Raw genomic sequence first — 55,995 nt, forward strand, 5'->3', positions numbered from 1 at the left:
CGCCGCCTGACAACGTACCGGCCGAACGGCTTAGGGTCAGGTAATCCAATCCGACATTGACCAGGAAGCCCAAACGGCTGTGGATCTCCTTCAGAATAAGATTCGCAATCTGCTGCTCCTTCTCACTGAGCTCCAAGTGATCGAAGAATTTCAGAGACTCTCCGATCGACAAGCTACTGACATAAGCCATATTGCGTTCATTAATGGTAACCGCCAAGCTTTCCTTACGAAGTCGATGCCCCTTACATACATCGCATGGCTTGCTGCTCATATACCCTTCGATGTATTCGCGAATGCCCTCGGAATGCGTATCACGATAGCGGCGTTCCAGATTCGGAATGATGCCCTCGAAGGTTACATGCGCTTCCTTACGCTGGCCGAAATCATTCTCGTAACGGAAGTGGACCTTTTCCTTGCCCGTTCCATACAACAGCTTATTCAGTTGTTCCTGAGTGAGCGTGCTGACCGGCTTGTCCTGCGGAATGCCAAAGTGCACGCAGACCGAACTCAAGAACTGCGGGTAATAAGTGGATGTCCCTCCGCTCCAAGCGGCAAAGGCGCCTTCGCTGATGCTCTTGCTTGTATCCGGAACAAGCAGCTCGGGATCCACGATCATCTCGACACCCAAGCCATCACAATCCGGACAAGCGCCGTAAGGGGTATTAAATGAGAACATCCTTGGCGTCAGTTCTTCCATGCTGAAACCGCAGATCGGACACGCAAAGTTGGAGCTGAAACGCAGCTCCTCCTGCCCCATAACATCGACCAGAAGCTGACCGCCTGACAGATTCAAAGCCGTCTCGATCGAATCGGCCAAACGGGCCTCGATGTCTTCCTTAATGACGATCCGGTCAACGACCACCTCGATGGTATGCTTTTTATTCTTCTCCAGCTCAATGCTTTCCGACAGATCGCGCAATTCTCCATCGACGCGCACCCGAACGAAGCCCTGCTTCGCAATATCGGCGAACAGGTTCTTATGCTCGCCCTTGCGTCCGGAAATGACCGGCGCGAGAATTTGCAGTCTCGTCTTCTCGGGATATTTCATGATGCGATCTACCATTTGTTCGACCGTCTGGGAAGTAATCTCCACGCCATGCTCCGGACAATGCGGATGACCGATGCGGGCAAACAGAAGACGCAAATAATCATAAATTTCTGTTACGGTACCCACCGTAGACCGCGGGTTGCGGCTTGTCGTTTTCTGGTCAATGGATATGGCCGGGGATAGGCCGTCAATCGAATCGACATCCGGCTTCTCCATCTGTCCGAGAAACTGGCGGGCGTACGCGGACAATGACTCCACATAACGACGCTGCCCCTCAGCATAAATCGTATCAAACGCGAGAGAGGATTTACCCGAGCCGCTCAGTCCTGTCAGAACGACAAACTTATCACGCGGTATCGTGACGTCGATATTCTTCAAATTATGAGCGCGGGCGCCTTTAATAATAATATTTTCACTTGCCAAACGATATCATCTCCTACTTCATATGGCATGCATGGTTGGTGTGTAATCTATAATCTATATTTCACAAAGAGAACGACCGTGCAGGTCGTTCCCCCTGTTATTCATTTCTTCCTCTATTCTGCTTGCAGCTCCAGCAGTGCATCACGAAGCTCAGCCGCACGCTCGAATTGCAAGTTCTTTGCCGCTTCCTTCATCTCGGCCTGCAGACGCTGAATCAGATTCTGACGCTCTTTCTTCGACATCTTCTGTCCTTCACCCACGAGATAATCCGCCTTGCCCTCCGCTACCTTCGTGGCTTCGATAACATCACGGATCTTCTTGCGAATCGTCTGCGGCGTTATGCCGTGCTCCTCATTGTAAGCAATCTGGATGCTGCGGCGGCGCTCGGTCTCCTTAATCGCCCGATCCATCGAATCGGTGATCTTGTCACCGTACATGATGACCTTGCCTTCCGAGTTCCGGGCCGCACGCCCAATAGTCTGAATAAGGGAGCGATCGGACCGGAGGAAGCCTTCCTTGTCCGCATCCAGAATCGCGACCAGGGAAACCTCCGGTAGATCAAGACCTTCCCGTAGAAGGTTAATACCGACCAGCACATGGAAAGTACCAAGCCTCAGATCACGCAGGATCTGCATCCGCTCCAATGTTTTGATGTCTGAGTGCATGTAGCGAACCTTAATGCCGATTTCCTTCAGATAATCGGTCAGGTCCTCCGCCATCTTCTTCGTCAGAGTTGTCACGAGCACACGCTCGTCACGATCTACCCGTTCATGAATCTCGCCAATCAAATCGTCGATCTGACCCTCCGAAGGTCGCACATCAATGATCGGATCAAGCAGGCCGGTCGGCCGGATAATCTGTTCGACCATCGTATCGCAGTGCTCCATCTCATACGGACCCGGCGTAGCAGATACATAGACGATCTGGTTGACCTTCTCCTCGAATTCCTCGAACTTCAGCGGCCGGTTGTCCAGCGCGGACGGCAGCCTGAAGCCATGATCAACCAGTACGGTTTTGCGTGCCCGGTCACCGTTATACATAGCGCGGATCTGCGGCAGCGTGACGTGCGATTCATCGATGACAAACAGCATATCATCCGGGAAGTAATCAAGAAGCGTATACGGCGTTGCTCCAGGCTCCCTGAAGGTTAGAGGTCCGGAATAGTTCTCGATACCGGAGCAGAATCCGACCTCCTTCATCATCTCAATATCATAACGGGTACGCTGCTCCAACCGCTGTGCTTCCAGCAGCTTGCCTTCCGAGCGCAGAACCTCAAGACGCTCTTCCAATTCGCGCTCGATATTCACGAGCGCTACCCGCATCGTCTCCTCACGGGTGACGAAGTGAGACGCCGGGAAGATCGCGACATGATCACGTTCTCCAACCAGCTCGCCGGTCAAGACATCGATCTCCGTGATTCGTTCAATCTCATCGCCGAACAGCTCAACACGAACAGCATGCTCTCCCTTCGAAGCCGGGAAAATCTCAATAACATCGCCGCGCACACGGAATGTGCCGCGAACGAAGTTGATATCGTTCCGCTGATATTGGATATCAACGAGCCGCGACAAAATCTGGTTGCGCGGCTTCTCCATGCCCACCCGGAGGGAGAGCAGCAATTCTCCATATTCATGCGGCGAACCCAAGCCATATATGCAAGATACGCTCGCCACAATGATGACATCGCGCCGTTCGAACAGCGAGCTCGTGGCAGAGTGGCGGAGCTTATCGATTTCTTCATTAATGCTGGAATCCTTCTCTATATAGGTATCAGAGGAAGGGATATAAGCTTCCGGCTGATAATAATCGTAATAACTCACGAAGTAATCCACCGAGTTGTTCGGGAAGAACTCCTTAAATTCGCTGGCCAGCTGTGCTGCCAGCGTCTTGTTATGCGCAATGACGAGTGTCGGACGGTTTACCTTGGCGATTGTCTGCGCGATTGTAAACGTCTTACCCGTTCCTGTGGCACCTAGTAGCGTCTGATGTTTTTTCCCTTGGCGCAAGCCTTCGACCAATGCATCAATAGCCGTGGGCTGGTCGCCCTGCGGCTGGAATTCAGACTCGATCTCAAAGGATTTGGTGCTAACTACTAAATCGCTCATTGCCCTTCATCACCCTCATACTCTAAAATGGAAATCATACTAAAAGATATGTCGAAACTTCCCGATGATATACTAGGGGAAATTAGTGGTGTCTTTGCAATAGATAAGAATATTTGTTCCCGTCTCATTATACCCTTTACGTTTTTTTGATGCAAACAGTTTAGTGAGCATTTCAACAGGCAATTTTTCCTTAAGGAGATGATAGAGCGTTATGGATATTACGATTATTCTAGGCATACTCGCGGGTCTGGCCGCTTTGATTGGAGGTTTCTTATGGGAAGGCGGACATCTGAGCGGTCTGCTGCAAGGTGCTGCTGCGCTTATAGTGTTCGGAGGCACGCTCGCTGCTGTCATCGTCAGTTTCCCGGGCTCTAGACTCCGTACCATCCCGGCTGCACTGAAACTGGCCTTCGGGCGCAACCATCGTTCTTCGGACGAGCTGATTGACTCCATCATCGATATGTCCATGACGGCGAGAAGAGACGGCGTGCTAGCGCTTGAGCGTCTCTCGTCCGATCACAGTGATCCCTTCCTGCGGGAAGGCATGCAGATGGTCGTGGACGGCAATGAACCTGACATCGTACGCCAGGTGCTGGAGCTCGACATCCAGGCTGCCGAACAGAAGCATGAAGGATATGCCAAAATTTTCGAGTCGGCCGGCGGATATGCACCTACCATGGGAATCATTGGTACGGTTATGGGCTTGATCCATGTGCTGGGGAGTTTGCAGGACCCTACCAATCTTGGACCTTCGATCGCCGTCGCATTTACTGCCACTCTATATGGTGTCGCAAGTGCCAATATTATCTTTTTGCCCATTGCATCGAAGATTAAAGCACGCTCCGAGGAAGAAATTGCAATGATGGAGCTGCAGCTTGAAGGCATTATCGCTGTTCAGAACGGAGAACACCCGCTGTTGATTCGCAAAAAACTGGCCACTTTCGCTGACGCCGGCACTACCGATATCCCTTCCTCAAGGAGGATAACGCATGAGACAGCCGAATAGACGGCGGCGAACCCGTAAGCAGGCTGAAGGCGACCAGCGCGACCGCTGGATGATAACCTATGCCGACCTGATTACGCTGCTTCTGATCTTTTTTGTTGTAATGTATGCCATGAGCCGGCTGGATACGGAAAAATATAAACTCGTCACCCAATCCCTGCAGGCCACCTTCAAGAGCGGCGACAGCATTCTGGAGATGGGTTCCGGCATAACCGGCACAGCCGATACGGAGACCCATAAGAATCCGCCTTCACCGCCGGCTGTCGTAGAGGAGAAAGAAGACAAGGAAGAAGGCCCGCAGCCGCTAACCGAGCGGGAGCTGGCCTTCCGGGCACAAGAAGAAGAGCTGGCAAACTTTATGGGGCTCATTCAGCAGTATGTAAAAGACAATCAGCTGGAGGACGATATCTTTATTGCGGACGAGCCACAGGGAATTGCCATTACGTTAAGCGACCGCTTCCTGTTCGACATTGGTAAGGCCGAGCTTAAATCCGAGGCTGCTCCGGTGCTGGGCAAGCTGGCCAGCCTGTTCGGCAATTTAAACACCACGGTGAGTATCGAAGGGCATACGGACAACATACCGATCCGCAACTCCAGCTTTAAGGACAATTGGGAGCTCTCCGGGGCTCGCGCCATGTCGGTCTTGAGATTCTTTCTCGAGGAGAGCAAGCTGAACCCGGCAGGCTTCCAGTATGCAGGTTATGCCGACACGAGACCGGCCGCGGATAACGCGACTCCTGAAGGTAAGCAGAAGAACCGGCGGGTTGAAATAACGGTGCTGCGGCAGTTAAGAGAATAAACCAGCCTACAACAATAGGCCAGTATACGGGACAACCTGCTGTCCAACGTATACTGGCCTTTTTTTCTGAAACAATATGCTGTTTACAATTGTTCCCCTATGATTCTTTTTCCAACTCCAAAACATTCACAACCTTCAACCTATCCACGGTGCCCTGCCGCGCTCTCGCTTGGCCGCAGGACAGCGGAACCTACTGCCAACAGAATAACAGCCATCAAGCCGAGTATGGCCAGCGGAAGTCCAATATCGGATAATTTACCGCCTGTAGCTGCGATCTCCACAGCCTCGATGGCCCATTTTTGCGGAATAAAATTGGCGATTTTCTGCATGAATTCCGGCATGATCGCAAGCGGCCAGAAGCACCCGCCGAGCATGCAGGTTGGCATAACGATCATGGAATTGATCATGGCCGCATTTTGACCGTTTCGGACCAAGCCGGCGATCGTACTGGCCAGACCTAACGATACCAGCATAAAGGTCATCAGGATCAGGAAATGCTGCAGTAACGGAATTCCATATTCATAACGGAGCACATATCGGCTGAGAAGGAGCATGATCATCACCTGCAGCGAGCCGACCACCAAGCTTCCCAGAAAATTGCCCAATGCGATCTGATACGCACGAACGGGTGCCGTGTACATACGGGACAACGTTCTCTGCCTGCGATCATCAATGATCATCGACACGACGCTGGTGATGAGAGTCATCATGAACATCAGGGTAAAGCCCGTAACGTTCGACATACCCGGCTTGGCATACAGATTCAGATCGGTGACTTGGGTATCCACCCGATTTTCTCCTGCTTCACGAAGCACTTTTTCCAACAACAGCATAGGATCCTCGTCTGCCTCTGCGGTTTCTCGAATCAAGGCTGCCGTACCTCCAAGACGCGTAACGGTAGAGTCTGCCGTCATTCGGATCATCACCGAAGCTTCTGAGGTTGAAATTTCGTATATTTTTACCGTCGGTCCCAACCCTTCGATTAATCCATTACTAAAACCTTCGGGTATATAAACGCCGATCGTGCTCTTATTCTCGATTAGGTCCTCTTTCAGCTTGTTCTCCCTGGCGGACTCCTTGAGTACATATTGACCGCTGCGCTTAAGCTCATTCATCAGATGCTGGCCTGCCGGGCCCTCGTCTTCATTCACATAAGAAACCAGAATGCTTGCGGCCGTCGTCTGTCCCATGAGAAACACCGTCAAGGTAATGACCACGCAGGGGAGCAGCAGATTGACGATCCAGCCTCTCTTTCTCCCTAGCGTGCGCCGTACCATATGCCATGCAATGGTTAAGCTATGCATGATATCCCACCTTCCTGTATGTCACCATGGCTGCAGCCGACAGGAATGCAGCTATAACTGCCAGCATCCCGATACAAGTCATAATTAAGTGAATGTCGCTATTCAGCATCATGCGCAGCATGCTCTGCATCGCCCAATGATTAACGGTGAAGGCGCCGATCTTCTGGAAGAACTCTACCGGAAGCGGCATAAAACCTCCGCTGACAAACGTCATGGCGATAATGATCGCCTGCATCAATCCCCTGGCCCCTGCTGCGCTCGAGGAGACGAGCGTGATGAGTGTGGCAAGAGTCATGGAGGCAAGGGTGATTAATAGGCAAACCGCCATGAGCAGCAAGGGGTGCGGGCCCCATTTCACCCCATACATCCACTGGGATCCAAGTACAATGGCTGCCGCCTGGGCAATCGTGATCAGACTGCAACCCATGATTTTTCCCGCGAAGATAGTGCCTGGGGTCACCGGTGCGCTTTGCAGACGAAACAGAGTCCGGCTTTCCCTCTCTCCCAGCAGACTACTGCTTGCCATGAGACCTGAATACAACAGAAACATGATCAGCATGGAGGCTGCAAAATATTGAGCGGCAGTATATGTGGTCCCTTTCTCGCTGAGTTCCCCGATCTCCACCTTCGGTCTTTCGTAGGCAGCAGACGCTGCGGCCGGGACTGCAAGCATCCTCTCTGCTCCCATAACGACAGCTTGAGCCTGCCCATGATTGACGTCCGCGCTGAAGGTCTTAAAGATAGTATCTGCCACCAGATTAAGATCGTGGTTTCTTCCCGGCAGCAGCTCGAGCTTCACCTCCGCCCCCTGGCCTATTCGCTCATCAAAATATTCGGGGATCACCACCGCATAATCCAAATCGTCCCTGCGCAGCTTATCTTCCACTTCTTCGCGGCTGGCTGCAGTCTGCTGGATCACTATATCCTGGATACCCGGCATGCTGGTTAATGCTTGAATGCTCTCCGGCAGCTGACCTTTATCTGCTGGGCTCCCTACAAAGCCCACTCGAATAGGCTCCTGCTGATATTCCTGATCATTGCCAAACCAGCCCGAGAGCGCATTTCCCAATATAAAAATAAGGATGAGCGGCAGCAAGAACTGGTTGATCAGCACCGATCGGCTGGTAGCCATCCGCCTCAGCTCAAACCAGGCGATTATCATCATTTTCATCTTCGGTATTCCTCCCCCATGAATGCCACTTTTGTTTCTTTCTACGATTAATCGCGAAGCGTCCGCCCGGTCAAACTGAGAAATAACGTTTCAAGCCCCGGCTCTTCACACTGCAGGGAACTAAGCGTCGCATGATGTCTACTGCAGATGAACAGAATATCCTGAAGCTCATCCTGAGCCGATGGTACATAGATTTCGATCTCGTTATCATGGTGAATGACGCGCTTAACACGCGGGTGAATGGTCAGCTCCTCCACCAGGTCCGGTGTGATTCCTTCCGCGGTAAGAATGATTCTCTCCTCATGGGCAACGCGTGCGCGAAGCTCCTGCTGAGTCCCGCAAGCAATGACATGTCCTTGATCCATAATCGCCACCCGGTCACTGATCGCGGCAACCTCCTCCATGTAATGACTTGTATAGATAACGGTGGAACCCATGCGGTTCAATGTCTTTACCGATTCTAAAATATGATTCCTAGACTGCGGGTCAATTCCCACCGTAGGCTCATCCATAATAATCAGCTTCGGACGGTGCGTGATCGAGCATGCAATATTCAATCTTCGTTTCATCCCCCCGGAGAAAGTGGACGGCCTTTCTTTAGCCCGATCCTGCAGACCGACAAACTCCAGCGCCTCCTCCACCCGTTCCTTCAGCAAATGGCCGCGCAGTCCATATAATTTCGCAAAAAAAGCGACATTGTCCCAAGCAGACATTTCTTCATATAAAGCCAGATCCTGCGGCACTAAGCCGATTCTCCGCTTCAATTCGAGCGGCTGCTCCTCAATCGAAATACCGTCTACCTTGATAATGCCCTGATCCTTCGGCAGAAGGCCGCAGATCATATGGATGGATGTGCTTTTGCCAGCCCCGTTCGGTCCGAGAAGTCCAAAGATTTCCCCTTCGTTCACCTCCAGGTTCATATGATCCACCGACAGCTTGCCTCCATATCTTTTCACGACATCCTTCATCTGCAGAAAGACCGCCATATTTACCACTCCATTTCTCTCGTTCTGTTCTGATAAAAACATTCTATCTGAAATCATCGGCACTTTAAGGTAGAGGAAGTCATATTACAGGGTGACGAAAGTCATCTTCTTGATAAAAAGAGGCCTGTGATATAATGAAGCCAATCGCTTAGAACGGTTCAATTCACTATGGAAAAGGGTCTGATTGCTCGTGACATCTCCTCTCGCCTATCTTCGATACGGCTTGATTCTCCTGCCGGCTGCCGCTGATATCTTCTTGCAGCAGCTGGACGATTATGGGGAATATATGGTGTACATATTGCTATTTCTGGCAATTACGGTGCTGAGCCGCTTTTTGTCATCGTCTGTTTATCGAAGGGTAGCCGTTCTGGTGGAGGTTTCATTGTCCCTGTGGTTATGCCATATGTATGGCTTCATGATGGTATTTCTGTCCCTGTCCGCCCTATGCGTCTATTTGCCTTTGCTCGAACGGACAGGAAGGCTGTGGCTGGCGGCTGGTCACCTTGTGATGCTTAACATCGCCATTTCCGATTACGATGCAACGCTGCTTGTGACGGCCAATCTGTTATTTCTATTTCTAGCGGCAACGTTCAACCATATACATGAGTTGAATCTGAAGCAATGGAATCATATTCAGTTGTACGATGAGCTGAAGAAGCTCCATTTCCAGCAGGATGAGGCTGGCAGACAGCTGCTGCAGTTCGCCCATCAGATAGAAAGCGCGGCACAAACCGAGGAGCGCAACCGCATCTCCCGCCAGCTGCATGATGATATTGGACACCGATTGATTCGTGTAAAAATGATGATGGAAGCGGCCCTCCATATCGTCCCCCAAGATTCCGTTCGCGGAATGGAGATGCTCCATCAGATCCGTGACCAGCTGGAAGAGAGCATGGAACAAATGCGCAAGGCCGTGAAACAGATGAATCCGATCAGGCGGATCTCGGACGACTATTCCCTGGATCGGCTGCTGGAGGAGGCCAGCAGGGAGACTGGAATCGAGACCAAGCTGACATTGCAGGGCATGCCTTACCCGCTCTATCCCAGTCATCAGGTGCTGCTGTACAAAAATGCCCGCGAAGCCATCACGAATGCCATACGCCATGGCCAGGCTAAGCGGGTCGAGATTTCACTTCATTACGGGGATCAGGAAGTTCATATGGAGGTTTCTAATGATGGCACCGTTCAGGAACCCGCGGCTGGCTCCGCTATTACAGACCCAGACCTTCAAGGGATCGGCATAAGCGGCATGCTCGAACGAACCAAGGTGCTTGGGGGAACGTTAACGGTGCAGAAATCCGTACCCTTTACTGTCACCACCAGGCTGCCTGTCTACCAGAAGCGCGAGATTATGTAAGCCGTAATATCCTATTTACAGAAAGGACGTCGTCCTCCATGATTTCTGTTGTGATTGTCGATGATGACCCGTTCATTCGGGAAAGTTTGAAATTGTTAGTGGGGATGGACCCGGATATTGAAGTATCCGCGGTCGCGGCTAACGGAGAAGAAGCTCTGTCTTTATTGGGAGATGATCTTCAGGCCGATGTCGTACTTATGGACATCCGGATGCCGGTATGCGACGGCGTAGAAGGTACGCGGCGAATTCGTGAGCGATATCCCGATATACGCGTGCTGATGCTGACCACTTTTGATGACGATGATTACATCGTGGAGGCCCTGCAGAACGGAGCCAGCGGGTATCTACTGAAAAATATTCCGCCCGATCGCATCATCCAAGGGATCAAAACGATCCATGACGGGAACGTACTAATCCATCCTGATATCGCCCGCAAGCTTACCAGCATGCTTCGTCCTGCGTCCCAGCCAGTCCCTAAATCCGATGAGCTGGAACAGCTCGGGCTGACCCCGGCCGAGAAGAAAGTCGTCACCCTGATTGCGGAAGGCTTGTCCAATAAGGAGATTGCCGGACAGCTTTACTTAAGCGAAGGTACCGTCAAAAACTATGTCACTGAGATTCTGGGTAAATTGAATCTTCGGGACCGCACCCAGATCGCTATTTTTTACTTAAAAAAAGTGCAGGGCCATTAACCAGCTTGGACATCCTTCCGCCAACGTGTAAACAGGTTTCACTTCATGGATCAGCAGCTTGAAGGTGATAGAGATCTATCGTTCCATTTACATATGTGTCCCCGTGCGTTTATTCGGGCTAATGCCCGCTCTCACAAATTATATAACGGCATATAGCAAAGAAGCGGGCCCTTGTCCATGTAGGACACAGGCCCGCTTCTTGTTTTTAGGATAAAGGCAATTCGGCTTCTTCGGAACCACCGGACGTCTTGCTCCCTGCCCCATTTCGTTGACTGCGAATATGCAGCTTATTCGCCAGCAGTGTGATCAAGCTTACCGGCTTCAGCCCAACGGCAATGCCATCTCTTGGGTCAGGCGAAACGATCGCTCCCAATTGATGGTGATCCCCCGCGTAAATCGCACGCTGTAGAAACTTGCTTTCTCCTTGGTGGTTCTGAACCTCCAATTTACAGAAGGCCGGATTCTGACGCAGCGCGCTGTGCAGCTGCTCCTTGCTGTGAATCAGTTTACCGTTCACCTTCAGGATGGTCTCTCCTGGCTGAATGCCAAGCTCGCTTGCCGGGCTATCCGGCAAAACAGCGAGAACCCGCAGCCCTCGTAAAGGGTGAATAAAAATCGGACTCCGCTGCTGTTCTTCATGCCGGCTGTACCAGACCAGACCTTCATGCAGCAATAAAGCCGCCAAGGCTGCAACGATGGTGAGCGGTGCCCACCATTCAGCCAGCAGACTTAACGCCAGCACGATCGCTCCATAGAATATTAGCCGCTTCGCTGTAACCGCTGCTTTTTCTTGCGGCAGCCTGCTCTGCGTCATTTCCCCGAAACCGATCACGACGGGGAGCGCCATCATGGTAAAACCTGCGCTCCAAGCATCGCCTCCAAAGAATGGCGTCCATGGCAGTACACTGCCCCCACCCACTGCCGGAACGAGCAAGAATAGCGGCAAAGGCCAGAAGCTCTGCATCTGATAACCGCCAACGAGCTTGCCTCGCTTGCCCTCCAAAAACAGCGGTGTAGCAAATTTCGAACCTTGTATCCTTACCAGCAAAGCTTCTGCAAAATGCAAAACGGCGGATAGAGCAAGCAAGGCCGGAATATCCAAACCAAGGATCGTCGATGTTACCTGCCCCATCCAGCCTTCCGGCTGCCAATTCGGAAACCAGCTCAAGCCAAACTGAATAATCCCCAGAAGTCCGATTGAATAAGCAAAGCATAAATACCGGATATGAAACAGCATCAGGATCAACGATGTGACCCATATACATATAATGGCTCCCAGGCTTAAGGAAATCCCCAGAAAGGCCACCACAATGGAGACAACGATGCCTGCCAACAGTCCGCCAACAAACGTACGCCAGGTCTGTTGACCCCAGGAGTGCAGCTTCACATGGAATAGCTTGCGCTCGACCAGCACCTGCCTGCGGTAAAACAGCATTACAAACAAAATCGAAATATAATAAAAGGGTTGCGTCAGCAGTTGTATGCCTGCATCCATACCATACATAAGCAGTTGTTTCACGGTCTCCAACAGCTTGCCACGCTCCTTTCAGCCTACGAAGTTACTCGCTAATATCTTAAAAGAAAAAAGAAGGCTAAACTTCAGCCTTCTTACTTGTTCGACACCTGAGCGGCGATTTCCTTCCGAACCTCGGCGATTCCGCGATTCATTTGGTTATCCTCTTTCGGATCCTGAATCTTCTCAATCAATGCGCCTTCCAATGCTTCAGCGGTTGCACTGTTGATGATGCCATCCGCCTTCAGCTTGTGCTTGCTCTGGAAGCTCTTGACCGCCTTCTCCGTGTTCCGATCAAAATAGCCATCGGAGCGCCCCGGCTTATAACCAATCGCTTCAAGCATGATCTGAGCATTCTTCACATCCGTGCTGTTCGTGTCATACGCATAGGTCTTCTTCTTATCGATAGGCGCAACAGAGAAATATTCAGGCTGTAACACCTTGATATCCGGTTCAATCCCCTTCTCATGGATCCAGGTACCGTTTGGTGTCAGCCACTTGGCAATTGTTACCTTGAGCAGACTTCCATCGCCAAATTGCTTGTCAAAGCTGGTTTGTACGGTTCCCTTACCAAAGGAATGCTCGCCCATCAAGGTTGCTCCTGCCGATTGCTGCAATGCTCCGGCCAAAATCTCCGAGGCACTTGCGCTTCCCTTGTTCATCAGCACCGTAATCGGATAGGATTTGGCTGTTCCGTTTGAAGGATGCTTCTCCCGCTTCTTATTCTTATCCTCGACCTGGACAATCAACTTGCCCTTAGGAACGAATTGCTCTGCAATGTCAATGACAACAGACAGCACGCCGCCTGGATTGTTCCGGACATCGATCAGCAGTCCCTTCATGTCTTGGCTTTCCAGTTTCTTGAGCTCTTCCTCAAAGCGCTTGCCCGTATTCAGCGAGAATTGGGAAATCTCAATGACGCCGATTCCACCCTTCTCCATTCGTGCCGATACGGTTTCCAGATCAACGTCATCACGAACGATGACGTACTCGATCGGCTGTTCAGAGCCTGCCCTCTTAATCTGCAGGACGGCCTTGGAGCCCTTCGGACCGCGGATTTTATTGACTGCCGCATTGAGCTCGAGTCCTTGCAGGGATTCTCCATTAACGGAAAGGATGGTATCCTTCGCCCGGATTCCGGCTTTATCCGCAGGCGAGCCCTTGATCGGAGATACGACGACCACGCTGCCATCAACAGAAGACACCTCCGCGCCAATCCCCGTGAAAGAGCCTTCAATGCTCTCTTCAAACTGGGCTGCCGTTTCTTTTCCCATATAGTTGGAATACGGATCCCCCAGCGCTTCCATCATGCCGTTGATCGCGCCGTCGATCAGCTTATTCCGATCGATATCCTTGTAATAATTACTTTCGATGAGGTCAATCGCTGTCCCCAGTTTCTTCGCTTCTGATTGCTCCAGACCGTTCCTGTTGGCTATACTAGCCAGCAGTCCCTCACCGTCTCCGGTCTGAGTCGGAGCAGGCAGCTGAGTCAAAGCCATTGTTAACAGTCCGCCGCAAAGCATGGCAGCAATGACCAGCAGGAGCGCCGTTCGTTTTTTCAGCAAGTACTTCACCGCCTTTGTACGTTTCAAGTGCACACACGGGGAAACCCGTCCACCTAGTATATGATTGGCTTACCGGGAATATTTATACAGCGGTTTAAAGGTTATATGGTTGAAGATAAGAGTTTTCATTGCTTACAGATAAGGCGTAGGATTCACCGGTTTTCCATTGACACGCACTTCGAAATGCAGATGCGGCCCTGTGCTCTGACCTGTGGAGCCTACTTCAGCAATCTTCTGACCTCTGGACACCTTATCGCCTTCGCTGACTTTAATGCCGCCGTTGCGGATATGCCCATACAAGGTCCATACGCCGCCCCCATGATCAACAATAACACAGTTTCCGTAACCGCTCCACCACTCGGCCAAGATGACGGTACCGCTATCGGCTGCACGGATCTCTGTCCCTTCCGGAACTGCCATATCCTGACCTGTATGCATCTTGCCGACCTGACCTGTTACCGGATGGACCCGAGGGCCATATCCGGAAGACAGTCTGGCTCCAGATACCGGAAGCGCAAACGGACCGCCGTTCCCGATGAATCCACTGCCGCCGCCTTTACTGCCGCCCAGAGCTGTCGCTTTCCCTCGCTTCGTCGCCGCGGCTTTGGCCGCAGCTGCTTTGGCAGCGGCTGCTTTAGCGGCAGCAGCTCTACGGGCAGCTTCCTCAGCAGCAAGCTTGTTCTTTTCCTGCTGCAGCTCCGAACGCTTGCTTGCCAGGGCAACCAGCATTCGATCCTGTTCCTCGGTCAGGATTTCCGCATCCTCGATATCCTGATCATACTGGGCCAGCAGAACCCGCTTCTCCTGTTCCTTCTCATTCAGGAGGCTCTTGCGGTCCTCCATCTGTCCGTACAGATCCTTCGCAGTGGCATACTGCCCTTCGAGCTCTTTCTTCTTATCGATTACCAGAAGCTTGTCTTGCTTATGCTGCACCAGCAAATCCTGGTCCTGACTAACGATGCTCTTTAATGAATCCGCACGCTCAATGAAATCACTGAAGCTGGTCGAGGAGAGCAGCACATCCAAATACGAGACTTGCCCATCCATATAAATGAGGCGGATCCGGGATTCCAGCAGCTTCTCACGGGAGGCGATACGCTCCTCCGCCGCTTCAAGTTCCTTGGTTGTTTTTCTCAACAAATCCTCTGTCTCATCGATCTTGACGGAGATCTTGGTTAACTCATTGCTGACGATATTAATTTGCTCCATCACATATTTCAGGTTCTTAGTCGTTTTATTCTTATAATGCTGGGCTTCCTGTTTATCGTCTGCGGCCTTGTTCTTCTGAGACCGGGCTTTTTGGACCTGTTCCTGAAGCACCTTCAGCTCTTTATCTACATCGGCTGCCGTTTTCTTCTCAGCTTGTCCGACTTGTGGTTGAATCATAACAGTGGCCAGTAATAAGGCTGCTACTCCTGCGGCGATTTTTTTCAAGTTTCGCTCCCCATCCTTTACCTTGTTTTTATACTTTCAGGAATTTACGTATCGACATGGTACTGCCCCAGATGCCAATGACAATACCCAGTGCAACAATAATGGTACCGAGCAGCAACCACAGATCTCCCAGTGGAATCAGGCTCTGCGCCAGTGTCAAATCCGTCTGCGATGCAGCATACAGGCGATTGTATCCTACAAACAGCAGCGCAACGGTGACGATCGAACCCAGGAGACCGATCATCGCGCCTTCCACAAAGAAAGGCCAGCGGATGAAGTTGTTGGTTGCCCCGACAAGCTTCATAATGCCGATCTCACGGCGGCGGGCCAAAATCGTAACCCGAATCGTGTTTGATATGAGGAACATGGACATCAAGCCAAGTCCCGCTACAAAAATAAACCCGATATTCCGCACAGTTTTCGTAATCTTGAACAGAGTTTCAACCGTGCCTTCCCCGTACTTGACGCGCAGGATCGGCTCCTCCGTGTACTTCTGGTTAAGCGCCTTAATCTTATCGGCTACAAACCCGACGGTGGTCGGCTCAATTACGGAAACCTCAAAGGCGTCCGGCAGCGGATTCTGGTCGGCTTCGCTGAAGCCTTCTACCCACTCGGAACCCAGGCTTTCCTCAAGCTCCTTCATTCCTTCTTCCTTGGAGACAAACTTCAGGCTGCTAACCTCGGGCATGGCCTCGATCTCGCCTTTGATGGTGTCTTGCATCTTCTTGTCCACATTGAGATTTAAGTACGTATTGATTTGCACATTGCTATCTGCTTTATCGGCTAATGCGTTCACATTCATGACTAATAGCATGAAAACGCCAAGTATAAATAATGACACCACGATGGACGTAATCGATGCGACTGACATCCACCCATTCCGGAAAACGCTCTTCGCCCCTTCCCGCAAGTGCCGCAAGAAGGTTCTAAAACTCATACCCGTAATCTCCTCTCTGCTGGTCACGGACGATCTGTCCATGCTCAATCGCAAGCACGCGTTTACGCATCGTGTTCACAATATCTCTGTTGTGGGTCGCCATTACGATGGTCGTTCCCCTAAAATTGATTTCGTCCAGCAGCTGCATGATGCCCCATGAGGTTTCCGGGTCCAGGTTGCCTGTAGGCTCGTCCGCTATGATGACAGAAGGATTATTCACAATCGCTCTGGCGATGGCGATCCGCTGCTGCTCACCCCCGGAGAGTTGGGAAGGCTCACGATTGGCCTTAGCTCTCAGGCCTACCAGATCCAGCACCTCCATGACCCGCTTCTTGATAAGACGCTGGGGCGCTTCAATTACTTCCATAGCAAAAGCTACATTTTCGTAAGCAGTAAGCTTTGGCAGCAAGCGGTAGTCCTGAAAAATAACCCCGATATTTCGCCGAACATAGGGAATTTTGCGCTGCTTCAGCTTTCCAATATTAAATCCGTTCACGGAAATTTGCCCTTTGGTGGGCACTTCTTCTCTATAGATAAGTTTCATGAATGTCGATTTGCCTGCACCTGACGGTCCGACAACGTAGACAAACTCATTGCGATTGATTGTAACGGAGACCCCTTGAAGTGCATGAGCACCGCTCGGATAGGTCTTCCATACGTCCTGCATTTCGATCACTTCATCACTTCCCAATCCTTAATTAGCCATTATACTTTCGACAGTTTCCATCGAATTCCTTTAAAAATCATGAAAAATCCTCACAACCTCGTCTATTGTAACAAATTTGTTACCTTTTGAGTACCCGAAAGTTTACGCACTCCGTGACATATACATGAAGATGTGCACCAACTGCAGCTAATACGAAGTCTAAGAAGGTGGTTTCATATGAAAAAGATTCATATCGGTCTCATCCTTGTCATTAGTCTGGCGCTTCTTTCCTCCGTTGGTTATGGTCTAATGACGATGTACGTCAATCAGAAGGAACTTCCAAAAGGGGTCATGGTCTCCGGCTGGGGGATCGGTGGTAAACCTGTGGACGAAGTACTGTCCGAGCTCGATCAGCGGCTGCAGACGATGACGAGCATGAGGGTGATATTGGAGTCAGAAGCACTAAAGGGACATAAAGAAAGCTTTAGCCTTCGCGAAGCCGGCGTTCAATTTCAAGCTGCGGATTTACGGGAGGCCATTACCAAGCTGTCCGAAGGATCACTATGGGAGCAGATGCTGTACCGGCGCAATTTTCAACTGGAATGGCATATATCCACGGACTGGGACCGGGATGTGCTTAAAGAGAGGCTGGGCGAAGACTGGCAAAAGGAACGGTTCGGTGAACCTGTCAATGCAGTACGGAGCATTTCTGGAGATGATGTGGTCCGGTATACTCCCGAGAAAACGGCATACCGTATCGATTGGCCGACATTCTATGACGGATTTAACGCTGCCCTTCCGGATGAGCGCCTATTCGTTAATCCAAATCCGGAAGAATACATTTCCGTTCAGCTCCCACTCGTCCGTCAAAAACCTCCCGTTACTGTGAAATCGCTACAGGACGAAGGTATTGAGCGCAAAATTATCGAATTCTCCACCAGCCTCGGGTCCAGCGGACCTGGACGCGTCCATAATGTAACCGCGGCTGCCAAAGCTGTAGATGGCATGATTCTTAAGCCGGACGATGAATTCAACTATGCCCATGTGATCAACATCGCAAAGAAGGAGTATGGTTTTGAAGAAGCTCCCGTGATCGTTAACGGTCAGCTCGTTCCGGGTATCGGCGGGGGCATCTGCCAGGTATCCAGTACGGTCTATTATGCCGCCCTGCTCACCGGGCTTGAGATCACCGAGCGGCGAAATCATTCGCTTCCCGTCAGCTACATGCCCAAGGGGCAGGATGCCACGTTTGCCGAAGGGGCCATCAATTTTCGCTTCCGGAACAATACAGGCAAGCATCTGCTCATTCGCTCAGAGGTGTCGGATGATAATCTGACACTGAAGATGTTCGGTACTTTTCCAGAGCATACGGAATATGAGCTGGTGTCTACCACAGTTGAGACTCTGCCGTCACCCGAGAAGGTGATCCATAATCTTTCACTGCCGCCAGGGCTCAAGCAAGTGATTCAAAACGGGAAGCCCGGTTATGTGGTTGAGACATATCGAACCAAGAAAGTGAACGGCGAAGTTGTGGAGAACGTCAAAATATCCAAGGATACATATCGTCCTCAGAACAGCATCGTCGCCATGAATCCGAACGAAGAGGTTCAGATACCAGAGGCGAAGGAACCCTCTAAAGAGGAAGTGGTTGAGGATGGTATCCGCACTCCTTAAGTTTAAGGGGAGAATTGAAATAATAAGAAACAGCCCGCATTCGCGAATAAATCGCGATTACGGGCTGTTCTATTATCATTACGATGGAGTCTGGAATGAACATGGATTAAGCTTAAAACCGCCGGGAATTTCCGATCTCGGCCTCTGGATCCTGCCGCAGCTCATCCCTGTACTCTACTTGGCGTATCTGGCATCCTTTGCCGAGAATGACGCGATTGCCGCGGACAATGTCGGCCTCCACATATTCAAGATCAAGGACATCTCCTTCGATGAGACGTGTTTCCAGACATGTTCCCCGGAGCGGCAAAGACAGCATCTCCCAGAGCCGCTTTCCTTTTTTACGAATCGTGATCCGGTCACCAACGATTTCCTCTACATGGCATCGGCCCAGTACCCGAATATCTGCTGTTCCTACATGCAGACGGCCATCGATCTTAAAGGCTCCTTTACATATCGCGGATTCACTCCGTACATCTCCATGGCTGCGCAGATTTCCGTTTACCTCAAGCCGCTGCGACTCGGAATCCCCATGGATGCTGCAATGTCCACCGATAAAGATCGAGCGGCTGCGCAATCCTTCCTTTATACTCAAGCTGCCAGCCACGTTCAGGTCCTCCGACTCGACGGCTCCTTTGATGGTTCCCGAACCGTTCACGCGGATGGTTCTGGCCATGACAGAGCCTTTTACACTCATCGTGCCGTTGGCGGTCAATTCCTGGCAATCCAAGTTTCCGTTCACTTGACCTGAACCATCTATTCTTACCTTGCCATATTGGCCTCCGTTTGAGCTCCCTGTCCCCGTAATCTTCAGATCGGACAGCTTATCGTCATGTGGTATCATGGGTATCCTCCTCCAGATATAAGAAATAATCATCATCTATATTGTCTCTGCTAACTTAACAGCAGATGATCTCAGAACCATTTTCGGCGTTCTCGCCAACTGTTATATGCTTCCTCTAAGATACCACAGCTGAGCTACTCGTAGAACAGCCCGATGGCTGAACTTTATCTCGGTCTGTAGACCGAGGCATTTTGTCAGACATGTCTGATTTTGCTTGAAGCAGATGAGAGCACATGTGATATGATTCTAACAAGTCCTTTATCAATCTCTCATTTACAGAAATGAAAGGGGTTACACACCATGGCTCTTATGCAATGTCACTTTTACTCGGAGGTACTCGGTCTCAGCACAACCATGACCGTTATTCTCCCTCAACAAACCTCTACGCAAATCGGGATGACCAACCATGCTGAGCGCGGTTTGCACAAAACACTCTACCTCCTGCACGGCCTCTCCGACGATGACTCTATCTGGCTGCGTCGAACCTCCATCGAACGCTACGTGGCCGAGATGGGCATAGCCGTCGTGATGCCGCAAGTGCATCGCAGCTTCTATACAGACATGGAGTATGGCGGCAAATACTGGACCTTCATCAGCAAGGAGCTGCCGGCTATTGCCCGTTCCTTTTTCCCGCTATCCCATGCCAGAGAAGATAATTTTGTAGCCGGCTTATCCATGGGCGGATACGGTGCGTTCAAGCTGGCGCTTCGCTGTCCGGAAACCTTTGCCGCCGCGGCCAGCTTGTCGGGAGCGCTCGATATGGCAGGTCTTATCAAGGCTAACTCGGACTTGTTCGATCACCGTTTAGTGTACGGAGATCAAGATATTACCGGTACGGACAACGATCTCATCTGGCTGCTTCAGGAATTGGGTCGCTCTGAGGCTCCGAAGCCAAAACTCTATCAATGCTGCGGAACGGAAGATTTCCTTTATAAAGACAACCAGGTATTCCGCAAAGCGTGCGAAGCAACCTCGCTTGACTTTACATATGAGGAAGGCCCTGGCGGTCACGATTGGGGTTACTGGGATGCCCGCATTCAAGATGTGCTGAAGTGGCTGCCGTTAAAGGCATGATCATTTTAGTTCCCTAGGCCATATCATCCTATGCCTCGATACTTTGATAGGCGGTGAGGCCAAAGTAGGTTCACCAATAAAAAAGGTGGGTCGGCAAACGAACTGTTTGCTGACCTACCTTTTTATCTTCTAGCCATATATTGATTGTCTTTACTCCACATTCCCTTGACGAAGGCCGAGCCATTCTTCTGTGACCTGCAGGGTCTGTACGCTGCGATCAATCGCTGCTTTCACCTGCTCGGTTGCCGTACCGCCGTAAACATTACGGGCATTAACCACGGTTTCCGGTTGAAGCACGCCGTAGATGGAGTCGTCAAACAGCTCCGAGAACTGCTTGAACTCATCCAGGGACAGGTCCAGCAGATACTTGTTGTTCTGGATGCAGTACAATACGGTTTTGCCAATCACTTCATGTGCCTGACGGAACGGAAGCCCTTTGCCGACCAGGAAGTCCGCAATGTCGGTTGCATTCGAGAAGTCAGTATTGACCGCTTCGCGCATGCGGCCTTTGTTGACCTTCATCGTGGCAATCATCGGCGCGAACAGTCGCAATGCGCCTTCCAGCGTAGCGACCGTATCGAACATGCCCTCTTTATCTTCCTGCATGTCCTTGTTATAAGCAAGCGGAAGCGACTTCAGCACGGTCAGCAGACCCATCAGATTGCCGTAAACCCGTCCGGTTTTGCCGCGGACAAGCTCTGGCACATCCGGGTTCTTCTTCTGCGGCATAATGCTGCTGCCTGTGCAGAACGCATCGTCCAGCTCGATAAAGTTGAACTCCGTGCTGCTCCAAAGCACCAGCTCCTCGCTTAAGCGGGACAAGTGCATCATGATGATGGAGGCATCCGAGAGGAACTCCAGGATGAAATCACGGTCGCTGACCGCATCCAGGCTGTTCTCGTACACGCCGTCGAATCCGAGCTGCTCGGCTACGAAATGGCGATCAATCGGGAATGTCGTACCAGCAAGCGCGCCGGCTCCGAGCGGCAGCACATTAATGCGCTTGTAGCTGTCAATTAAACGGTCGATATCCCGCTGGAACATGGATACGTAAGCCATCAAATGATGGGCAAACAGAATCGGCTGCGCACGTTGCAGATGCGTATAACCCGGAATAATGGTATCCAGATTATCCTTTGCCTGTCCGATCAATGCGGTTTGCAGCTCATGCAGCATGCCGGTCAGCGCCACCACACGGTTGCGCAGATACAAGTGCATGTCCGTCGCCACCTGGTCGTTACGGCTGCGGCCTGTGTGGAGTTTGCCGCCAACAGGTCCAATCTCCTCAATCAGATTCTTCTCGATATTCATATGGATATCCTCATCGGAGACGGAGAACGCAATGCTGCCCTCACGGATGCGCTCCAAAACTTTGTTCAAGCCTGCTTTGATTGTCTCCACGTCTTCCGCCGGTACGATACCGCATTTGCCCAGCATGGACACATGCGCCAGACTTCCCTGGATATCCTCTTCCGCCAGCTGTTTGTCAAAACCGATAGATGCCGTATATTCTTCTACCAATGCGTTGGTCTGCTTCGTAAAGCGCCCGCCCCATAACTTGCTCACAACTCTTGCCCCTCTCTGTTTAAGGCAGAGGGCCGCTTTCCCGCGTAAGATGCCCGCATTCCTCGTTGTTGCACGAGAATGATCTATGCCCTCCTAGCATGAAAACGGCCTTCAGCCTGTTCATTATTGTTATCTTAGTGATTCTGATCCACGCCAGTTGCCACTTTCAAACGCAGGGCATTCAAGCGGATAAATCCAGTTGCATCCCCTTGGTCATAAGCTTGCGTCGGATCAGCTTCCATCGTAGCGATATCCGGATTGTACAGACTCACCGGGCTCTTCACGCCAGCGCCGATAATGTTGCCCTTGTACAACTTCACGCGTACCGTACCGGTTACGTTCTTCTGACTTTCAGTTACCAAAGCCTGCAAAGCCAGACGTTCCGGTGCAAACCAGAAACCGTTATAAACCAATGTGCTGTAACGGGTAATCAGGCTATCACGCAGATTCATTACTTCACGGTCCATTGTGATGGACTCCATTTTGCGGTGAGCGGTGAACAGAATCGTTCCACCCGGCGTCTCATAAACACCACGGCTCTTCATGCCGACAAAACGGTTCTCTACCATATCCACACGGCCAATGCCGTGCTTGCCGCCCAGTTCGTTGAGCTTCTCCATCACTTGCAGCGGGCTCATTGACTCACCGTTCAGTGCCACGACATTCCCTTTTTCAAACGTAAGCTCGAGGTATTCAGCTTCATCCGGTGCATCTTCAGGAGATACGCTGAGCAGATACATATCCTTGCTGTCCTCTGCGCTTGCATCGAACCAAGGATCTTCCAGCACACCGCTCTCATAACTGATATGGAGCAGGTTGCGGTCCATGGAGTAGGATTTGGCTGCCGATGCCGTTACCGGAATGCCATGTGCTTCCGCGTAAGCGATCATCTCTGCGCGTCCCGGGAAGGAGTTGCGGAACTCCTCGTTACGCCAAGGCGCGATCACTTCAATATCTGGTGCCAAGCCAGCTACGCCGAGTTCGAAACGAACCTGGTCGTTTCCTTTACCGGTAGCGCCGTGGGCAATTGCTGTCGCGCCTTCAGCACGAGCGATATCGACCATACGCTTAGCAATCAACGGACGTGCGATGCTGGTGCCGAGCAGGTACTGCCCTTCGTACATGGCACCCGCCTGGAACATCGGATAAATGAAATCATTCGCAAATTCGTCGCGCAGATCGTCGATGTATACTTTGGAGGCGCCGGTTGCAAGCGCTTTTTCCTCAAGTCCGTCCAGCTCTTCCTTCTGACCGATATCAGCCGTGAATGCAATGATCTCCGCATCATATGTTTCTTTCAGCCACTTCAGAATAACGGACGTATCCAGACCACCGGAATACGCCAGTACGATTTTTTGTTTTGCCATGGTTAAACTCCCTCTCTTTGTTACTAATTGCCCTATCCCTCATTATACTAAAGAAAACGTCCATTGACGCATTTTCATAGAGAATGTTCGCTATATTTGACGGCTCTGATGGCTCTAAGCCATCAAAGCAACCATCAAAGCCTTCTGTGCATGGAGGCGGTTCTCAGCCTGATCAAAAATGACGGAGTTCGCACCGTCGATCACACCTTCGCTGACCTCTTCACCCCGATGGGCCGGAAGACAATGCAGGAACAAGTAATCCGGCTTCGCCGCTTTCACAAGCTCCTCATTCACTTGATAGTCGGCAAACGCAGCTTCCCGCTGTGCCTGCTCCTCTTCAAAGCCCATGCTTGCCCATACGTCCGTATAAATCACGTCCGCGTCCTTCGCAGCTTCGATCGGGTCTTGCGTAATCGTGATTTTGCCGCCGGTTTGCGCTGCAATCTCCTCGCTCAGCTTCACGACGCTGGCATCCGCCTCATAGCCCTTCGGACTGGCCACAGCCACATGCATCCCCATCTTGGCTCCGCCAATCAGGAGTGAGTGCGCCATATTGTTGCCGTCGCCGATAAAGGCCATTTTGAGCCCTTTCAGCTTGCCCTTGTGCTCCAGCACCGTCTGCAAGTCAGCCAGAACCTGACATGGATGCGCCATATCGCTCAAGCCGTTGATTACCGGAATGGAGGCATATTTTGCAAGGTTTACGACATTATCGTGGCCGAAGGTGCGGATCATCAAGCCATCCAGGTAACGGGACATTACTTGTGCCGTGTCACTGATCGGCTCGCCGCGTCCTAACTGAATATCATTTTTGCTTAAAAAGAGTGCATGTCCGCCCAGCTGGAACATACCAGCCTCAAACGATACCCGCGTCCGTGTGGACGACTTCTCAAAAATCAATCCAATCGTCTTGCCTTTCAGCGGCTGATAAACTTCACCGTTCTTCTGCTTGCGCTTAATCTCAATCGCTGAATCGAGCAGGAATTGAATTTCTTCCGGGGAGTATTCATCCAACTCGATCATATCCCGCCCTTTCAGGCTTAATTCCTTCACTTGTCCGCTTGCACCCATAAATTCAATTCCTCCTAACGTAGGCTGTTATTGTCACGATGTTACTGCAAGGTTCATCTATGCTTGGCTAACCGCCGTATGTTCATGAATAAGTTCGGTAATAATCGATACTGCCTGGTCGATCTCTTGCTCTGTCACGTACAGATTCGGAAGCAGTCTGATCACATTCGGTCCTGCTGTTACGAACAGCAGCCCGCGGCTCTGCCCTTTCAATACCAGCTCGCCAACCGGGTCAGTGCATTCGATGCCAATAAGCAGGCCTTTACCCCGGATCGCCTTCACAAAAGGATGACTGCCCAGGCTCTCATTCAGCTTCTTCATCAAGTACTCTCCGGCTTCAGCTGCGCGCTGCGGCACGTTGTCCTCCAGCATCGTCTCGATGGTGGCCTGAATGACGGAGCTCGCAATCGGTGTGCCGCCAAAGGTCGTGGCATGGCTGCCTGCCGTAAAGGCTTCGCGTAAGTATCCTTTACCTAGCATCGCACCGACCGGGAATCCAGAGCCAAGCCCTTTGGCCACGGTGAAAATATCCGGCTCGATGCCGTAATGTTCATGGGCAAACAGCTTTCCGGTCCGACCCATACCCGTCTGCACCTCGTCAACGATCAGCAGCAGTCCGTGCTGCTTGCACAGCTTGGTAACAGCTTGGAGGAATTCCGGTTCCACCGGATGCACGCCGCCCTCTGCCTGCACCATCTCGATCATGATCGCGGCGGTGTTGTCGTTAATGGCTGCTTCCAATGCTGGAAGGTCATGCAGCGGAACGCTCTTGAAGCCTGTTGGAAGCGGAAGGAAGCCTTCCTTCACCTTATCTTGACCGGTTGCAGTCAGGGTAGCCAGTGTCCGTCCATGGAAGGACTGGGTGAACGTAATGACCTCGTAACGGCCTGTTCCCTTCACTTTCTGATGGTAACGGCGCGCCAGCTTAATGGCCGCTTCATTCGCTTCAGCTCCGCTGTTACAGAAGAAGACTGCATCCGCACAGGTGTTGGCTGTCAGCAGCTCGGCTGCTTTTTCCTGGCCCGGAATGTGGAACAGGTTCGAGACATGCCACAATTCATCCAGCTGGGCCTTCAGCTTCTCTTTCACCTTCACCGGTGCATGGCCGAGATTCGTTACCGCTAGACCGGCCATAAAATCAAGATACTTGTTGCCTTGATTGTCCCATAGCCAGCTGCCTTCCCCTTTGACCAGGGCGATTGGATATCTGGCGTATGTCTGGAACAACGAGCTTTCATTTGCGGCTTTGATACCGTCTGATGCTTCTTTTCCCATAACCTCACACACTCCTTTGCATATGGACAAAACAGGTTCATGAAAGCTCATGAACTCATGTAAGCTTGATCATCACTACGCATGCGGATTGTTCTTCCGATCGCTGTTGCCCCCAGATTTCTATTGAAATGGATATCATGGGTGAAATCCGGGTGTGGTATTTGCTTCCGATGCCAGCTTTCCTTTGGAAAGCTTTTAGGCGACCGCTTCGCTTCTCCAGAACAATTCCGCCTGCTTCGTTGAAGTTTTCTATAGTTCCGGTTTATACCAAACCGGATTTATTACATTCGCACGATCACGATGCGGGTTCCGCGGGTTTTGCCGCCTACATTCGTACGATGCGCGTTCCGAGGATTTCTCCTTCGAGCACTCGGCTTAACACATTCGGCTCGCTTCCGTCCACGATGACGACTTCGCTCACTTTGCCGTGAATGCAGCTGATGGCTGCTCTAACTTTTGGAATCATGCCGCCGTAGATTTCTCCTGTGCCGATCATGTCCTCGACCTCTTGAACCGTCACTGTTGGAAGCACCCGCTTCTCGCTGCCTGTTCCCTTCATGATGCCGGGCACGTCGGTGACAACGATCATGCGATTAACCCCCATGTGGGAGGCCACGGCGCCTGCTGCTGTGTCTGCATTGATATTGTAACGCTGACCGGATTCATCCACGCCAATAGGTGCAACGACAGGCATGTAACCCATATCCAGTACACCAGTTAGAATGGATGACTTCACATGTGTCACATCTCCGACCCAACCGACCTCAGCATGGTTGCTCACCGGCTTCGCTTCAATCAGACCGCCATCCGAACCGGATAAGCCGATAGCTGCTCCACCTACGCTTTGGATCCGCCTCACGATCTGTTTGTTAATGGTGCCGGCAAGCACCATCTCCACAACATCCAGCACTTCCTCCGTCGTCTTGCGCAAACCGTTCACGAACTCGGTTTCAATGCCGAGCTTCTCCAAATTGCCGGAGATGGCAGGTCCGCCGCCATGAACAATTACGGGACTGACTCCTTTTTGCTGCAAATCCTTCAAATCCTCAAAGAAGCTGTCTGGCAAAGCAGCGAGTGTGCTCCCGCCACATTTCATAACGAACGTATTCATCCCCATTGTTTGGACCGGCAACGTCTCCGTTTGGTCGATCGTGCTCTTCATATCCGTCTCCTCCGCCCCATAGGTTATTTATCTGTAGCATGCTGCAGGATGCTCTACGCACTTACAACATGTATTTAAGTACGGTAAGCCGCATTAATGCGGACATAGTCATAGGTTAAATCACAGCCCCAGGCCGTAGCAGATCCATTACCAATATGCAATTTCACTTCGATATCAACGGTATCCCCCTGAAGGTAAGCCAGGGCCGCATCCTCATCAAAAGGAAGGGGTCTTGACTGCTCCAGCACCGGAATCGGACCAATAGCAATATCTACTGTATCAGGGTTGACTGGACGGCCCGCTCGGCCGACTGCTGCGATAATGCGTCCCCAGTTGGCATCTGCGCCGAACACAGCGGATTTAACCAGGCTGGAGCCGATAACGGTCTTGGCAATCGCCTCTGCATCTGCATCACTTTCAGCGCCTTCCACACGCACCTCGATCAGGCGGGAAGCTCCCTCTCCATCACGGGCGATGGCTTTTGCCAGCTGCTGGCATACATAGTGGAAGCCCGCAGAGAAAGCCTCCCAATCGGGATGCTCTGGTGACAATACATCATGCCCCGCCAAACCGCTGGCCATGGCAACCAGCATATCATTCGTGCTTGTATCCCCGTCCACCGTAATCATATTAAAGGTCAGATTGGTCGTTTGGCGCAGCAGCAATTGCAGCGACTCCCGATCAATGACCGCATCTGTCGTCATAAATCCGAGCATGGTCGCCATGTTCGGGTGAATCATACCAGACCCCTTGGCCGCCCCGGCGATCGTCACCTTCTTACCGTTAACCGAAACGGTGACGCAGGCTTCTTTTTTCACGAGGTCTGTAGTCAAAATCGCCTGGCTGAAGCTTTCAGCTCCTTCGCTTCCGCCGTTCAGCTTCGCTGGCAGGCCAGCAATCCCCGACGTCACACGGTCCATCTTCAACAGCTCTCCGATAACGCCCGTAGAAGCTACGGCCACATCATTCTCTTCCAGACCAAATTGTGCCGCTGTACTCGCACGCATCGTGTAAGCATCCGCTTCCCCTTGCTTACCTGTGCAAGCATTGGCGTTCCCACTGTTCACAACAACAGCACGTAGCGTGCCATCCTGCAAGCTCTCGCGGGTTACCTTGAGTGGTGCCGCCTGAATAAGATTCGTTGTGTATACGGCAGCAGCCACAGTCGGTACGTCACACACAATGACGCCCAGATCGTTGCGGTCCGTCTTCTTAAGTCCACAGTGGAGCCCGGCTGCCTTAAAGCCTTGCGGTGTTACAATGCTGCCGTCCTCAATAATTGCAAACATATTCTCTCCCATGTCTGTGTCCCCAGCCCGCTTACGGATAAATCGGCGTAAACGTAAGCCCGAGGCTCTCCTCCCATCCCATCATCAAGTTCAGGTTCTGGATCGCCTGCCCGGCCGCACCCTTCACCACATTATCAATGACCGATATAATGGTCACTCTGTTCGTACGCGCATCCACCGCAAATCCGATATCACAATAATTGGAGCCGCTGACTTCCTTGGTTGCAGGCCATACGTCCAAATCACGAATTCTCACAAACTGGCGGCCTTCGAAATACTGGCGATACAGCTCAATAAAATCCTCTGTCGTATATGCTCCGTTCAATGTTGCATACATCGTAGTCATGATTCCCCGCGTCATCGGTACCATGTGGGTTGTAAATGTAACTGTAATCGGTTCGCCTGTCACCTGTGTCAATACTTGCTCTATTTCCGGGATATGTTGGTGCTTATTCACTTTGTAAGCTTTAAAATTCTCGTTAATCTCGGCATAATGCGTCATCAGGCTCGTTCCCCGTCCTGCACCCGAAACGCCCGATTTGGCATCGATAATAAGGGAGGAAGCATCAATCCAGCCCGCGCTAAGCGCCGGGATCAGTCCTAGCAGCGTCGCTGTTGGATAGCAGCCCGGATTTGAGATGAAATCCACATCACGAACTTCTTCACCAAACACTTCACATAAGCCGTATACGGCCTTCTCTAATAGCTCCGCCTTCGGAGCCGGATGTTTATACCACTCTTCATACACCGCTCCATCCTTCAAGCGAAAATCCCCCGAAAGATCAATGACCTTCAAGCCCGCATCCAGCAGCTCCGGCACCAGTTTGGTGCTCACACCAGAAGGTGTAGCCGCAAATACGAGATCTGCCACCTCAGCAATTTCTGCAGGATGAACACCATCCAGGTTACGCGTAATAATATTCGTCAAATGCGGAAAACCGTCCGAGATCGGTACGCCTGCAGTCGATGAAGAAATCACCGATGTAATCTCGACCTGCGGGTGTGCTTGCAGCAATCGGATCAGCTCCACGCCCCCATATCCGGTAGAACCAATAATAGCTACTCTTACTTTGTTGTTTGTCTCCGTCATATCCTCATCCCTCTCCCCTGGATGAATAGCTCGCAGGACCTTATACAAGGTGCCATTCATCCATTCCCTTTATCTAAAATGTCATGCCAATATGGCACAATGTCCTAAATTAACGCCCACATTATCCTCTATGTTTAAAAACATCAAGTAAGTTTCATTGACTCATCCGTCTCATAAATATGTATTATTATACGACCGTATTCATATAAATACAATGGATTATTCAAATTTGGTACTAACTGTCCATGATTTCATATTTACTGTCGTGCTTGGAATTCTTCTTTTAGAATGGAATACATTTTGATGTCCCAGTGGCGCCCCTTGATCTTGATCCCTTTTCTCAAAGTTCCCTCATAGGACATGCCGATCTTCTCCATGACACGCTGGGACCCTATGTTCTCTGAAAAACAGCGGGCTTGGATACGCTCGAGCTCCATCCTTCCAAAACCAAGCTCCAGCAAAGCAGCGGCGGCTTCCGTCATAAGCCCTTGTCCCCAGCATTCTCTTGCAAGCACATAACCGATCTCCGCAATCTGCTGCTCCGGCTTCCACCAGACAAAATCCACAGTCCCCACCATGCGTCCACTTTCCTTAAGCTCGATTGCCCATGGAGCTATATCATGCTTGGCATACTGAAACAAAATGAATTGAATGAAGTTCTTACTGTCATCAATCGAGGAATGGGTTTCCCAGGTCACGTACCTGGCAACCTCATTGTCCGACGCATAGGCAAACATCTGGTCCGCATCCTGCATTGAAACTCTGCGAAGACGAAGACGCTCGGTTTCCAGCGTCGGCAGTTTAGCATAGATCTGCGCAATTTCCACAATTACCCTCCTGCTCATTAATAGTTACCATTATATGCTCTTTACCAAAAAAATAAAGGAGTATTGAAGGCCTGCGCCGATCTGGACAGCAAACCCCATGGGAGAATGTGAATGGAGACTTCATAAGAGGTCATTTGGTGTGCAGAATTAAACTTTACTTGCGATCATCGAATGGCTGCGCTTCGCTGAAATTTATACATTCTGATACATGCTGTAAACAAAAAAAGAGACGGTATATTCACCGTCTCTTTCATTGCTCGTATATGTCCGAGCGCTGTCTATGATTTTATGTTTTAATTTGGCGGAATCCTTCTCCAAGTACCTCATGGGCATTGCTAATGATTACGAACGCATTTGGATCCACCGACTGCACAACTGTCTTCAACCGGGGAATTTCGTTCTGTCCGACGACCACCATCAGCACGGTCCGGTGTTCCCCCGTATAGCCGCCCTCGGCGGTCAGCTTGGTTAATCCACGGTCAAGATCTTCGAGAATGGCCTTCGTAATGGACTCCGTATGCTCGGATATAATATAAGCCACCTTCGTAAAACTGAAGCCCAGTTCAATGGCATCAATCACTTTTCCGGTTACATACAGTCCAATCAGCGCATATAATGCCTGCTCCAGCGACAGCACGAGAGCCGCCGACGAAATGACGAGCGCATCCAGCATTACGACGCAGATTGAAAAGCTAAGTCCGCTGTATTTTTGCAGAAGCTGCGCCACAAGGGCCATCCCACCGGTTGAACCTCTGCCTCGATAGACCAGCCCCATACCAATGCCTATACCGATACCGCCATAAATGGACGCCAGCAGCGGGTTGGAGGTGGGGACTGGCCAACTGCTGGTCAAAAAAACGAACAGCGGTAGAATCACACTGCCGAGCAGGGAACGCAGGCCATAATTTCGTCCCAGCAGCCAGAAGCCCAGCACAAGCAGGGGAATATTAATCGCCCACTGCGTAAACGCCGGTTCAAACCCTAGCCATGCCTGAATAAGGACGGATAATCCCGACACACCGCCGGAGGCGATGTGATTCGGCAGAAAAAACAGATTAAAGGACAGCGCCATAATAAAGGAGCCAATCACGATAAAAATTGCATCCACCGTCTGCCGCAGAGGACCATTGATGGGAATCAGGGGTTCTCTTTTTCTTTTGTTTATCGATGGAGTCCTAGCCGTATGCGCCATAGTTCTATCAATCTCTCCTCAATGTCCTACTCGACTTCCTGTCTGATCTGACTGCGCAGATATCCGTCGATAAACGCATCCAGGTCTCCGTCCATGACAGCTCCAATATTACCGGTTTCCACCTGAGTACGGTGGTCCTTAACCATGCTGTACGGGTGGAAGACATACGAACGGATCTGGCTTCCCCAAGCAATCTCGGACTGCTCGCCACGAATTTCAGCCAATTCCCTCTGCTGCTCTTCGATTTTACGTTCATAGAGCTTGGACCGAAGCATTGTCATCGCCCGCTCGCGGTTCTTGATCTGAGAGCGTTCATTCTGGCAGGTTACCACCACACCGGTCGGCAAGTGCGTGATCCGTACGGCCGAATCCGTTGTATTGATATGCTGACCACCCGCGCCGCTCGCACGATACGTGTCGATCTTCAAATCCTCTGTACGGATATCCAATTCGACCTCGTCGTTGATCTCCGGTACCACATCACAGGAGACAAACGAGGTATGACGGCGGCCGGAGGAATCAAATGGGGATATACGAACCAAACGATGGACTCCTTTTTCCGCTTTCAAATATCCATAAGCATTGTAGCCTTTAATCAGCAAAGTCACGCTCTTAATTCCCGCTTCATCACCAGGCAGATAATCCAGCGTCTCCACCTTGAAGCCACGCTTCTCGGCCCAGCGCGTGTACATGCGATGCAGCATCTGGCCCCAGTCTTGAGACTCGGTACCACCTGCGCCCGGATGCAGTTCGAGAATCGCATTCATTTTATCGTAAGGCTGGTTCAGCAGCAGCTGGAGCTCAAACTCCTCCACACGCGACACCAGCTCCTTGATCGTCTCACCGATTTCTCCCGCAAGGGAGTCATCGCCTTCTTCATCCGCCAGCTCGATCATCACAACAGCATCATCATAATCGGCCTGCAGCTTCTGATATTGATCCACAGATGATTTTACGGCATTCATCTCGGCTATAAGTGCCTGAGCCTTCTCATTGTCATCCCAGAAATCCGGGGCTGCCATCTTCTCCTCGAAATTCTCAATCATCTCCTGTTTGAGATCTAAGTCAAAGAGACCCCCTAAGATTGGTTAATTTCTTGCTGATTTCACGCAAGTCATGCTTCACGCTTGGATCGATCATAAGTTTTCATCCTTTCTGTCAGTACCTATTTATTCAGTATACCCTCTCTTGCATGGAAAACGTTCCATATCATATGAAGATTCCTGCTGATTCCTGTGCCCTAATTTACACCTATCACTCAGATAAACTCCCTTAAGCGCAGCAGAGATTTCAGATGTACCCGGATAAAAAACACGCGGTCACCCAATTTATCTGCTGCTCTTAAGGGAGTTGAAAAGTCCGCCCAAATTGCGGGCGGACTGATACATGTGAATACCTTTACTGCTCTATCGTATCGTTTAAGCGTTCTGTCCGTGGCAGTGCTTATACTTCTTACCGCTGCCGCAAGGACAAGCATCGTTCCGGCCAATCTGTTCAGCAACTTGAACCGGACGCTTCTCGGCAGGCTCACTGCTGCTGTTCGTGGAGACCTTGTTCTCATCCACAACCGCTTGACGCTCCTGATTCGTTGCGATTTGAGCCTTCATGATGTACGTCGCAACTTCTTCTTGGATCGTAGCGATCATGGCATTAAACATCTCGAAACCTTCAAACTGGTATTCGCGAAGCGGATCGGTACCGCCATATGCACGGAGGTGGATACCTTGACGCAGTTGATCCATCGCATCAATATGATCCATCCACTTGCTGTCCACCGAACGCAGAACGATAACCTTTTCGAATTCACGGACCATTTCTTCGCCAATCGCTTGCTCGCGCTCTTCGTACTTTTTCATTACGCGGTCAAAGATATATTCCGTGATCTCTTCCGCTTCCTTGCCCCATAGATCTTCACGTGTAATCGAGCCCTCGTCAAGCAGCTTGCGGTTCGCATAATCCGCCACTTCCTGCAGCTCCCAGTTCTCTGGAATGTCGTCGCTGCAGTGAGCTTGAACCACACGGTCAATGACCGGCTTAATCATCTCTATAACAATCTGCTTAATGTCCTGGGATTCCAGAATTTCGCGGCGCTGCTTATAGATGATCTCACGCTGCTGGTTCATAACGTCATCATATTGGAGAACGACTTTACGCATGTCAAAGTTGTTGCCTTCCACGCGCTTCTGTGCGGATTCAACTGCCCGAGTGATCATTTTGCTCTCGATCGGCTGATCTTCTTCAAAACCCAGACGCTCCATCATATTCAGTACATTGTCTGTACCAAAACGCTTCATCAGTTCATCGCCAAGGGACAGATAGAACTGTGTGGACCCCGGGTCGCCCTGACGACCTGCACGGCCACGAAGCTGATTATCAATCCGGCGCGATTCGTGACGCTCCGTACCGATAATATGAAGTCCGCCAATGTCCTGAACGCCTGCGCCAAGCAAAATATCCGTACCGCGTCCAGCCATATTCGTCGCAATCGTTACTGATCCTGGCTCACCCGCACGCGAGATGATCTCCGCTTCTTCCTCATGGTATTTCGCATTCAGCACTTTATGCTTGATGCCTTTGCGCTTCAGCATTTCGGACAACCGCTCGGAGTTCTCGATTGAAACCGTACCTACCAGAATCGGCTGGTTCTTCTTATGACGCTCTACGATCTCCGCCACAACTGCCTTGAACTTGCCTTCTTCGCTCTTATAGACAACATCCGGCATGTCGATGCGCTGATTCGGTTTGTTTGTAGGAATCTGAAGCACTTCAAGACCATAGATCTTCTTGAACTCTTCTTCCTCGGTCTTCGCCGTACCGGTCATACCGGCCAGCTTACGATACATCCGGAAGTAGTTCTGGAACGTAATCGTAGCGAGCGTCATGCTCTCGTTCTGAACTTCAATGCCTTCCTTGGCTTCAATCGCCTGGTGCAGACCGTCGCTGTAGCGGCGTCCTGCCATCAAACGGCCTGTAAACTCATCGACGATAATGACTTCGTCTTCAGTTACAACATAATCCACGTCGCGGCGCATAATTACGTTCGCTTTCAAGGCCTGTACGATGTGGTGGTTCAACGTCACATGCTTCTGGTCATACAGGTTATCGATACCGAAAGCACGTTCTGCTTGCGCCACGCCCTTTTCCGTGAGGGCTACGGATTTGACCTTAATATCTACCGTGTAATCCTCTTCCGCAGTCAGGCGCTTAACGAAACGGTCAGCTGCAAAATACAGCTCCGTCGATTTCGCAGCTTGTCCGGAGATAATGAGCGGCGTACGCGCTTCATCGACCAGAATGGAGTCAACCTCATCAATGATACAGAAATAGAGCGGGCGCTGAACCATCTGCTCTTTATAGAGGACCATATTGTCACGCAGATAGTCAAAGCCGAACTCGTTGTTCGTGCCGTACGTAATATCGCATGCATAAGCATGCTGTTTCTCTGGGTGTTCCATACCGCTCAGGTTCACACCGACGGTCATGCCCAGGAAGTTATATATTTGCGCCATTTCTTGGCTGTCACGCTGCGCCAAATAATCATTGACGGTGACCACGTGAACACCTTTGCCAAGCAGGGCATTTAAGTAAACCGGCAGTGTACCTACAAGGGTCTTACCTTCACCGGTCTTCATCTCTGCAATTTTGCCTTCGTGGAGGGCCATACCTCCGATCAACTGCACGTCATAGTGACGCTTGCCAAGTGTCCGTTTGGAAGCCTCGCGAACTGTGGCAAACGCTTCAGGAAGAATCTCCTCCGGCGTCTCGCCTTTTTCAAGCCGCGCGCGGAACTCTACGGTTTTGGCTTGCAGCTGCTCATCCGACAGCTTCTCAAAATCCGGTTCCAGTTTGTTAATTACATCCACCGTCTTCATAAGACGTTTGACATCACGCTCGTTGGTATCGCCGAAAATCTTTTTGACAAGTCCTAGCATGGTTAACCCCTTTCGTGCAAAACAAGTGATAGAATCAACTTCATTAAATGCCAAAGGGTTAAATGATGAAATCGATTCATTGATTCCTTATTATGATCCCATTTCATGCAGGCTAAGAGCCCGTCCCATAAAATGAGGGTTTGCATAAATTGTAACAGTTTGTAAGGGATGCCGCAACAATATGTGCTTACAAGAGATGTCTAATACCTGGAGTTCTACTCATATGAGACGCAGCAAAGCTTCAAAAAGTTGCGTGGAGCATTTACCCAGTCGCAAAACTCCGGTACACTGCTCCATTTTACAGCATCTGTAACAATCTATATATCCAAATAAAGAGCCCCACCCGCTGAACACGGATGAAGGCTCATCTTACATTTCAATTTCATTCACTTTAATTGGAGACGAGCTTGATTGCCTTACGCATTCCCTTCAGAATGCAGATGGGATGGCAACTTAATCCCGTTCAATCAATCCGTACTTGCCGTCATCACGCTTGTAGACGACATTTACTTCTTGTGTGTCAATGTTGGAAAATACGAAGAAATTATGGCCTACCATGTTCATCTGCAGAATCGCTTCTTCCACATCCATCGGTTTCATGGTAAAACGTTTCGTACGGACAACTTCGTAGTCATCCTCGTCATACTCCGCTTGCTCTACAGCCGTCTGACTGGTTGCTGCTCCGTTTTCTGCAATGAGCGTTTTCAGTCCGCCTTCTTGTCTGATCTTGCGGTTCAGCTTGGTTTTGTGCTTGCGAACCTGACGTTCCAACTTGTCCACGACAGCGTCAATGGAAGCGTACATATCCTCGCTTCGGTCTTCCGCACGCAGTACCACACCTGTGAGCGGAATGGTCACTTCCACTGTGTGCAATCCTCGAACGACACTCAGTGTAACATGTCCTTCGGAGGTAGGGGGTGCTTCAAAATACTTATCTAGCCTGCTGAGTTTCTTGTCAACATAATCCTTCAAAGCATCGGTCACTTCAATTTGTTGACCTCTAATTGTGAATTGCATTGGGCACTCCTCCTTTGCACCCTCATTATACCATTTTGTTAAGCCTATGTAAAAGATTTAATTGTGAATTTTTGCACAAAAAATATTCACAAAAAAAGACCCCGGAAGAACCGGAGTCTTGGCTAGCGAATCTCGAATTGTTAACCATCGTACCGTTTATGTAGGTCGGCTATGCCGGGATGATTATAATTTGATTACGTTAGCTGCTTGCGGGCCACGAGCACCTTCAACGATTTCGAATTCTACATCTTGTCCTTCTTCCAGCGTCTTAAAGCCCTCGGATTGGATAGCGGAGAAGTGTACGAATACATCGCCACCGTCCTCAGTCTCGATGAAACCATAACCCTTCTCTGCGTTGAACCATTTCACTTTACCTTGCATGCACTAACATTCCCTTCATTGTCAAATAAAGTGTGACACAACTTGTCCACATTTCCGACTATAGCACCCGCCCAATCCAGTGTCAATCGCTCCTAAGACGCTTTTTCCATAAAGAAAAAGTTGAAAAATGTCGACTCCGCTTAAACACTGAGTTAGTTAGCACTGCCGAAATATGCTTTATCGATAATTACCCAGCAGGGAGGGGGGTGAAACAAGTGGATTTAAAAATCCACCAATAATCTAAAGTAGTGACCTAGTTTCTAAATATACCAACAAAGAAGGATTAAAAAAAACCCTTGGAGATACTCTACAGCATCTCCAAGAGCTTAAACACTTCAGATTTTTAATGGGCATCCGGATCATACGGAGGGGTTTCTGGAATGCTTGTATCCGTTCCGTATGCATTTACTTCAAACGTAATAATCTTATCGTAGAAAACGTAATCCTTGCGATTTACAAATGGCCCTTTATTATTGGTGTGTTTATTGATACCATACATCATGGTTCCTACCCCATTGGCACGATCTTCATACCAATTAATAAAAGCATTAACTTCAGACATGGATAAGTCGTATTCTCTATCAATGCCATTAATGAGGATAAGACGAAGTAATGCCCGTTCTCCTTCTTGATCCTCACCAGGAGGATTCACAGGAGGATTTCCAGCTTTAGGAGTAGCAATAGCTTCATTTGAATCACTGCTTGTGCCAGCCCCATCAACTGCCGTAACAATATAGTAATATGTAGTACCATTAATAACGTTACTATCCGTGTAGCTGTAAGTATTGCCGGTAACACTACCAATCACCGTGTAAGGGCCGCCTGATACCGTAGCACGTTTAATATTAAAGTTCGTAACGGCATTGTTAGAACTGCTCCAATTTAAAACGACGTTTTTGTTACCAGCCGTGGCTGTCAAATTAACTGGTACCTCCGGAGGCAGTTCCCCGCCTTTTCCAAACACATTCCACTCGTAAATTCTCGAACTGCTTTCCGTACTTTTTAATACAACTGTCGAAACATCTTGCACCGGAGCAGGAAGCACCTGCACCTCATCATTGTCTAATAGATCATATCTTTGCAGCAAGTTATTATTTATATCGTAAAACTCAACCACTGCGGGCTTACTATATTTTGCAATAACTGCTGATATTTCAACCGGGGACCTAAACGTATACCAGACAAGGTCACCGCTGTATATAATTTTACTAGTAGTTGTATTGTTGTCTGTCATCTCTCGAACAGTACCTGTCGGATTGGATATCGATTTGCCTACTTGTAAAGTAACCCCATCAAGCAATCCTCCTGTATACTTCGTTGCCTCAACTTTAATGCTCTTCTCGGGCGAGTTGCTGCTTTCACCTGCCTGGTTTACCGCTGAAACTACATAGTAATAAGTTGTTCCATTTGTCACGGTGTTATCTGAGTACGAGGTTCCTCTAACATTCGCAATCGTGGCATAAGGTCCACCTGGAGAAGTAGCACGCTTTACGTTGTACGATTCCGCTCCATTCGCCGTCCATTCCAGTCTGGCTACCTGATCGCCACCTTGAATCCAAGTGATCGTTGTAGGCAACGGCACAGTTAGTGGGGCCGCGAACACATTCCACTCGTAAATTCTCGAACTGCTTTCCGTACTTTTTAATACAACTGTCGAAACATCTTGCACCGGAGCAGGAAGCACCTGGACTCCATCATTGTCTAGTAGATCATATCTTTGCAGCAAGTTATTATTTATATCGTAAAACTCAACCACCGCAGGCTTACTATATTTTGCAATCACTGCTGATATTTCAACCGGGGACATAAAAGTATGCCAGACAAGGTCACCGCTGTATATAATCTTATTAGTAGTTGTATTGTTGTCTGTCATTTCTCGAACAGTACCGGTCGGACTGGATATCGATTTACCTGTTTGCAAAGTCACCCAATCAAGCAATCCCCCGGTATACTTCGTTGCCTCAACTTTAATACTCTTCTCGGGCGAGTTGCTGCTTTCACCTGCCTGATTTACCGCTGAAACTACATAATAATACGTTGCTCCATTTGTCACGGTGTTATCTGAGTATGAGGCCCCTCTTACATTCGCAATCACGGTATAGGGTCCGCCAGTAGAAGTAGCACGCTTTACATTGTACGATTCCGCTCCATTCGCCGTCCATTCCAGTTTGGCTACCTGATCACCACCTTGAATCCAGTTGATCGTTGTAGGCAACGGCGCAGTTAGTGGGGCTGCAAACACATTCCACTCGTAAACTCTCGAACTGCTCCCCGTATACTTTAATGCAACGGTTGTTACATCTTGTACCGGAGCGGAAAGTGTCTGGACTCCATCACTGCTTAATAGATCATATCTTTGCAGCAAGTTATTATTTATATCGTAAAACTCAACCGTTACAGAATTCGTATATTTTGCAATGACCGCTGAAATCTCAACCGGGGACGTAAAAGTATACCAAGCAAGATTTCCGTTAGTCAGACTCACTGAGGTCGATGGATCATTGTCTGTCAGCTGTGTAGCCGCAGTTGATGATTGCCCTACGGAAGCTCCAATTTGTACCGTCTCACCATCCAGCAGTCCTCCGGTGTACTGACTTGCTGCTTTGGCAACTGATGGGTTAAAAAAAGCCAAACTAATAAACACAGATAACACTAGTAATAAATAACCACTTTTCTTCAATTTTTATCCTCCTGTAGTATTATAATGGTTCTTTCATACCAGTAACTTAACACTTTATCCCATTATTGTCCATGTATATATTACTAGTTACTATAGTGTTTTGCCTTCATCCTAACAATCCCTTATTACTTATAGATACTATCATTGTTGCAAAACTACGTGTTTCTCTAGGGGGTTAGCTTAGGCAGCCAAAAGTGCAAAAAAAAGACTCCAGGTATTGCGGAGTCCTTTGCTAGCTGTCTCAAATCGTTAATTGGATATCAGAAATTATGTGTCCTTCAAGTAAGTATATATGGCCAAACTGCATTGAAAAGAAGAAGAAGCAGCACCTTCCTCCACTCATGAATATTAGTTATCAATTGTATACCGTATAAATTTTTCGTTAATAATGTCGATATTTTCCCTATTATTCTCTATCGCCCATGCAACATCCTTTTTTATAACCTTTGCAGGATTTCCAGCAATAATACAGTTGTTAGGGAATACCTTTTTACTAGACTATGAGCACCTACGATACTTCCACTGCCAATCTTTGCTCCGTAAAAACAGCTACATTTTGCACCGAACCAGACGTGATCTTCTATGATTATGTTCTTTTTATATTGTTCACTTAAAGAAGAGTTTATATTTTCACCAGTGTGAATATCAAAAATAGAATGGCCGTCAGTAGAACGTATTAAACAATCTTTACTAAAAATACATTCTTCTCCTATATCAATAAATGTTAGAGTATTTGCGACAATCCAATAACGACAACCAAATTCAGAGTTTGATCCGATTCTGATTTGAGCCTCTTTACCACATGTTAGTTCACCATCATTATTAAATAAACAATTGTCTCCTATAGTAACTTTACTATCAGGTCAAAAATGCCATTTTGTATTCATCTTTATAATTGTGCTATCTCCAATAGATAAATCCACACCATCTTCACAATATACTTTTACATTTTCTTCAAAAGTCGTTAATCTTCCAATTTTAACGCTAGCATTGTAACCCCTGAATATAACTCTCGCTTCACCGATATCACCGTCTATAGTATTTCCGTAAATATCTGAATAATAATGGTTATCTAAATGATCCTGAGTGACTGTCATCGGATTATGAAATGATAGGCGTTATCGCTTTTTCTTTAAAACCGTATTCATTCAATATGTCAATTATAGACTCATGATACTTTAGTGCTACAACTACAAAAATATCGTCAGTTTTACTGTCAATATCTTTTACGTTCCTTGCATTCGACCATTTACTAGATTTGTGTTTATATCGATATAAAACTCTGCCATAATCCCATGTTCTTCGAAAAGAATTTTTGCTAAGTTATCACCTAAATCACTCTTTCCTCAGATTACTACTTTTCTATTATTTTAGTTTTGAACTGTACGTTCCACAAAATACTCAATAATATATTTCTTCCTTATTATCCCCATCCGGATTTTCTATTGACTCAGATGTTAATTTCCATACTTTTTATAAGGCGCTGGAACATTTCGATTAACCTCACTTCAGCAGACCAACCTAATTTACTTAAACTAGAAGTGTCCAAGCATATCTTTATAGTTGGATTATACCCATGATTGTTGCTATCTTCCAATTTAAATTCAATCTCCGTCTGTGTACCAAAAGAGACTGCTAACTCGGCCATTTCTTTAATAGAAATTGCGGTTTCCATATTTGCCACATTATACGCTGATCCTGGAACGCCTCTTAACAGGATATAAAATAACGCCCTGACTGCATCACTGGTGTAACAATAATTTCTAACAGTCTCACCTGTTGTATGCAACACAATATTTTTCTTTTCAATTACACTTCTGGCGAACTGAGCAAAGACTCTATTATCATTATAGGAAACTCCCGCTCCAAATGTTTGTGTGAGTCTAGCAATTTTAACTGGAAGACCAAATTCTGAAGAAAATCCGCAGCAAAGATTCTCAGCCATTTTTTTACTCTCTGAATAACTACTTCTTATGGATAAGGGATCTATAAATCCACCACAATCTTCTGAAATCGGCAGGTCAGAATTGAGATTGCCATACATCTCAAGAGAGGACATATATACCATTCCAGAGACATTGTTTAATCTGGCAAGCTCGAGTACATTATATGTTCCATTGATGGCCGTAATAATTGTCTCGACTGGATGAGTAACAAACGATTTAGAAGAAGTAATACTCGCCCCATGGATGATATAATCAATGAATTCAGGAATATGAGGAATGCTAAGAACATCACCAACAATAATTTGTAAATGATCATCTAATAGCAAGTCACCAAAAGTTGCCTGCGCCTTATTATAATTTCGTACTAATGCAAACACAGAAATATTAAATTGGTAGCATCTATTCAAACACATTAAGGACTTAACAATTATTGATCCTAATAAGCCACTTGCCCCTGTTATGAAAAAAACCTTATTTTTTATTTCAAAAAATTTACTAAGGTCTTGACTAACGCGTTCTATATCAGTTTGCAATATGTTGTCATTTGGAGATTCCAATAACATCTTATCATCTCACAATCCAAATATTTGGGAATTTTCACGAGCCTCGTATATTGCTCTGAATATATAATAGTCATAAGGTGTTGTTATTTTTATATTTTCAATAGGCCCATCGACAGTGTGCAGTTTGCATCCGTAATGCATCATTAAAGATGCCGAATCAACGGTGTTCAGATTATTATCTTGTATAGCTTTTTCATGTACCGAGATAATGTCGCTTAAATAGAAGCTCTGAGGAGCTTTTGCAATTTTTGCATAATTACGATTTTGAATATCTACAACTTCATTATTATCGTCTGTACTAATTACAGTTTCAACCGCCTTAGTAACAGTGATTGCTGAACCATATTGTCTAACGGAGGCAATGTTATCGGAAATAAGCCTTTGGTTTATTAATGGTCTAACCCCATCATGGATAAGTACAATAGTCTCACTTGGATTATCACAAGAATCATATATCACCTTAAGTCCATTATATATAGATTGTTGTCCGGTCTCTCCGCCTGGAACAACCCAACGAACCTTTTCAAAAAAATTATGTCTTAATTGTTCTTTCAAATAGTTGATCCAATTTTCACGACAAACTATAGCTATACTATCAATTTCCTGACTATACTCAAAATGCTCTAAGGTATGGATAATAATAGGCTTTCCATGTAAATCTAAAAATTGTTTTGGTTTTGATCTGCTATTCATTCTGGACCCTGTGCCACCCGCAAATATTAATGCAGTTGTAGTCATATCGATGGATTCCCCTCTAACATTCAATTGCCTTTACTTCTCATTAATTCGCTTGGTTCAATCAATGAATAACTAGAACAAGGTATATGACTTGTCCTTTTTTCTTCGGTTGGAGGTGTCATGTAGTCGTCGTATATTGATTTCAAATACCAATCAAAATTTGTGAACCCCCAAAATTCATAGCCTTCAAACTCATAATCACTTAGTGAATAAAATAACTCTCTCGGAAATCCATATGAGTGCTTTTTGGGATGGGGCGAGCACATATGGCGAACAAGAAGAGAATTGTCATTTTTATTGCAAATTCTGGCGATTTCATCCCTAAGGTAAAACAGCCTGTCCTTGCTGATTTTAGATAAAGCTCGGTAAACCACACGAAAAAATGGATTTGGGTGTACTTTTTTCCCTACTTCAGACCATAGTGACTTTCGGATACAAAAACACAAAAACTTGTGAACAATACGGCCAACTGATGAATCTGGAACACTATCCAGCGTAAATATATCTATAAATACACCATTTTGTGATTGAAGGTGTTCATGACCAGCACGAACATATGAAGTACCTCGCCTAAGCATTCTTGCATAGCCCCATCTGTAATATCTATCTGTCTCGTAATCCTGTAAGAAAAAAATAGAGTGATTTAGTTCCTTTTTGCAGATCATTTTAAACTTCTCATAGTCTTTTCTTAGAATAACTATATCTGCATCCGGATCCCAAGGAATAAAACCTTTATGACGAACCGCTCCTAAAAACGTTCCCCCATCTAATGAATATTTAATATCATGTTTTCGGCAAATACGATCAAATTCAATCAGCATTTCCAACATATTCATTTGCATTTTTCGTAACTCATCCGTCGAAAGTTCTATGGATTGAATATCACTTTTCATTGAATATCTCATAATAGTCCGTATACCTTAAAAATTTATATTTCAACGAATTCCGTTTTATTTTTGACAAGAAACCCTCTGATTTTTTTTCCTTTAAAGAAATCGGATGCAAAATCATGAGCAGCTTCAGGAACAATAAAATAAACAATCTCGTCGTCATCCAGATCGGGAATATCCTTTGATGTTAAAATTGGATACCCTTCATATTCACCCATACAATACTCATCTATTACGGCTGATAATTTCCAATTAGGAAAATGGTCAGAAATTACATGATGTAAATTCATGGTTTCTGCCCGCATACCCCATATCGCATATTTTACACTCTCTGTATTGCTAGCAATTTGTTTTAAAGAGTTAATGACTTCCTTGTTATATACTGATCTTTTTCTGTCTTCAAGTAGAGAACTACAATCATAGAGAAGGTGGTTCTCTTCAAACGCTTTCTGTATTCTGTAGATAAATTGCCTTTTGATAATTTCTTTGTCTTCCTCATAGTCAATTGGATCGGGGTTCCAATTAATCTCACCAAAGTCGCTTGGTGTATAAAGAGGCAAGTACTTATCAATCCAAGAAAATCTCCCATCAAAGTTTTCGCTAACCAGGATCACTGGGATTCCCAAAGCCATGCATGGAGCAGCAACATGCAATCGCGAAGTAACTACAAGATTAGCATCATTCTCATAGAGCTTTAGTTGATTGACACCTAATTGATAATAGTTCTGTTCCTCTTCGTCAGTAAGATAAATATCCTCAGAACTCCGAGGAATATAAGGCATATGTGTAACAAACTCTGCATTAACCATAATATTTTGTGGAATATATTCCAGAAGACTCTCGGGGCAGTCAACAAAATAGTTTTTTCCACTTTGAGGATTCGCCTTTCTTTTCGGTAATGTTGCAGTTACACATCCCGATAAATATGCACGAATATTGTAGCTCCTTAACATTTTCATCGTTTCTTCATCTCTACAACCAATCGGCTCATAGGTCCTCAGTTGTTGTAATAAATCCGGCTCTAACACGCGAGAGTGTAAGTGAAAACTCACAAAAACGGGAATAATTTTATCAGAAACAGGGAGAGAATTATTATGTCTATATTGATCAAAAATCATATTATAGCAATTGAATGGTAAAATAACATAATCTCCGTCATATGATTTAGATGAGTATCTATTGACTTTCACCAGTTCTGATTCAGGGATACCCATTTCTTCATAGATTTTAACCATTGCATAGGATTGAATTGGATCCCCCAAATTTGTCCATTTTATACCACCAGGCCGTACTGTTTTCTTATATGAGATAATTCCGTACTTCATGAGATCCCCCCATAATATCGTTAGCTAAATAGTGTACAATTTCTTCATTAGGTCGTCGAATTCCTGAATTTCAGGTCTAATAAGCTTTAGCTTGGAACAAGGGATATGACTGTTCCTCTTTTCGATAGGCGGGAGTTGCATATAATCACCAAAAGTATTTCTCAGACCTTCTTCATAGTATTTAGAAGCCATAAACTTTTGGCCTTCAAAATCTAAATCTACTGAAAAATAGTTCCATGGTAGTTCACCGTTCAAAACCTTTTCTTCATCTTCTAAAGAAGAACTTCTTGGATACCCCCATTTTGATGGGCTATTGGACGACACTTTATGTGCCATATTTCTATTTAGGATCGTTTGTTTATTTTTATTCCAGCTTATAATCCAGTCCCTAAAGTGAAAAATTATATTTCTGGGGATTAAAGAAAGCGCTCTATACCATTTTCTCAAAAAATAATTAGGGTGCAACTCCTTACCGACTTTAGACCACAGCGCTTTTCGAATTAGAAAACAAAAGAAAGAATGGACTGGTCGGAGTAATTTCGAATCAGGCACGCGATCTGCGCAAATAATATCAATAAAAACACCAGTTTTAGAATTAACTTTTTCATGACCAGCTCTAACAAATTCTGTCTCATTTCGAATTAGTCTTGCATAGTTCCACCGGTAGTTGGAGTCTGTTCTCCACTCCTGAAGAAAGAATCGTCTTGTATCCAACTCATTCTTACATACATCATAAAAATGGTTATAATCAGCTCTGTTCATGGAAATATCCGCATCAGGATCCCAGGGGATAAATCCCTGATGCCTTACTGCGCCAAGTAGGCTCCCGCCTATTAATCTATATGGTATGTGATGTTTCCTACAGATTCTATCGACTTCAATTAACATTTCTAATTGAATCAACTGTATTTGTCTACGCTCTGCTGGGGTGATATTAATGTTCGTTGTAACCCTTTCCTCTTTCACGATTTCACCCCACTAAACTAACGACGTGTTCATTTATCTTTTGTCCGCAGGTACCATCAATATTGACGAGAGAATTTCTCAAATCATTAATTCGTTCGTCCTTCAACTTGTCTACTTCGTTTATAACCATTTTGCAGAATTCCTCAATACTACAACCATCATAGAAAAAGTAACAAGAAAAATGGTCAAAAACACAGGTTCGTTCTTTCCTAAGCTCACTCTTCCCATTTAGTATTAACACCGGCTTCTCAGTTGCAATGTATTGACGCGCCCACGAACTTAAATCACTAATCATCCCATCAGTAACCATTGTTGCTGCTTCTGTATTAGCAGATAAATCGACTATAACATTTTCATGTGATTCTAACATGTGAAGTACTTCCTTATAATCCTTATACAAATTCGGTTTCATCGAAGTTACTGTCGTTTCCAATAAGGGATGTGGCCTCCAAATGAGGGTCAATTCATCGAATGATAAAATGGTCGAAACTCTTTCTTTTAATTTTTCTAAATATTGCGGGTCATTTAAAAAAGGACCTAAAGTGCTGTTTAAAACAATCGACTTTTTCCCTTTTAATTTCGCCTCCCAAGCTTCAGGAACGTTCACATGGTTAATATCTAAGTTAGCAACGGCATCCATTTTGGGGGAACCAAGTACCAGAAGTTTCTTTTCATCAACGCCACACTCAACGTAAAGTTGTTTATGTGTACTGGACTGCACTACAATTTTATCAACTGAATTTACACAAGAAGTCAGATGCTTTTGTGCAAAGGAAGGAATATCTTTATACGCACCTGAAGTAAAATAAGGCACGTAAACAAGCATATTAGTATAATGCTTAAGGTTATAAGAATAAAATCTCGGATCCACCGAAGTCACACGATTTGCGTCATCGTATGGATTATGAATATAAATGATATCCGGAAGGGTTTTACTCAAATCATAATCATCGTAATGGACGATTGGTACATTGTCCGGGAATTGTCTACCCTCATAATGAATTGCGGCAACGGTTCTATCTGGATTTCTGTCATAATAGGGGATTGGTACAACCACTGCATTACATCTTTCATCATTATTAGCAGCTAACCAGATGCTTTCCAGGCTATCCCACATGCTCGATTTATAGGGCATGAATACAACTTCGATTTTAACCTCGGGCTCCTGAGTAAGTTCTGTCTCTAATTTCTGAAGTAATATTCTAAATTTGTCTGCTATTTCATCGACCGGTTGCCCTAATGATATTTTTCCGTAAATAGTCTCGAGCAAACTTTGCAGCTCAACAATGAATGTATGATAGAAGTTAAATCGTTCATCCGACAGCCCCGCTTCGAGATTATCGGAAATAAAATTAAAAGTGGTGAAACAATCACTAAGAACCACGCCTACTTGTTGTGATTGCGAAGTTACTGCGTAGTTAACCCCTTCTAAAATTGTTTGAAAAATCTCAATAATTTGTTTCTGGACTTGCTTTCTCATGGTGAGCCTCCGTTTTATATCAAATAAATAGTCTCACTATATATATCGACATTTATGAAGATTAAAGTAATGCCTTTTTCAGCAATACATAAGCTTACAATTATTTAGCCAAAAAACTGTTATTAAACAGTTGAGATACTACCTCACACAAGCGAACCTTAATAAGAATTGCTGTCTATCGATTTGATTCTTTCAGCAGCTGGAGAATAGCCTGATTGGACCGCCATTTTATAATATTCAACGGCCTTTTTCGCTTCCCCAATCGCTTCATAATAAACCCCTAAATTATAATAAGCTCTGTAACTGCCTACCCCATGCACAGTCTCATATTTTGAAGTATCCGCTTCTCCCAAATGAATGCAGTATTCAAAAGTCTCTCGAATTTGCTCTATTTGATTAATGTCTTTTAATTCCATTAGGACTATGCCATAAACAAAATAAATATCAGTAAAATCAGGATATAGATCAGTGCATACCTCAACTATAGAAAGGATTTTATCGAATTCCTTAGTCTTCAACAAGGAGTATACGTAACTGACCAGTAAATTTGGTAAGTAAGGTGGCAAATCATTTTTGCCAACTACTAAATCTATGGCCTGTTGGAATTGCGAATTAGCCTTTAAATATTTTTCAGCTACATAATTAGTCTTCCCCAGTTGATACCAAATATATGGATTATCGGGATGATCACTAAGTTCAAGTGTTAATAAATCAAGATTTCTTTTTATTTTATTCTGATCCATAATCACTTCTTTCGAATATCCCGAATGAAAAAGTTCAACCCCTGTCGAAATTACTCTAGGCGGATCACCATCTATTTTGGTTATCTGTTCATGTATCCTGCCCGTATATTTCATCGTCTTATCATTAGGCATCAGACGTGCTATTTCAATAACACCAGTTTCACCATTACCAAGCTGGTTAACCTGCCTTACTCTTCCAGCTGACCCATTCGGCTCAGCACAATACTTCATTAATAGAGGGAGACTTTCTGGATTCAACATCTCATCAGCGTCCATCATTAAAATAACAGATTGGCTTGCCTTGGAGATTGCAAAATTTCTAGCTGCACTAAAATCATTGATCCATTGAAACTCATAGACATTTGAGGTGTATTTTAGAGCAATCTCTTTTGTTTCATCGATCGATCCTGTATCAACAACGATAATTTCCCTTACATATTTACTAACAGAGCTTAAACAGCTTTCTATGCAACTTGCTTCATTTTTAACGATCATACAGACGGATATTGAGAGCATGCATAATTCCCCTTTTACAATAATTTATGTCTTAATTAGACGATAAAGAGGGTGCCCTTAGACATCCCTCTTTATAATAAACCATTATTTAATTATTTGTATTCAAACGATACAATATTACTTACTTGTCCGTCTGGATTCACTACTTGCAGATCTACAATACCTTTAGTCCCGGCAGGAGTAATAATTCTAAAACGTTTTGCCGTATAAAACATGTTAATTGTTACTTGCTTTGAGCCAATTAATACAACAGAGTTTTTATTAAATCCTGTTCCATCGATATAAACTATCGTTCCTCCTCCTGCAGGTCCCGATGCTGGAGATATAGCAGTAATCACGGGCGCTACAGCGGCTGGAGGTGCGTTATAAGTATATGTCGTTGAAGCACTCGTGCCTGATGGAAGAGTAAGGACTACACTTACAGTTCCGGCATCCGCTCTAGAAGGTGCGATGAAGCGAATTCGGCTTGAACTGTAATATTGATCAATTGGAACGACATTATCATCAACGGTGAGTATCATATTGGGGTCAAAGTTCTTGCCATCAATATATATGATATCCCCTCCAGCCAGCGGACCATTATTAGGTGAAATATTAGTAATCGTCGGCGTAACAGTCTGATAGGTGAATCCACCAATAATCTCAACACTTTGGTCGTCTGGATTAGTAAGAATAATGTCCACCGGACCACTTGTCGCAGATGCTGGAGAAATAACTCTAATTCTTGATGTACTGTAGTAAGTTACCTCAACATCCGTTGAACCTATTTTTGCGGTCACGCCATTCTGAATGTCTTTCCCGTCAATATAAATTATCGTGCCCCCTGTAGTCGGACCGCTACTTGGGGTAACTGCGGTCACAGAAGGTGGTTTTTTAGGTGGCGGTGCCAAGTAGGTATAGCCGTCGGTGAGAATTGCTTCTTTACTGTCCGGATTAATAACTTTAAGATCAACCACTCCTGCTGCCGTAGAAGCTGGCGCAATAAATCGGAATCTCTTTGCAGTGTAGAAGGTATCCATAGGTACTTCAGTATCCCCAACATACACCACTAAACCCTTCTGAAAACCAGTACCATCAACATAAACGATTTCTCCGCCTTTCAACTGGCCAGAATTAGGCGAAACATTTGTAATTGACGGTGCCGGAAGGACAGGAGGAGTCTCGTAAGTATATCCACCAGTTAGAGTCGCAGATTTCCCATCTGGATTAGTTACTGTGATATCTACGGAGCCAGAAGTAGTTGAAGCAGGAGCAACAACTCTGATACGGGAACTGGAGTAATACGTATTGATCGGAACTTCGGTACTGCCAAAGTAAACTTTTGCTGAAGGATCAATTAGTTGACCCTCGATATAAACAACTTCTCCTCCAGCCATCTTTCCGGTATTGGGTGTAACTGTCGTAATACTGAGAGTTGGTATAATTTCCTCGTCATAAATAAAACCATTAGGAATCACAAGTTTGGTTCCATCAGGATTTTCTAAGGTAATATCTACTGGTCCTGAGTTTGTTGCTTTAGGTGTGGTGGCACTAATATATCCAGAATTATAATAATTTACTGTCCCTGCGTTATCACCGAATTTCACAGTTATTCCCTTCGCAAAATAGCTGCCATAGAAAAATACAACAGTCCCCCCTTTGTAGGGGCCGGAATTCGGTGTATAACTTGTCACCACAGGGTCAGCTTTGTAAGTGTAACCTGCTGTAGCAAACTGACCATCGTCATTTGTTACTTTAACAGTAGTCTTACCTTGCGTCCCTGCTATAGCAGTAACTACTAACTGTTGATCATTTACATATTGAACGCTTGAAGCGAATTTACTTCCAAACATTACTGTTGCATTAGGGCGGAAATGTTCACCGTTGATTGTCACAGTCTCTCCGCCATTTGGATGGCCAAAGTCCTTGTCAACAGATGTAATTGTTGGAGCAAGGTGAGTGACGGTTAATGAGGCGTTTGGTATGGCTTTGGTTCGGTTAGCACCAGCATAATCTTTGTAAGTGATCTCGGACGAAGAAGAGGATACCTTAAAAGTGCCAGCTTTAGATTTATCTTTTGGCCTAATCTTATATTTAAACTGCAGGTTTTTGTCTTTTAGTTCAAGAAAGCTCCAGGTTAATGTATTACCATTAACTGTTGGTTGAGGAATGTTGTTTATGTAACTGTCCGGAACTATCTCAAATTCAGAAGAAACCTTCTCATTTACAACTACATTATAGGCACTTGCTACCCCAATTTCTTTAACAATTGCAGCATAAATGTCGGATAGCCCCGTAGAACCTAGAACAAAGTGATGGTGGGATTCGGTCGTTGCCATCTGTTTGAGCAAGATATTAGGACCACTCACATCCGGGTTGTCTTTTGACCCTAACAAAGCAATGGTATAGAAAACGATTCCCGCTTCTTTGGCTGCTTGTGCACGATCTATAGCATATTGATATGGATTTTTTTCAGGTTCATTAGCATCCCCGTCAGTCATAATGACGATTACCGGTTGTGCTTCAGGACGATGATTGGTTAAAGCCTCAATCGCTTTATCAATAGCTGCGCCTGTTGCAGTACCTCCGTTAGCCTGCAATGTGTCAATATACGCTTTTGCAGCATTCACATCAGTACTTAGCGGTAATAAGTTGATATTGGATCCCGAGCTATAATCTACAATACCCACTTGATGCTTGCTCATATCCATTAGATCAATAAAGCCTTTGGCTGCACTTTTAGCAGCACTTATCCGGTTATCGTTCGACATACTTCCGGATTTATCAATGATCAAAATGACGTCATTCGGCATCACAATATTTGTTGGTGGTGTTCCTTTAATATTTAGTGTAACTTCAGCCTCACCATCTACAGTGATCGAAGTCGGATTTACGGTCTTACCTGCTGTGACATAATCATTAGTAGCCGCAGCAGCACTATTGCCGCCCCAATTAGCTCCCGTTAGCATTAAAATTAGTGCTAAAGTAAGACCCAGAACCTTTTTCAGCATACACTTTCCTCCCCTTTATAAGGTCATTAACCTTTTTTATCAAAAAAAGCTGAAGCAATTAGAGGGTCAGAAGGATAATATTTTCTAGTCACTTTTTCGCTCTGTTCCATTCTTCCTTTCTCCATCTGCACTAACTGGACAATCTCCACATTCATAGAGTAAATGTCCTCAAGCAATTCTCTTAATTGATCCGTCACAACAAAGTGCCCGTTAGATACTCTTCCGAATAATTCATCCAACTCTTCTTCCTTCTGAAAATAATAGTTTGCGTTATGAGCTTGGATAATTTCATGATAAATCCCCTGAATTTTTAGAAGAAGTTCGAAATCTGAGTCTCTCTCAAACTTGTTCATTTTTGGACGTTCCCTGTCTTTAATGATTTTAAAGCTGCCTTCCATGTGTCTACCATAAGATATCCAAACTCAATAACCTCGTCCAAAATAGTAAGGTCTTGCTGGATGAGGAAATCAGCCAATCTCTTGTTATAGTAGACATACAAGTCATAAAGATTCTGTGAGATTTCATAGTCCATATTCAAAGTAATCATCAATTCATTCAGAATTTCTTTTGCTTTGAAGATTTGCTGTCTCATCAGTTCTGTGGAAGTTTTATCACCAAGCAGTTTTTTTGATACAAGCAGCTTCTTGTAAAACTCTTCGTACAAAATCAAGGTTAATTCTCCAGGGCTTGATGTTTCGACGCGGACATTAAGATAGGTTTGCTGATAGTTTGGTACAGACATGAATATCCCCTCTTACTTCTTTGTATTTCAAAATATATTAATTGCCGAGCTGCTGTGATAGCCAAGAACCTTGACTATTTAGTTTTTGAATCGCCTTTTCCATCGCTGTGAATTGTTTGTAGTATCTGGTTTCAATAGTTACCAATCTATCCTGCATATCATAGATTCTGGTGTTTAATGTTCTTAATTCTTTCCCCATCAGACTATTATCCAAATTTTCTGAAGAACCCGAACCAATTTTTTTAGCAAGCGATGAAATTGCTGCGTCCAGATCCTTCTTAATTCGCTCTGCATAACCTAATTGGGTTTTAGTTCCTCCGGCAGGACTTTGAGTAAAAAGGGCAACTACACCATCCGGATCATTGATCAATGCTGACTTTAATTTTTCAGTATCAATATGCAACTTGCCGTTCTCTAGATAGGCATCCTTTGTATTTTTCGCAGTTCCTATACCAATGTAGGAAAGAGTGTTCTTTCCCTTGTCTAGCCCCTCCACTTCGTTCATGAACGATTGTCTCAAAGTGGTTAGTACAGATTCTAACATGCTATCTCGATACAATATACCTGACTTAGCTTTTGTTTCCCAAAGTTCGATTTGTTTCTCGCTCATTGCCTCTTTCTGTTCATCGGTTAACGGAGTATAATCTCGATTTTTCTTTTCATCGAGCTTTCCTCTTACTTTATCGATCAATTCATTATACTTTTCAACAAAAGCAGTAATTTTGTCAACCATACCTTGAACATCTCTAGATGCTTCAACTGTAACCGCAGATGTTGATGTTCCTTTAAGAAAAAAACTGACACCATTCATTGTGAATGAATTGTTTGGCATGGTCATTACCGTACCGTTCATTTCAACGATGGCATCTTTCCCGGCTTGAAAAGTAATTGCCTTTCCATCTGATCCAACCAATCCAAATTTACTAGCTAGAACTCCAGTTGAATCCTCAATATTGATTTCAGACTTTTCCCCGGTCTGTTTTGAAGTAAGAAAAAGTCTTCCGTTAGTTTGATCGAAACTAGCAGTAACTTCGGCACCAGACTTATTAATATCATCGATGACCGATTGCATAGTTGAGGTAGAAGTGACTTTAATGGGCTTTCCATTTATTTTGAATTCAATATCTGTTCCTGTTAGTCCCGCAGCGTTCAAATCAATGCCCGAGCCCATGGCCTGACCAGCAATTGTCGCAGATGCTGCTAATTGATTTACTTTTATAGAGTAACTATTTGCTGTAGTTGAACCATCGTTAGACTGTACGGTAACAACACTATTATCACTAGATGCTACAGAAGTTTTATTAAAATTACTTTCCAGCCGCAATCCATCAGCCAAAGTTCTAAGTGAAGAGTATAATGTGTTAACTTCCCGGTAAGAATCCCGCTTCCAAATAGTTAACTGCTTTTGTTGGTTCAATTTATTTAACGGATACTTCTCAACCGTCATAAGTTGTTTGATAATTGCATCTGTATCTAATCCGGAAGCAATGCCACTAAACCGGATACCACTAATATTGTTCATCCAATTCGCCTCCTTTACTTATTCTAATTTTTTATCAACAAAAATACCCATTTGCTGGCAGAGGTTGTAGACCAAGTCAACCATCTTTTCCGGCGGAATTTCTTTAATCACTTCATTTGTGGCAGAATCCACCAACTTAACCATGATCTGGCGAGTTTTGTCATGTATTGAAAATTGGACTCTGGTATCACTTTTTCCGACGATTTGATTCGCCTTGTCCACAAGTCCCTTAAGATCCTTCTCACTAACCTGGTGTTGGCCACCGATAATCGGTATTTCTGAGCTGATCTGAGCTTCCTGATTACTAACACCTGACATAGCCTGAAGGGTGGTCTGGGATAGAGCTTTATGCTCAATTCTCATATATTCAATCTCCCTTCATCAAGCACATATATTAAAGAACCGACCGGTATCCCGGCCGGTTCTTCGAAACCAATCGAACCAATTAACGAAGCAATTGAAGAATGCCTTGAGGTGCTTGGTTCGCCTGAGCCAACATTGCAGTAGCAGCCTGCTGCAGAATGTTGTTCTTCGTGTATTCCGACATTTCTTTAGCCATATCTGTATCACGAACACGGGATTCAGCAGCTTGTAAATTCTCGGAAGTAGTTCCCAGGTTGTTAATAGTATGCTCAAGACGGTTTTGAACAGCACCAAGGTTGGATCTCAGTTCAGAAACTTTGTCAATTGCACTTTGAACCTTAGTCAAACTTGCTTTAGCAGTAGCGTTTTTTCCATCAAGAGGATCCATGCCTGTAAGACCAATTGCAGCTGCATCTGCCGCTGCCAATGTAAGTGTAATGGTTTCATCTTCATTAGCACCAACTTGGAATGTAACATCTGGAATACTACCATCTAGCAATTTCTTGGTATTGAACTGTGTTTGTGTAGAGATGTCATTAATTTGATTAGTCAACTCATTGAGTTCAGATTGGATTTTGGCTGAATCCGCAGAAGTCAAAGTTTCGTTAGCTGCTTGTGTGTAAAGTTCAGACATACGTTGCAACATTGCATGAGTTTCGTTCAATGCACCTTCAGCAGTTTGGATCAAGGAAATACCATCTAGAGCATTCTTGGAAGATTGCTCCAATCCACGAATCTGGTTACGCATTTTTTCGGAAATTGCCAGACCAGCAGCATCGTCAGCTGCACGGTTAATACGATAGCCGGAAGACAACTTCTCGAGGTTTTTGCTTTGTGAATTGTTGTTGAAAGTCAGTTGACGCTGAGTGTTGTAAGAACTGATATTGTGGTTAATACGCATTTAGAATTCCTCCTTGGAATGTGTTGGTGATTCGCATCCATGCTTCACCCATTTGTGATCGAGACATAGCGTTCGGCCGTCACTGCCATGTCTTTCGACCAATACTATATTTATCGGAAACTTTACTCTATTGTTTATAGCAGAATATTAATTTTCTAAATAAATTAATTAATTCTTTTCTCTTGGAATGACCATCTGCAAAATCTTTTGTATATCTTCATCGAATTCAATTGCATCTTGATTCTGTTTCTTAATAGCTTCATATATTTCTTCACGATATATAGTTACATTTGCAGGAGCCTCAATGCCAATTCTGACCTGATCACCGTTAACTTCAATAACGGAAAGAACAATATTATCATTTATCATAATTTTCTGCCCTTTACTTCTTGACAGAATCAGCATCAATATCAGCTCCCTTCTTCTCTCTGAACAACGGCTGCTGTGTCACATAATCTCTATGATCCAAGACAATCTGTGCTGCACTATTGCGAGATTTATTAATAACGATAGGTGCCTTTAAATTGCAAGATATATCATCCGAAGATCGGACCGTAACGATAACCAACACCATTATATCGGACTCATCAGTAACGGCTAACATTTCAACCCAATATGGTTCCAGTTGAAATTCATAATCAGGAAAAAACACAAAGGGATCCGTAACAATAAAACTCAGATCTTCATTTTCAGCAGACTGCAAAAATTCAAAAGGACTCTTCTTATCTTCCGATTGAAGCAAGATATAATTTTTCAAATCTCCGAATCCCAATATTGGACTCTTAAATACGATCATTTGGTTGTTATCTATATCGATTTGACCGAATCTATTTGTATTGATAATCATGGTTGCTCCTCCTTCATTAAAAAGAATAGCTATAATGAAACT

Annotated in this window: 47 protein-coding genes (1 of these 47 cut by a window edge); 6 read left to right on the top strand and 41 right to left on the bottom strand. The window is 46.4% G+C overall.

Annotated elements, in window-relative coordinates; translation table 11 throughout:
- A protein-coding gene (gene uvrA / locus ABEQ74_RS28685) for an excinuclease ABC subunit UvrA (RefSeq protein ID WP_430125598.1) crosses the window boundary here: on the bottom strand, positions 1-1,471 show its 5' portion. It extends 1,397 nt beyond the left edge of the window; the window shows 1,471 of its 2,868 coding nt (coding positions 1-1,471); it begins with the start codon at positions 1,469-1,471; the stop codon falls past the left edge of the window.
- A 113-nt stretch (positions 1,472-1,584) separates the two neighbouring features.
- Complete coding sequence (gene uvrB / locus ABEQ74_RS28690; protein WP_430125599.1) at positions 1,585-3,576, bottom strand: excinuclease ABC subunit UvrB; 1,992 nt, start codon at positions 3,574-3,576, stop codon at positions 1,585-1,587.
- Positions 3,577-3,787: 211 nt separating this feature from the next.
- Between uvrB and ABEQ74_RS28695 the strand changes: the two genes are divergently transcribed.
- Together ABEQ74_RS28695 and ABEQ74_RS28700 are read left to right on the top strand one after the other, a co-directional pair.
- Positions 3,788-4,582, top strand: a complete 795-nt coding sequence (locus ABEQ74_RS28695) for a flagellar motor protein (RefSeq protein ID WP_430125600.1) — start codon at positions 3,788-3,790, stop codon at positions 4,580-4,582.
- Positions 4,566-5,378, top strand: a complete 813-nt coding sequence (locus ABEQ74_RS28700; RefSeq protein WP_430125601.1) for a flagellar motor protein MotB — start codon at positions 4,566-4,568, stop codon at positions 5,376-5,378. Before ABEQ74_RS28695 ends, ABEQ74_RS28700 begins: the two co-directional genes overlap by 17 nt.
- 140 nt (positions 5,379-5,518) lie before the next feature.
- Here the strand turns inward: ABEQ74_RS28700 and ABEQ74_RS28705 are convergent, their stop codons facing one another.
- Genes ABEQ74_RS28705 through ABEQ74_RS28715 form a run of 3 tightly spaced genes read right to left on the bottom strand, consistent with a single transcriptional unit; the run spans position 5,519 to position 8,839 of the window.
- Complete coding sequence (locus tag ABEQ74_RS28705; protein ID WP_430125602.1) at positions 5,519-6,682, bottom strand: ABC transporter permease; 1,164 nt, start codon at positions 6,680-6,682, stop codon at positions 5,519-5,521.
- Positions 6,675-7,853: an ABC transporter permease gene (locus tag ABEQ74_RS28710; RefSeq protein ID WP_430125603.1), complete on the bottom strand. Its 1,179-nt coding sequence runs from the start codon at positions 7,851-7,853 to the stop codon at positions 6,675-6,677. Before ABEQ74_RS28710 ends, ABEQ74_RS28705 begins: the two co-directional genes overlap by 8 nt.
- A 47-nt stretch (positions 7,854-7,900) precedes the next feature.
- Positions 7,901-8,839, bottom strand: coding sequence for an ABC transporter ATP-binding protein (locus ABEQ74_RS28715; protein WP_430125604.1), 939 nt, complete (start codon positions 8,837-8,839; stop codon positions 7,901-7,903).
- A 190-nt stretch (positions 8,840-9,029) separates the two neighbouring features.
- Between ABEQ74_RS28715 and ABEQ74_RS28720 the strand changes: the two genes are divergently transcribed.
- Positions 9,030-10,196 carry a sensor histidine kinase gene (locus ABEQ74_RS28720; protein ID WP_430125605.1) on the top strand — a complete coding sequence of 389 codons (1,167 nt, stop codon included), beginning with the start codon at positions 9,030-9,032 and terminating at the stop codon, positions 10,194-10,196.
- 38 nt (positions 10,197-10,234) lie between these two features.
- Entirely contained in the window at positions 10,235-10,888 is a 654-nt protein-coding gene (locus ABEQ74_RS28725; protein ID WP_430125606.1) for a response regulator, read from the top strand.
- A 205-nt stretch (positions 10,889-11,093) separates the two neighbouring features.
- On the opposite strand, the gene ABEQ74_RS28730 is transcribed toward ABEQ74_RS28725, so the two are convergent.
- From ABEQ74_RS28730 to ftsE, 5 genes are all read right to left on the bottom strand, one after another.
- Positions 11,094-12,416: a PDZ domain-containing protein gene (locus tag ABEQ74_RS28730; RefSeq protein ID WP_430125607.1), complete on the bottom strand. Its 1,323-nt coding sequence runs from the start codon at positions 12,414-12,416 to the stop codon at positions 11,094-11,096.
- Between the two features lie 80 nt (positions 12,417-12,496).
- The gene (locus tag ABEQ74_RS28735; RefSeq protein WP_430125608.1) at positions 12,497-13,966 is read right to left on the bottom strand and encodes a S41 family peptidase; all 1,470 of its coding nucleotides are present in this window, start codon (positions 13,964-13,966) and stop codon (positions 12,497-12,499) included.
- A 132-nt stretch (positions 13,967-14,098) separates the two neighbouring features.
- On the bottom strand, positions 14,099-15,400 hold the full coding sequence (locus tag ABEQ74_RS28740; RefSeq protein ID WP_430125609.1) for a murein hydrolase activator EnvC family protein: 1,302 nt from the start codon (positions 15,398-15,400) through the stop codon (positions 14,099-14,101).
- Positions 15,401-15,428: 28 nt separating this feature from the next.
- Positions 15,429-16,337: a permease-like cell division protein FtsX gene (ftsX, locus tag ABEQ74_RS28745; RefSeq protein ID WP_430125610.1), complete on the bottom strand. Its 909-nt coding sequence runs from the start codon at positions 16,335-16,337 to the stop codon at positions 15,429-15,431.
- Positions 16,327-17,013 (bottom strand): cell division ATP-binding protein FtsE, encoded by a 687-nt coding sequence (gene ftsE, locus ABEQ74_RS28750; protein ID WP_430125611.1) that lies wholly within the window; start codon positions 17,011-17,013, stop codon positions 16,327-16,329. Before ftsE ends, ftsX begins: the two co-directional genes overlap by 11 nt.
- A gap of 207 nt (positions 17,014-17,220) precedes the next feature.
- On the opposite strand from ftsE, the gene ABEQ74_RS28755 reads away from it, so the two are divergent.
- Entirely contained in the window at positions 17,221-18,657 is a 1,437-nt protein-coding gene (locus ABEQ74_RS28755) for a VanW family protein (protein WP_430125612.1), read from the top strand.
- A 112-nt stretch (positions 18,658-18,769) separates the two neighbouring features.
- Here ABEQ74_RS28755 and ABEQ74_RS28760 read toward each other — a convergent pair whose 3' ends face one another.
- Complete coding sequence (locus ABEQ74_RS28760; RefSeq protein WP_430125613.1) at positions 18,770-19,498, bottom strand: polymer-forming cytoskeletal protein; 729 nt, start codon at positions 19,496-19,498, stop codon at positions 18,770-18,772.
- Positions 19,499-19,798: 300 nt separating this feature from the next.
- On the opposite strand from ABEQ74_RS28760, the gene ABEQ74_RS28765 reads away from it, so the two are divergent.
- Positions 19,799-20,572 (top strand): alpha/beta hydrolase, encoded by a 774-nt coding sequence (locus ABEQ74_RS28765; RefSeq protein ID WP_430125614.1) that lies wholly within the window; start codon positions 19,799-19,801, stop codon positions 20,570-20,572.
- A gap of 150 nt (positions 20,573-20,722) precedes the next feature.
- Here ABEQ74_RS28765 and argH read toward each other — a convergent pair whose 3' ends face one another.
- From argH to fliW, 30 genes are all read right to left on the bottom strand, one after another.
- Positions 20,723-22,138, bottom strand: a complete 1,416-nt coding sequence (gene argH, locus ABEQ74_RS28770) for an argininosuccinate lyase (protein WP_430125615.1) — start codon at positions 22,136-22,138, stop codon at positions 20,723-20,725.
- 134 nt (positions 22,139-22,272) lie between these two features.
- Positions 22,273-23,505, bottom strand: coding sequence for an argininosuccinate synthase (locus tag ABEQ74_RS28775; RefSeq protein ID WP_430125616.1), 1,233 nt, complete (start codon positions 23,503-23,505; stop codon positions 22,273-22,275).
- Positions 23,506-23,619: 114 nt separating this feature from the next.
- Entirely contained in the window at positions 23,620-24,576 is a 957-nt protein-coding gene (gene argF / locus ABEQ74_RS28780; RefSeq protein ID WP_430125617.1) for an ornithine carbamoyltransferase, read from the bottom strand.
- Between the two features lie 57 nt (positions 24,577-24,633).
- Complete coding sequence (locus tag ABEQ74_RS28785) at positions 24,634-25,851, bottom strand: acetylornithine transaminase (RefSeq protein ID WP_430125618.1); 1,218 nt, start codon at positions 25,849-25,851, stop codon at positions 24,634-24,636.
- Positions 25,852-26,176: 325 nt separating this feature from the next.
- Positions 26,177-27,013 (bottom strand): acetylglutamate kinase, encoded by an 837-nt coding sequence (gene argB / locus ABEQ74_RS28790; protein ID WP_430125619.1) that lies wholly within the window; start codon positions 27,011-27,013, stop codon positions 26,177-26,179.
- Between the two features lie 74 nt (positions 27,014-27,087).
- Complete coding sequence (argJ, locus tag ABEQ74_RS28795) at positions 27,088-28,314, bottom strand: bifunctional glutamate N-acetyltransferase/amino-acid acetyltransferase ArgJ (RefSeq protein ID WP_430125620.1); 1,227 nt, start codon at positions 28,312-28,314, stop codon at positions 27,088-27,090.
- A 19-nt stretch (positions 28,315-28,333) separates the two neighbouring features.
- Positions 28,334-29,392 (bottom strand): N-acetyl-gamma-glutamyl-phosphate reductase, encoded by a 1,059-nt coding sequence (gene argC / locus ABEQ74_RS28800; RefSeq protein WP_430125621.1) that lies wholly within the window; start codon positions 29,390-29,392, stop codon positions 28,334-28,336.
- A gap of 257 nt (positions 29,393-29,649) precedes the next feature.
- Positions 29,650-30,219 carry a GNAT family N-acetyltransferase gene (locus ABEQ74_RS28805; RefSeq protein ID WP_430125622.1) on the bottom strand — a complete coding sequence of 190 codons (570 nt, stop codon included), beginning with the start codon at positions 30,217-30,219 and terminating at the stop codon, positions 29,650-29,652.
- 286 nt (positions 30,220-30,505) lie between these two features.
- Positions 30,506-31,411, bottom strand: a complete 906-nt coding sequence (locus tag ABEQ74_RS28810) for a YitT family protein (RefSeq protein ID WP_430125623.1) — start codon at positions 31,409-31,411, stop codon at positions 30,506-30,508.
- A gap of 26 nt (positions 31,412-31,437) precedes the next feature.
- A protein-coding gene (prfB, locus tag ABEQ74_RS28815) for a peptide chain release factor 2 (protein WP_430125624.1) occupies positions 31,438-32,551 on the bottom strand; the annotation gives its coding sequence in 2 pieces (ribosomal slippage) (positions 31,438-32,478 and positions 32,480-32,551; 1,113 coding nt in all).
- Between the two features lie 278 nt (positions 32,552-32,829).
- The gene (secA, locus tag ABEQ74_RS28820) at positions 32,830-35,343 is read right to left on the bottom strand and encodes a preprotein translocase subunit SecA (RefSeq protein ID WP_430125625.1); all 2,514 of its coding nucleotides are present in this window, start codon (positions 35,341-35,343) and stop codon (positions 32,830-32,832) included.
- A 453-nt stretch (positions 35,344-35,796) separates the two neighbouring features.
- Entirely contained in the window at positions 35,797-36,360 is a 564-nt protein-coding gene (hpf, locus tag ABEQ74_RS28825) for a ribosome hibernation-promoting factor, HPF/YfiA family (protein WP_430125626.1), read from the bottom strand.
- 183 nt (positions 36,361-36,543) lie between these two features.
- A complete protein-coding gene (locus tag ABEQ74_RS28830) occupies positions 36,544-36,741 on the bottom strand; it encodes a cold shock domain-containing protein (protein ID WP_054405414.1) in 198 nt (65 codons plus the stop codon).
- A 343-nt stretch (positions 36,742-37,084) separates the two neighbouring features.
- Positions 37,085-39,421 carry a fibronectin type III domain-containing protein gene (locus tag ABEQ74_RS28835; RefSeq protein ID WP_430125627.1) on the bottom strand — a complete coding sequence of 779 codons (2,337 nt, stop codon included), beginning with the start codon at positions 39,419-39,421 and terminating at the stop codon, positions 37,085-37,087.
- Between the two features lie 437 nt (positions 39,422-39,858).
- On the bottom strand, positions 39,859-40,266 hold the full coding sequence (locus tag ABEQ74_RS28840) for an acyltransferase (RefSeq protein WP_430125645.1): 408 nt from the start codon (positions 40,264-40,266) through the stop codon (positions 39,859-39,861).
- Between the two features lie 605 nt (positions 40,267-40,871).
- The gene (locus ABEQ74_RS28845; RefSeq protein WP_430125628.1) at positions 40,872-41,930 is read right to left on the bottom strand and encodes an NAD-dependent epimerase/dehydratase family protein; all 1,059 of its coding nucleotides are present in this window, start codon (positions 41,928-41,930) and stop codon (positions 40,872-40,874) included.
- 9 nt (positions 41,931-41,939) lie between these two features.
- On the bottom strand, positions 41,940-42,668 hold the full coding sequence (locus tag ABEQ74_RS28850) for an IspD/TarI family cytidylyltransferase (RefSeq protein ID WP_430125629.1): 729 nt from the start codon (positions 42,666-42,668) through the stop codon (positions 41,940-41,942).
- Between the two features lie 23 nt (positions 42,669-42,691).
- Positions 42,692-43,561 carry a LicD family protein gene (locus ABEQ74_RS28855; RefSeq protein ID WP_430125630.1) on the bottom strand — a complete coding sequence of 290 codons (870 nt, stop codon included), beginning with the start codon at positions 43,559-43,561 and terminating at the stop codon, positions 42,692-42,694.
- Positions 43,562-43,596: 35 nt separating this feature from the next.
- Positions 43,597-44,883 carry a polysaccharide pyruvyl transferase family protein gene (locus tag ABEQ74_RS28860; protein ID WP_430125631.1) on the bottom strand — a complete coding sequence of 429 codons (1,287 nt, stop codon included), beginning with the start codon at positions 44,881-44,883 and terminating at the stop codon, positions 43,597-43,599.
- 24 nt (positions 44,884-44,907) lie between these two features.
- Positions 44,908-45,849: a LicD family protein gene (locus ABEQ74_RS28865; protein WP_430125632.1), complete on the bottom strand. Its 942-nt coding sequence runs from the start codon at positions 45,847-45,849 to the stop codon at positions 44,908-44,910.
- 4 nt (positions 45,850-45,853) lie between these two features.
- Positions 45,854-47,329 carry a CDP-glycerol glycerophosphotransferase family protein gene (locus tag ABEQ74_RS28870; protein ID WP_430125633.1) on the bottom strand — a complete coding sequence of 492 codons (1,476 nt, stop codon included), beginning with the start codon at positions 47,327-47,329 and terminating at the stop codon, positions 45,854-45,856.
- A 158-nt stretch (positions 47,330-47,487) separates the two neighbouring features.
- Positions 47,488-48,588, bottom strand: a complete 1,101-nt coding sequence (locus ABEQ74_RS28875; protein WP_430125634.1) for a glycosyltransferase — start codon at positions 48,586-48,588, stop codon at positions 47,488-47,490.
- 92 nt (positions 48,589-48,680) lie between these two features.
- Positions 48,681-51,578, bottom strand: a complete 2,898-nt coding sequence (locus ABEQ74_RS28880; RefSeq protein WP_430125635.1) for an IPT/TIG domain-containing protein — start codon at positions 51,576-51,578, stop codon at positions 48,681-48,683.
- A 26-nt stretch (positions 51,579-51,604) separates the two neighbouring features.
- On the bottom strand, positions 51,605-51,931 hold the full coding sequence (locus ABEQ74_RS28885; protein ID WP_430125636.1) for a hypothetical protein: 327 nt from the start codon (positions 51,929-51,931) through the stop codon (positions 51,605-51,607).
- Positions 51,928-52,320 carry a flagellar export chaperone FliS gene (fliS, locus tag ABEQ74_RS28890; protein WP_430125637.1) on the bottom strand — a complete coding sequence of 131 codons (393 nt, stop codon included), beginning with the start codon at positions 52,318-52,320 and terminating at the stop codon, positions 51,928-51,930. Before fliS ends, ABEQ74_RS28885 begins: the two co-directional genes overlap by 4 nt.
- A 37-nt stretch (positions 52,321-52,357) precedes the next feature.
- Positions 52,358-53,842, bottom strand: a complete 1,485-nt coding sequence (gene fliD, locus ABEQ74_RS28895; protein WP_430125638.1) for a flagellar filament capping protein FliD — start codon at positions 53,840-53,842, stop codon at positions 52,358-52,360.
- Between the two features lie 18 nt (positions 53,843-53,860).
- Positions 53,861-54,205, bottom strand: coding sequence for a flagellar protein FlaG (locus ABEQ74_RS28900; protein WP_430125639.1), 345 nt, complete (start codon positions 54,203-54,205; stop codon positions 53,861-53,863).
- 82 nt (positions 54,206-54,287) lie between these two features.
- Positions 54,288-55,106 carry a flagellin gene (locus ABEQ74_RS28905; RefSeq protein ID WP_430125640.1) on the bottom strand — a complete coding sequence of 273 codons (819 nt, stop codon included), beginning with the start codon at positions 55,104-55,106 and terminating at the stop codon, positions 54,288-54,290.
- Positions 55,107-55,274: 168 nt separating this feature from the next.
- Positions 55,275-55,511, bottom strand: a complete 237-nt coding sequence (gene csrA / locus ABEQ74_RS28910) for a carbon storage regulator CsrA (RefSeq protein ID WP_430125641.1) — start codon at positions 55,509-55,511, stop codon at positions 55,275-55,277.
- Positions 55,489-55,995 (bottom strand): flagellar assembly protein FliW (fliW, locus tag ABEQ74_RS28915; protein WP_430125642.1); only part of this gene is annotated, 507 nt, incomplete at its 5' end. The genes csrA and fliW, both read right to left, overlap by 23 nt.

The organism is Paenibacillus solani, from assembly GCF_050475945.1.
GTDB lineage: Bacteria > Bacillota > Bacilli > Paenibacillales > Paenibacillaceae > Paenibacillus_AQ > Paenibacillus_AQ solani_A.

What these genes read in the sequence shown, in the direction of transcription:
- uvrB (WP_430125599.1), bottom strand. Translation starts at nt 3,576, where the DNA reads ATGAGCGATTTAGTAGTTAGCACCAAATCCTTTGAGATCGAGTCTGAA.
- ABEQ74_RS28695 (WP_430125600.1), top strand. Translation starts at nt 3,788, where the DNA reads ATGGATATTACGATTATTCTAGGCATACTCGCGGGTCTGGCCGCTTTG.
- ABEQ74_RS28700 (WP_430125601.1), top strand. Translation starts at nt 4,566, where the DNA reads ATGAGACAGCCGAATAGACGGCGGCGAACCCGTAAGCAGGCTGAAGGC.
- ABEQ74_RS28705 (WP_430125602.1), bottom strand. Translation starts at nt 6,682, where the DNA reads ATGCATAGCTTAACCATTGCATGGCATATGGTACGGCGCACGCTAGGG.
- ABEQ74_RS28710 (WP_430125603.1), bottom strand. Translation starts at nt 7,853, where the DNA reads ATGAAAATGATGATAATCGCCTGGTTTGAGCTGAGGCGGATGGCTACC.
- ABEQ74_RS28715 (WP_430125604.1), bottom strand. Translation starts at nt 8,839, where the DNA reads ATGGCGGTCTTTCTGCAGATGAAGGATGTCGTGAAAAGATATGGAGGC.
- ABEQ74_RS28725 (WP_430125606.1), top strand. Translation starts at nt 10,235, where the DNA reads ATGATTTCTGTTGTGATTGTCGATGATGACCCGTTCATTCGGGAAAGT.
- ftsX (WP_430125610.1), bottom strand. Translation starts at nt 16,337, where the DNA reads ATGAGTTTTAGAACCTTCTTGCGGCACTTGCGGGAAGGGGCGAAGAGC.
- ABEQ74_RS28755 (WP_430125612.1), top strand. Translation starts at nt 17,221, where the DNA reads ATGAAAAAGATTCATATCGGTCTCATCCTTGTCATTAGTCTGGCGCTT.
- ABEQ74_RS28760 (WP_430125613.1), bottom strand. Translation starts at nt 19,498, where the DNA reads ATGATACCACATGACGATAAGCTGTCCGATCTGAAGATTACGGGGACA.
- ABEQ74_RS28765 (WP_430125614.1), top strand. Translation starts at nt 19,799, where the DNA reads ATGGCTCTTATGCAATGTCACTTTTACTCGGAGGTACTCGGTCTCAGC.
- ABEQ74_RS28775 (WP_430125616.1), bottom strand. Translation starts at nt 23,505, where the DNA reads ATGGCAAAACAAAAAATCGTACTGGCGTATTCCGGTGGTCTGGATACG.
- argF (WP_430125617.1), bottom strand. Translation starts at nt 24,576, where the DNA reads ATGGGTGCAAGCGGACAAGTGAAGGAATTAAGCCTGAAAGGGCGGGAT.
- ABEQ74_RS28785 (WP_430125618.1), bottom strand. Translation starts at nt 25,851, where the DNA reads ATGGGAAAAGAAGCATCAGACGGTATCAAAGCCGCAAATGAAAGCTCG.
- argB (WP_430125619.1), bottom strand. Translation starts at nt 27,013, where the DNA reads ATGAAGAGCACGATCGACCAAACGGAGACGTTGCCGGTCCAAACAATG.
- argJ (WP_430125620.1), bottom strand. Translation starts at nt 28,314, where the DNA reads ATGGGAGAGAATATGTTTGCAATTATTGAGGACGGCAGCATTGTAACA.
- argC (WP_430125621.1), bottom strand. Translation starts at nt 29,392, where the DNA reads ATGACGGAGACAAACAACAAAGTAAGAGTAGCTATTATTGGTTCTACC.
- ABEQ74_RS28810 (WP_430125623.1), bottom strand. Translation starts at nt 31,411, where the DNA reads ATGGCGCATACGGCTAGGACTCCATCGATAAACAAAAGAAAAAGAGAA.
- secA (WP_430125625.1), bottom strand. Translation starts at nt 35,343, where the DNA reads ATGCTAGGACTTGTCAAAAAGATTTTCGGCGATACCAACGAGCGTGAT.
- hpf (WP_430125626.1), bottom strand. Translation starts at nt 36,360, where the DNA reads ATGCAATTCACAATTAGAGGTCAACAAATTGAAGTGACCGATGCTTTG.
- ABEQ74_RS28830 (WP_054405414.1), bottom strand. Translation starts at nt 36,741, where the DNA reads ATGCAAGGTAAAGTGAAATGGTTCAACGCAGAGAAGGGTTATGGTTTC.
- ABEQ74_RS28845 (WP_430125628.1), bottom strand. Translation starts at nt 41,930, where the DNA reads ATGTTATTGGAATCTCCAAATGACAACATATTGCAAACTGATATAGAA.
- ABEQ74_RS28850 (WP_430125629.1), bottom strand. Translation starts at nt 42,668, where the DNA reads ATGACTACAACTGCATTAATATTTGCGGGTGGCACAGGGTCCAGAATG.
- ABEQ74_RS28855 (WP_430125630.1), bottom strand. Translation starts at nt 43,561, where the DNA reads ATGAAAAGTGATATTCAATCCATAGAACTTTCGACGGATGAGTTACGA.
- ABEQ74_RS28860 (WP_430125631.1), bottom strand. Translation starts at nt 44,883, where the DNA reads ATGAAGTACGGAATTATCTCATATAAGAAAACAGTACGGCCTGGTGGT.
- ABEQ74_RS28870 (WP_430125633.1), bottom strand. Translation starts at nt 47,329, where the DNA reads ATGAGAAAGCAAGTCCAGAAACAAATTATTGAGATTTTTCAAACAATT.
- ABEQ74_RS28875 (WP_430125634.1), bottom strand. Translation starts at nt 48,588, where the DNA reads ATGCTCTCAATATCCGTCTGTATGATCGTTAAAAATGAAGCAAGTTGC.
- ABEQ74_RS28880 (WP_430125635.1), bottom strand. Translation starts at nt 51,578, where the DNA reads ATGCTGAAAAAGGTTCTGGGTCTTACTTTAGCACTAATTTTAATGCTA.
- ABEQ74_RS28885 (WP_430125636.1), bottom strand. Translation starts at nt 51,931, where the DNA reads ATGAACAAGTTTGAGAGAGACTCAGATTTCGAACTTCTTCTAAAAATT.
- fliS (WP_430125637.1), bottom strand. Translation starts at nt 52,320, where the DNA reads ATGTCTGTACCAAACTATCAGCAAACCTATCTTAATGTCCGCGTCGAA.
- fliD (WP_430125638.1), bottom strand. Translation starts at nt 53,842, where the DNA reads ATGAACAATATTAGTGGTATCCGGTTTAGTGGCATTGCTTCCGGATTA.
- ABEQ74_RS28900 (WP_430125639.1), bottom strand. Translation starts at nt 54,205, where the DNA reads ATGAGAATTGAGCATAAAGCTCTATCCCAGACCACCCTTCAGGCTATG.
- ABEQ74_RS28905 (WP_430125640.1), bottom strand. Translation starts at nt 55,106, where the DNA reads ATGCGTATTAACCACAATATCAGTTCTTACAACACTCAGCGTCAACTG.
- csrA (WP_430125641.1), bottom strand. Translation starts at nt 55,511, where the DNA reads ATGCTGATTCTGTCAAGAAGTAAAGGGCAGAAAATTATGATAAATGAT.